59 protein-coding genes (2 of these 59 cut by a window edge) are annotated in these 57,671 nt (G+C 45.5%); all 59 read right to left on the bottom strand.

Annotated elements, in window-relative coordinates; genetic code table 11:
• On the bottom strand, positions 1 to 1,319 hold the 5' portion of the coding sequence (gene pnp / locus FS666_RS01585) for a polyribonucleotide nucleotidyltransferase (protein ID WP_120069785.1). Its footprint begins 808 nt before the window's first position; 1,319 of the gene's 2,127 nt are visible here — the first part of the coding sequence; its start codon is at positions 1,317 to 1,319; its stop codon lies beyond the left edge, outside the window.
• 247 nt (positions 1,320 to 1,566) lie between these two features.
• Positions 1,567 to 1,836 carry a 30S ribosomal protein S15 gene (rpsO, locus tag FS666_RS01580; protein ID WP_120069783.1) on the bottom strand — a complete coding sequence of 90 codons (270 nt, stop codon included), beginning with the start codon at positions 1,834 to 1,836 and terminating at the stop codon, positions 1,567 to 1,569.
• A gap of 118 nt (positions 1,837 to 1,954) precedes the next feature.
• The gene (ribF, locus tag FS666_RS01575; protein ID WP_120069780.1) at positions 1,955 to 2,905 is read right to left on the bottom strand and encodes a bifunctional riboflavin kinase/FAD synthetase; all 951 of its coding nucleotides are present in this window, start codon (positions 2,903 to 2,905) and stop codon (positions 1,955 to 1,957) included.
• A gap of 15 nt (positions 2,906 to 2,920) precedes the next feature.
• Complete coding sequence (truB, locus tag FS666_RS01570) at positions 2,921 to 3,826, bottom strand: tRNA pseudouridine(55) synthase TruB (RefSeq protein ID WP_120069777.1); 906 nt, start codon at positions 3,824 to 3,826, stop codon at positions 2,921 to 2,923.
• 45 nt (positions 3,827 to 3,871) lie between these two features.
• Positions 3,872 to 4,213 (bottom strand): 30S ribosome-binding factor RbfA, encoded by a 342-nt coding sequence (rbfA, locus tag FS666_RS01565; RefSeq protein ID WP_120069775.1) that lies wholly within the window; start codon positions 4,211 to 4,213, stop codon positions 3,872 to 3,874.
• Positions 4,214 to 4,228: 15 nt separating this feature from the next.
• Entirely contained in the window at positions 4,229 to 4,510 is a 282-nt protein-coding gene (locus tag FS666_RS01560; RefSeq protein ID WP_120069772.1) for a DUF503 domain-containing protein, read from the bottom strand.
• Positions 4,507 to 6,837 (bottom strand): translation initiation factor IF-2, encoded by a 2,331-nt coding sequence (gene infB, locus FS666_RS01555; protein ID WP_120069769.1) that lies wholly within the window; start codon positions 6,835 to 6,837, stop codon positions 4,507 to 4,509. Before infB ends, FS666_RS01560 begins: the two co-directional genes overlap by 4 nt.
• A gap of 16 nt (positions 6,838 to 6,853) precedes the next feature.
• Complete coding sequence (locus FS666_RS01550) at positions 6,854 to 7,159, bottom strand: YlxQ family RNA-binding protein (RefSeq protein WP_120069765.1); 306 nt, start codon at positions 7,157 to 7,159, stop codon at positions 6,854 to 6,856.
• Entirely contained in the window at positions 7,156 to 7,431 is a 276-nt protein-coding gene (rnpM, locus tag FS666_RS01545) for an RNase P modulator RnpM (RefSeq protein ID WP_120069763.1), read from the bottom strand. The genes FS666_RS01550 and rnpM overlap by 4 nt, the downstream gene beginning before the upstream one ends.
• Positions 7,432 to 7,442: 11 nt before the next feature.
• Complete coding sequence (gene nusA, locus FS666_RS01540; protein WP_120069760.1) at positions 7,443 to 8,567, bottom strand: transcription termination factor NusA; 1,125 nt, start codon at positions 8,565 to 8,567, stop codon at positions 7,443 to 7,445.
• Positions 8,568 to 8,603: 36 nt separating this feature from the next.
• On the bottom strand, positions 8,604 to 9,071 hold the full coding sequence (rimP, locus tag FS666_RS01535) for a ribosome maturation factor RimP (RefSeq protein ID WP_120069757.1): 468 nt from the start codon (positions 9,069 to 9,071) through the stop codon (positions 8,604 to 8,606).
• Between the two features lie 364 nt (positions 9,072 to 9,435).
• A complete protein-coding gene (locus FS666_RS01530; protein ID WP_144461073.1) occupies positions 9,436 to 13,770 on the bottom strand; it encodes a PolC-type DNA polymerase III in 4,335 nt (1,444 codons plus the stop codon).
• A 76-nt stretch (positions 13,771 to 13,846) separates the two neighbouring features.
• Complete coding sequence (locus tag FS666_RS01525; RefSeq protein ID WP_144461072.1) at positions 13,847 to 15,553, bottom strand: proline--tRNA ligase; 1,707 nt, start codon at positions 15,551 to 15,553, stop codon at positions 13,847 to 13,849.
• A gap of 20 nt (positions 15,554 to 15,573) precedes the next feature.
• A complete protein-coding gene (gene rseP, locus FS666_RS01520; RefSeq protein WP_120069749.1) occupies positions 15,574 to 16,839 on the bottom strand; it encodes an RIP metalloprotease RseP in 1,266 nt (421 codons plus the stop codon).
• 15 nt (positions 16,840 to 16,854) lie between these two features.
• Entirely contained in the window at positions 16,855 to 18,000 is a 1,146-nt protein-coding gene (locus tag FS666_RS01515) for a 1-deoxy-D-xylulose-5-phosphate reductoisomerase (protein ID WP_120069746.1), read from the bottom strand.
• Positions 18,001 to 18,034: 34 nt separating this feature from the next.
• Positions 18,035 to 18,820 carry a phosphatidate cytidylyltransferase gene (locus FS666_RS01510; protein ID WP_144461071.1) on the bottom strand — a complete coding sequence of 262 codons (786 nt, stop codon included), beginning with the start codon at positions 18,818 to 18,820 and terminating at the stop codon, positions 18,035 to 18,037.
• A complete protein-coding gene (locus FS666_RS01505; protein WP_144461070.1) occupies positions 18,821 to 19,615 on the bottom strand; it encodes an undecaprenyl pyrophosphate synthase in 795 nt (264 codons plus the stop codon).
• A gap of 199 nt (positions 19,616 to 19,814) precedes the next feature.
• Entirely contained in the window at positions 19,815 to 20,372 is a 558-nt protein-coding gene (frr, locus tag FS666_RS01500) for a ribosome recycling factor (protein ID WP_144461069.1), read from the bottom strand.
• Complete coding sequence (pyrH, locus tag FS666_RS01495; RefSeq protein ID WP_144461068.1) at positions 20,372 to 21,097, bottom strand: UMP kinase; 726 nt, start codon at positions 21,095 to 21,097, stop codon at positions 20,372 to 20,374. The genes frr and pyrH overlap by 1 nt, the downstream gene beginning before the upstream one ends.
• A 117-nt stretch (positions 21,098 to 21,214) precedes the next feature.
• Positions 21,215 to 22,096 (bottom strand): translation elongation factor Ts, encoded by an 882-nt coding sequence (tsf, locus tag FS666_RS01490; RefSeq protein ID WP_144461067.1) that lies wholly within the window; start codon positions 22,094 to 22,096, stop codon positions 21,215 to 21,217.
• Positions 22,097 to 22,225: 129 nt separating this feature from the next.
• Positions 22,226 to 22,957, bottom strand: a complete 732-nt coding sequence (gene rpsB / locus FS666_RS01485) for a 30S ribosomal protein S2 (protein WP_120069889.1) — start codon at positions 22,955 to 22,957, stop codon at positions 22,226 to 22,228.
• A 172-nt stretch (positions 22,958 to 23,129) separates the two neighbouring features.
• A complete protein-coding gene (locus FS666_RS01480) occupies positions 23,130 to 23,618 on the bottom strand; it encodes a Swarming motility protein SwrB (RefSeq protein WP_144461066.1) in 489 nt (162 codons plus the stop codon).
• Positions 23,615 to 24,403 (bottom strand): FliA/WhiG family RNA polymerase sigma factor, encoded by a 789-nt coding sequence (locus FS666_RS01475; protein ID WP_144461065.1) that lies wholly within the window; start codon positions 24,401 to 24,403, stop codon positions 23,615 to 23,617. The genes FS666_RS01480 and FS666_RS01475 overlap by 4 nt, the downstream gene beginning before the upstream one ends.
• A 41-nt stretch (positions 24,404 to 24,444) precedes the next feature.
• On the bottom strand, positions 24,445 to 25,311 hold the full coding sequence (locus tag FS666_RS01470; protein ID WP_144461064.1) for a MinD/ParA family protein: 867 nt from the start codon (positions 25,309 to 25,311) through the stop codon (positions 24,445 to 24,447).
• Entirely contained in the window at positions 25,308 to 26,432 is a 1,125-nt protein-coding gene (gene flhF, locus FS666_RS01465; protein ID WP_144461063.1) for a flagellar biosynthesis GTPase FlhF, read from the bottom strand. Before flhF ends, FS666_RS01470 begins: the two co-directional genes overlap by 4 nt.
• Complete coding sequence (gene flhA / locus FS666_RS01460) at positions 26,432 to 28,462, bottom strand: flagellar biosynthesis protein FlhA (RefSeq protein WP_144461081.1); 2,031 nt, start codon at positions 28,460 to 28,462, stop codon at positions 26,432 to 26,434. Before flhA ends, flhF begins: the two co-directional genes overlap by 1 nt.
• 32 nt (positions 28,463 to 28,494) lie before the next feature.
• A complete protein-coding gene (gene flhB, locus FS666_RS01455; protein ID WP_120069711.1) occupies positions 28,495 to 29,577 on the bottom strand; it encodes a flagellar biosynthesis protein FlhB in 1,083 nt (360 codons plus the stop codon).
• Positions 29,574 to 30,353 carry a flagellar biosynthetic protein FliR gene (gene fliR / locus FS666_RS01450; RefSeq protein ID WP_144461062.1) on the bottom strand — a complete coding sequence of 260 codons (780 nt, stop codon included), beginning with the start codon at positions 30,351 to 30,353 and terminating at the stop codon, positions 29,574 to 29,576. Before fliR ends, flhB begins: the two co-directional genes overlap by 4 nt.
• Positions 30,354 to 30,357: 4 nt before the next feature.
• Positions 30,358 to 30,627: a flagellar biosynthesis protein FliQ gene (gene fliQ / locus FS666_RS01445; RefSeq protein WP_018705125.1), complete on the bottom strand. Its 270-nt coding sequence runs from the start codon at positions 30,625 to 30,627 to the stop codon at positions 30,358 to 30,360.
• Between the two features lie 42 nt (positions 30,628 to 30,669).
• Positions 30,670 to 31,332 carry a flagellar type III secretion system pore protein FliP gene (fliP, locus tag FS666_RS01440; protein WP_144461061.1) on the bottom strand — a complete coding sequence of 221 codons (663 nt, stop codon included), beginning with the start codon at positions 31,330 to 31,332 and terminating at the stop codon, positions 30,670 to 30,672.
• Positions 31,329 to 31,985 (bottom strand): flagellar biosynthetic protein FliO, encoded by a 657-nt coding sequence (locus tag FS666_RS01435; RefSeq protein ID WP_144461060.1) that lies wholly within the window; start codon positions 31,983 to 31,985, stop codon positions 31,329 to 31,331. Before FS666_RS01435 ends, fliP begins: the two co-directional genes overlap by 4 nt.
• A 113-nt stretch (positions 31,986 to 32,098) precedes the next feature.
• Positions 32,099 to 33,256, bottom strand: coding sequence for a flagellar motor switch phosphatase FliY (fliY, locus tag FS666_RS01430; protein WP_144461059.1), 1,158 nt, complete (start codon positions 33,254 to 33,256; stop codon positions 32,099 to 32,101).
• Positions 33,246 to 34,271: a flagellar motor switch protein FliM gene (gene fliM / locus FS666_RS01425; protein ID WP_120069697.1), complete on the bottom strand. Its 1,026-nt coding sequence runs from the start codon at positions 34,269 to 34,271 to the stop codon at positions 33,246 to 33,248. Before fliM ends, fliY begins: the two co-directional genes overlap by 11 nt.
• 33 nt (positions 34,272 to 34,304) lie before the next feature.
• A complete protein-coding gene (fliL, locus tag FS666_RS01420; protein WP_120069694.1) occupies positions 34,305 to 34,730 on the bottom strand; it encodes a flagellar basal body-associated protein FliL in 426 nt (141 codons plus the stop codon).
• Complete coding sequence (locus FS666_RS01415; RefSeq protein ID WP_120069690.1) at positions 34,717 to 34,938, bottom strand: flagellar FlbD family protein; 222 nt, start codon at positions 34,936 to 34,938, stop codon at positions 34,717 to 34,719. The genes fliL and FS666_RS01415 overlap by 14 nt, the downstream gene beginning before the upstream one ends.
• A gap of 46 nt (positions 34,939 to 34,984) precedes the next feature.
• Positions 34,985 to 35,794: a flagellar basal body rod protein FlgG gene (gene flgG / locus FS666_RS01410; protein WP_120069688.1), complete on the bottom strand. Its 810-nt coding sequence runs from the start codon at positions 35,792 to 35,794 to the stop codon at positions 34,985 to 34,987.
• A gap of 82 nt (positions 35,795 to 35,876) precedes the next feature.
• The gene (locus FS666_RS01405) at positions 35,877 to 36,260 is read right to left on the bottom strand and encodes a TIGR02530 family flagellar biosynthesis protein (RefSeq protein ID WP_120069685.1); all 384 of its coding nucleotides are present in this window, start codon (positions 36,258 to 36,260) and stop codon (positions 35,877 to 35,879) included.
• A gap of 15 nt (positions 36,261 to 36,275) precedes the next feature.
• Complete coding sequence (flgD, locus tag FS666_RS01400) at positions 36,276 to 36,908, bottom strand: flagellar hook assembly protein FlgD (protein WP_144461058.1); 633 nt, start codon at positions 36,906 to 36,908, stop codon at positions 36,276 to 36,278.
• Positions 36,909 to 36,918: 10 nt separating this feature from the next.
• On the bottom strand, positions 36,919 to 38,184 hold the full coding sequence (locus FS666_RS01395) for a flagellar hook-length control protein FliK (RefSeq protein ID WP_144461057.1): 1,266 nt from the start codon (positions 38,182 to 38,184) through the stop codon (positions 36,919 to 36,921).
• 5 nt (positions 38,185 to 38,189) lie between these two features.
• Complete coding sequence (locus FS666_RS01390) at positions 38,190 to 38,795, bottom strand: MotE family protein (RefSeq protein ID WP_144461056.1); 606 nt, start codon at positions 38,793 to 38,795, stop codon at positions 38,190 to 38,192.
• Positions 38,796 to 38,803: 8 nt separating this feature from the next.
• Complete coding sequence (fliJ, locus tag FS666_RS01385; RefSeq protein WP_144461055.1) at positions 38,804 to 39,250, bottom strand: flagellar export protein FliJ; 447 nt, start codon at positions 39,248 to 39,250, stop codon at positions 38,804 to 38,806.
• Positions 39,247 to 40,572 carry a flagellar protein export ATPase FliI gene (gene fliI / locus FS666_RS01380; RefSeq protein WP_144461054.1) on the bottom strand — a complete coding sequence of 442 codons (1,326 nt, stop codon included), beginning with the start codon at positions 40,570 to 40,572 and terminating at the stop codon, positions 39,247 to 39,249. The genes fliJ and fliI overlap by 4 nt, the downstream gene beginning before the upstream one ends.
• Positions 40,569 to 41,333 (bottom strand): flagellar assembly protein FliH, encoded by a 765-nt coding sequence (gene fliH / locus FS666_RS01375; protein ID WP_186306489.1) that lies wholly within the window; start codon positions 41,331 to 41,333, stop codon positions 40,569 to 40,571. The genes fliI and fliH overlap by 4 nt, the downstream gene beginning before the upstream one ends.
• A complete protein-coding gene (gene fliG, locus FS666_RS01370; RefSeq protein ID WP_144461052.1) occupies positions 41,326 to 42,333 on the bottom strand; it encodes a flagellar motor switch protein FliG in 1,008 nt (335 codons plus the stop codon). Before fliG ends, fliH begins: the two co-directional genes overlap by 8 nt.
• Positions 42,334 to 42,337: 4 nt before the next feature.
• On the bottom strand, positions 42,338 to 43,951 hold the full coding sequence (fliF, locus tag FS666_RS01365; RefSeq protein ID WP_144461051.1) for a flagellar basal-body MS-ring/collar protein FliF: 1,614 nt from the start codon (positions 43,949 to 43,951) through the stop codon (positions 42,338 to 42,340).
• Between the two features lie 24 nt (positions 43,952 to 43,975).
• Positions 43,976 to 44,284, bottom strand: coding sequence for a flagellar hook-basal body complex protein FliE (fliE, locus tag FS666_RS01360; protein ID WP_244943812.1), 309 nt, complete (start codon positions 44,282 to 44,284; stop codon positions 43,976 to 43,978).
• A gap of 17 nt (positions 44,285 to 44,301) precedes the next feature.
• The gene (gene flgC, locus FS666_RS01355) at positions 44,302 to 44,754 is read right to left on the bottom strand and encodes a flagellar basal body rod protein FlgC (RefSeq protein WP_144461080.1); all 453 of its coding nucleotides are present in this window, start codon (positions 44,752 to 44,754) and stop codon (positions 44,302 to 44,304) included.
• 8 nt (positions 44,755 to 44,762) lie between these two features.
• Positions 44,763 to 45,149: a flagellar basal body rod protein FlgB gene (flgB, locus tag FS666_RS01350; RefSeq protein ID WP_144461049.1), complete on the bottom strand. Its 387-nt coding sequence runs from the start codon at positions 45,147 to 45,149 to the stop codon at positions 44,763 to 44,765.
• Between the two features lie 202 nt (positions 45,150 to 45,351).
• A complete protein-coding gene (gene codY / locus FS666_RS01345; protein WP_120069656.1) occupies positions 45,352 to 46,131 on the bottom strand; it encodes a GTP-sensing pleiotropic transcriptional regulator CodY in 780 nt (259 codons plus the stop codon).
• 51 nt (positions 46,132 to 46,182) lie between these two features.
• Entirely contained in the window at positions 46,183 to 47,571 is a 1,389-nt protein-coding gene (gene hslU / locus FS666_RS01340) for an ATP-dependent protease ATPase subunit HslU (protein WP_144461079.1), read from the bottom strand.
• A gap of 73 nt (positions 47,572 to 47,644) precedes the next feature.
• Entirely contained in the window at positions 47,645 to 48,187 is a 543-nt protein-coding gene (gene hslV, locus FS666_RS01335; RefSeq protein ID WP_120069653.1) for an ATP-dependent protease subunit HslV, read from the bottom strand.
• A gap of 17 nt (positions 48,188 to 48,204) precedes the next feature.
• Positions 48,205 to 49,092 carry a tyrosine recombinase XerC gene (gene xerC / locus FS666_RS01330; RefSeq protein WP_120069650.1) on the bottom strand — a complete coding sequence of 296 codons (888 nt, stop codon included), beginning with the start codon at positions 49,090 to 49,092 and terminating at the stop codon, positions 48,205 to 48,207.
• Positions 49,093 to 49,157: 65 nt separating this feature from the next.
• Entirely contained in the window at positions 49,158 to 50,459 is a 1,302-nt protein-coding gene (trmFO, locus tag FS666_RS01325) for an FADH(2)-oxidizing methylenetetrahydrofolate--tRNA-(uracil(54)-C(5))-methyltransferase TrmFO (protein WP_144461048.1), read from the bottom strand.
• Between the two features lie 224 nt (positions 50,460 to 50,683).
• The gene (gene topA / locus FS666_RS01320) at positions 50,684 to 52,759 is read right to left on the bottom strand and encodes a type I DNA topoisomerase (protein ID WP_144461047.1); all 2,076 of its coding nucleotides are present in this window, start codon (positions 52,757 to 52,759) and stop codon (positions 50,684 to 50,686) included.
• Positions 52,760 to 53,325: 566 nt separating this feature from the next.
• Entirely contained in the window at positions 53,326 to 54,201 is an 876-nt protein-coding gene (gene dprA / locus FS666_RS01315) for a DNA-processing protein DprA (protein WP_120069874.1), read from the bottom strand.
• 240 nt (positions 54,202 to 54,441) lie between these two features.
• Entirely contained in the window at positions 54,442 to 55,344 is a 903-nt protein-coding gene (gene sucD, locus FS666_RS01310) for a succinate--CoA ligase subunit alpha (protein ID WP_120069641.1), read from the bottom strand.
• A 66-nt stretch (positions 55,345 to 55,410) separates the two neighbouring features.
• Positions 55,411 to 56,571 (bottom strand): ADP-forming succinate--CoA ligase subunit beta, encoded by a 1,161-nt coding sequence (gene sucC, locus FS666_RS01305; protein WP_144461387.1) that lies wholly within the window; start codon positions 56,569 to 56,571, stop codon positions 55,411 to 55,413.
• 78 nt (positions 56,572 to 56,649) lie between these two features.
• Entirely contained in the window at positions 56,650 to 56,940 is a 291-nt protein-coding gene (locus tag FS666_RS01300) for an EscU/YscU/HrcU family type III secretion system export apparatus switch protein (protein WP_144461388.1), read from the bottom strand.
• Positions 56,937 to 57,671, bottom strand: partial view of a TP0910 N-terminal domain-containing protein gene (locus FS666_RS01295; RefSeq protein ID WP_144461389.1) — the 3' portion only. Its footprint extends 471 nt past the window's final position; only the last 735 of its 1,206 coding nucleotides appear in the window; its start codon lies off the right edge, out of view — the gene reads right to left on this strand; it ends in the stop codon at positions 56,937 to 56,939. The genes FS666_RS01300 and FS666_RS01295 overlap by 4 nt, the downstream gene beginning before the upstream one ends.

Here is a 57,671-nt window from a genome sequence, read left to right as displayed (position 1 = left end):
GAGCCATTGGATTCCAACACTTCAGAGACGAGACGGATCGTATACGGAAAATCGGCTTCACTTGGAATTACAGGCTCCAAGGCCCGTTCCCCAAGGGCGCCGTGGCCGATCTCCCTGCGTCCTGGTCCCCGGATGGGACCTGTTTCACCCACGCTGAAATGAGGAAAATTATAGTGATGCATGAACCTTTTGGACTCTTCAATTCCAAGGCCGTCCAAAATCTGAACATCCCCAAGAGCACCAAGTGTACAAACACTGAATGCCTGAGTCTGGCCTCTTGTAAATAATCCGGACCCGTGCGTTCTTCCCAACAGATGAACTTCTGTATGGATAGGCCGGATTTCATCGGGCCTCCGTCCATCCGGACGGATCTTTTCAACAGTGATCAAACGGCGTACTTCTTCTTTAACAAGCTTATCCAAAACTTGCTTCACTTGTTTGATCAACTCTTCATTTTCTCCATCTTCCCGCTCAGAAAAGCTTTCAATAACCTTGTTCTTGACTTCCTGGATGGCATCTTCACGTGCATGTTTTTCCTCTACCTGGATCGCAGCAATAAGCGACTGCTCGCACATTGACCGGACTTCTTGTTCAATCTCGGAATCAATTTCGTACAATTCGATTTGCCTGTTATCTTTTCCGACCTTTTCTGCAATCTCTTCCTGGAAAGCGATCAGGCGCTTTATTTCCTCATGGCCGTACATAATCGCCTCGAGCATGGTCTCCTCAGAAACCTCTTCTGCTCCCGCCTCGACCATGTTGACTGCATCTTTTGTCCCGGCAACCGTCAAGTCGATATCACTTTGCTCCATTTGTTCAACGTTTGGATTGATGATGAATTCTCCATCCACGCGCCCAACAACGACTCCCGCGATCGGTCCGTCAAACGGAATGTCAGAAACCGACAATGCCAGGGAAGAACCGAACATGGCCGCCATCTCCGGGGAACAATCCTGATCGACACTCATTACAATACTTACAACCTGCACTTCATTTCTGAAACCATCCGGAAACAGCGGGCGGATCGGCCGGTCGATCAGACGGCTTGCCAAAATCGCCTTTTCACTCGGACGTCCTTCCCTTTTAATAAAACCGCCGGGTATTTTGCCCACTGCATATAATCTTTCTTCATAGTTGACAGTCAACGGAAAAAAATCAACGGATTTTGCCTCTTTTGAAGCCGTAGCGGTAGATAATACAGCTGTATCTCCATAACGGATGAGAACCGCTCCGTTTGCCTGTTTTGCAAGCTGGCCGATTTCAACGGTCAATTTCCGTCCGGCCCATTCCATAGAAAAAACTTTTTTCTCATGGTCCATTTTACAACGCCTCTCTTTCATAAACCTGATTGTAAATAATAGGCAGAAAAGCAAAGTTAAAAACGCTCACCTGTTACGCACTGAACATTAGACATAGATATGAACTTGTCCTATCCATGTCCAATGTTCAGTTCGAATATGCGCACTTTCGCCGCATTTTCATATTGAACTTACGTACAGGTGTCTGCCTTTTCATCCTAACAAAAAAGCGGGAATTTATCCCGCTTTTAGTTACAGCATTATCATCTTAACGACGCAGGCCAAGTCTATCGATCAATACACGATAACGTTGAACATCTTTTTCGCGCAGATAAGTCAACAAGTTTCTGCGGCGTCCAACCATTTTCATTAATCCCCGTCTGGAATGATGATCTTTTTTGTGGACGCGGAGATGGCTGTTCAAATTGTTGATTTCTTCTGTCAAAACCGCAATTTGAACTTCCGGTGATCCCGTGTCGCTTTCATGAATTCTGTACTGGCTGATGATTTCGTTTTTACGTTCTTGCGTAATGGACATTTGTCCAACACCTCCTGTTTTTCATCCCCGGTTACCGAGCAGGCGTTGGTGAATCGCACTGCCAAGCAACGGTTCTTGATACTGTTATAGGATACAACTTTGCTATGGAAAAATCAAGTTATTTTGGATCCCCCTGAAAAAATCTCTCCGCAGTCTGCTTATCCTTTAAAATTTGTTCTTTTAGTTGGTCCAAATGATCAAACTTTTGTTCATCCCTGATTCTTAGGCGCCATTCTATTGTCACTTCTTCACCATAGATTGAGCGGTCAAAATGCAATAAATGAATTTCAATCGACAGTCCCACTTTCCCCGGTTCATGGAATGTAGGTTTGTAGCCCACATTGCACACCCCATTTTCCCATCGATTGTTCACAAGCATCCGGACTGCATAAACACCTTCTCTTGGTACGATATAATCATCGTTCAGCCTGATATTGGCTGTGGGAAAGCCAAGAAGCCTTCCCCGTTTCTCGCCATGGATGACAGTTCCTTTTGTCGTATAATATCTTCCGAGCAGCCCGCAGACCTCTTCAGTCCTGCCTGCCCTTAACAGCTTTCTGATCCGGGTCGAGCTGACTTTCTCATTATATTTCTCAAGTTTGGGCACCGTGATAACCTGAAGCTTTCCCTGCCCATGCTCAAAAATTGTCTCCATTGTACCCTTTCCGTATTTTCCATATGTAAAATCAAACCCGGCCGTCACATACCGCACATTCAAGTCTATCAGATATTGCTGGACAAATTCAGCAGGCTGAAGGCTTGCAAATGCGGATGTGAATCTGACAATCAAGAGATATTCTATGCCTAATTCTGAAATAACTTCTATCTTATCCTCTAACGGAGTGATATATTCAACAGCTTCACCTTCTTGCGACAGAACAACAGAAGGGTGGGGATCAAAGGTCATGACTGCACTTTTTACCCCGTGCTTGTCAGCGTTTTTTTTAGCTGTCTGGATAACGCTCTTATGTCCTTCGTGAACCCCGTCAAAAAAACCAAGAGCTACTGAGAGGGGCGGGAAATCGTTCTTTTGTAAAGAGTGGGGATGCTGGATCATTAATACTTTCAATATATGTCACCTGTTTCATTCGTTTCTTAGCACTTTCACCGGCTTGATCAGCCCGGCTTTTTGCGGATGGGATTGATAAATGGCCCAGGCCCTTCCTTTATATAAGAGGACTGTCTCTTCGTCTGTCCATTGGCCAGGCCTGTCCAAAACAGCGCCATTTTTCACTTTTACCGCTAATTTATCACTAATTTCCATGGAGGGCAAATGTAACAGCCCCGTCTCGAGCGGAAAAATGGCTTCCTGGACTTTTCCTTGGCTTAGAAGGGAATTCAGCTCGTCAAATGTGACACAATCCTCCTTCTTAAATGAAGCGGATGCTGTCCGGATAAGCTCTGACATGTGGGCTGGATATCCGAATTTTTCCCCTATCATGACAGCGAGCGTCCGAATATAGGTGCCTTTGCTGCAATGGACGGAAAATCGAAAAGAGAAAAGTCCGTCACGTAACGATATCGTGTCCTCCAACAGCTTCAAACGGTATATCTTCACTGTCCGGACGGGACGTTCTACCGTAATGCCTGCTCGGGCATATTCATAAAGGCGTTTGCCTTTGACCTTTACAGCAGAATACATCGGAGGGGTTTGCTGAATTTCACCGGTTAAAGATTTCAGGACGCTTTCAATCTCTTCGATCGCAATTTTTTCCTGAACCGGCTTTTCTTCTACTATTTCGCCGGCAGCATCTTCCGTTGTTGTTGAAAAACCGATGGTAATTTCGCCCTCATACTCTTTGCCTGCATCCGTTATATACTCAGCTATTTTGGTGGCCCTGCCGAGACAGATCGGCAATACACCTGTCACATCGGGATCAAGGGTGCCTGTATGCCCGACCTTTTTCATTCCCAAAAGCTTCCTGATCTTATAAACACAGTCATGGGATGTCAATCCTTTTGGCTTCCACAATGGCAGAATCCCTTCCACAGGCTCCTCCTCCTCTTGAAAAAAGGATAGACATGTTTGTCTATCCTAATCTTCATTAATATCTTTTAACAGTTTCTCAATCTTGTTTCCATACTCGATTGATTCGTCAAATTCAAAAGTGATTTCCGGTGTTTTTCGCAGTCTGATCCTATGGCCGATCTCCGACCGGATAAACCCGGTTGCCTTCGTCAGGCCTTTCAGTGTATCTTCTTTCTCCTGGTCACTGCCAAGAACTGAAATATAGACTGTAGCCTGTTGAAGGTCCCCTGTCACTTCCACGTCGGTAACAGTGACAAAGCCGACTCTTGGATCTTTGATCTTCCGGGAAATGATCTCACCCAGTTCTTTTTTCATTTGTTCACCGACGCGATGGGCTCGTAAACTCATGTATAACACCTCACATTACAGCCACTCAAAATGGGTTGCCCCGATTCGTTCCCATTCAGGGAACGAATCCAGGAATTCAATTGCCGCTTCCAGTTCACGTTCAGCTCTTTTCCTCGCTGATGCAACAGTGGCGATGGCGATGCCTGCACGCTGCCAAATGTCCTGATGCCCAACCTCGGCAATGGAGACATTATATTTTTGCTTTGTCCTTGTCAGGATCCGCTTTACTACTGAGCGTTTATCTTTTAGAGATCGGGCATTATATATCCGGAATTCACATTCAGCAAAACCGATCAAGCACGCTCAACCTCTTGCATCAAGAAGGCTTCGATGACGTCCCCTTCCTTTACGTCATTGAAATTTTTGATCGTGATGCCGCATTCGTATCCCTGGCTCACTTCTTTAACGTCATCCTTGAACCGTTTTAAATCGTCGATTTCACCCTCATAGATGACAATCCCATCTCTGATCAGGCGAACGCCACTGTCACGGGTAATTTTTCCATCCGTTACATAAGAACCGGCAATCGTTCCAATTCTGGATACCTTGAAGGTTTGCCGGACTTCAGCCTGGCCGATGACTTTTTCTTCGTATTCAGGATCCAGCATGCCTTTCATAGCCGCTTCGATCTCTTCGATCGCCTTGTAAATGATGCGGTGAAGCCGGATATCCACACCTTCCGAATCCGCAGCCCGTTTGGCGTTCACATCAGGACGGACATTAAAGCCGATGACAATCGCATTGGAAGCTGCCGCCAGCGTGATATCCGATTCATTGATGGCTCCGACGCCTGCGTGGATAATCTTGATGTTGACGCCATCCACATCGATTTTCCTCAATGATGCGGCAAGTGCCTCCGCAGAACCTTGGACATCCGCTTTAATGATTACATTGAGCTCTTTCATTTCACCCTGTTTCATCTGCTCAAAAAGCGTATCCAGGCTTACACGGGAGCTTTCGTTTCTTTGGGCTTGCAGCGCCTGTTGGGCACGTGATTCCCCGACTTGGCGGGCCGTCTTTTCATCTTGGAATACGACAAAACGGTCCCCTGCCTGAGGCACATCGCTCAGGCCTGTAATTTCAACCGGGGTTGAAGGCGCCGCTTCTTTGACACGCCGTCCGATATCATTCACCATGGCACGGACACGGCCGAATGTGTTGCCGGCAACGATCGGATCTCCCACATTCAAGGTGCCGTCCTGGACAAGCAATGTTGCGACCGGACCGCGTCCTTTATCAAGCTGGGCTTCAATGACCGTTCCCAATGCAGTCCTTTTCGGATTTGCTTTGAGTTCTTCCACTTCACTTACAAGAAGGACCATTTCGAGCAAGCTGTCTATGCCTTCCCCTTGAAGAGCGGAAATTGGCACAAAAATAGTGTCCCCGCCCCAGTCTTCCGGGACAAGTCCGTGTTCTGTCAATTCCTGCATCACACGATCAGGGTTCGCTGTCGGCTTATCGATCTTGTTGACAGCCACGATGATTGGCACTTCAGCTGCTTTTGCATGGTTGATCGCCTCTATTGTTTGCGGCATGACCCCGTCGTCGGCTGCTACGACCAAAATCGTAATATCCGTTACTTTGGCTCCCCTTGCCCGCATTGTTGTAAACGCGGCGTGTCCCGGAGTATCCAGGAATGTAATTTTTTTACCGTTTGCTTCAATCTGATAAGCCCCGATATGCTGCGTGATTCCGCCGGCTTCTCCCGCTGTGACCTTTGTGTTTCTCAATGAATCAAGGAGTGTCGTTTTACCATGGTCAACATGTCCCATAATTGTAACAACAGCTGGTCTTTCCACCAGATCCGCCCCATTGTTCCCCTCTTCGAAATACACTTCAAGGTCGGTCTTATCGATTTGAATCTCTTCTTCAACCTCTACACCATATTCAGCACAGATAAGCTCAATGGCATCCTTATCCAATTCCTGGTTGATCGTTGCAATAACACCAAGCATAAAGAGCTTTTTAATGATTTCGGAAGGTTCCCTGTGAATCTTCTTGGCAAGTTCAGCTACAGTCAAAGATTCGGTAAAAGTGATTTTTTTCGGCAATTCTTTTTGCTTTGGCGGTGCAGGCTGGTGCTGCTGCTGTTTCTGGCGCTGACGGTTTTGATTCTGCTTGCGGTTGCGGCCCGGCCCCTTATTTCCTCCCCGCTGATTTCCTTTCGAATTGGGCTTATGATGCCCGCCGTCGTTTTTTTTATGATTGCGGCCGTTCCTTTGGCCCTGATCTCCCTGTTGCCTGTTTTGCTGCTGTTCCGATCCGCTCTTGCGCCGGTCGCCCCGCTGTTCTCCACTCTGTCCCGCTCTGGATTGCGGACGTCCCTGCTGTTCTCCGCTTTGTCCCGCTCTGGACTGCGGACGTCCCTGCTGCCCTCCGCTCTGTCCCGCTCTGGGCTGTGGCCGTCCCTGCTGTCCGCTTTGTCTTTGCTGCACTCTTCTCTGGGAGCCTCCTTTTCCACCGCTGTTTCTGTTAAAAACAGAATCCAGTTTTCCGATTGCCTGGCCGTCAATAGCCGACATATGGTTAGTAACTTCTATATTCATGCTTTTCAGCTTTTCTATCACTTCCTTGCTGGAAGTATTATGTTTTTTTGCATATTCATATACTCTCATTTTACTCATATGTTCACCCCCGGGTTTAATCATAAAACAATGTTGCCAACTTTTTCGCAAATCCGGCCTCAACAACAGCAACCGCAACTCTTGCATCTTTGCCGATTGCCTGGCCGAGCATTTCCCTCGTCTCCGCAAAGACGACAGGAACATCATAATACCGGCATTTATCCTGAACTTTTTTGGATGTATTATTGGAGGCATCTTTGGCCAGTATCACCAGCTTTGCCCTGCCGCTTCTGATTTCTTTGATGACCAATTCCTCGCCGGAAACCGCCTTGCGCGCCCGGTTGGCCAAGCCAAGCAATGACATCCACTTTTCATTTTTCATTTATTGTCACCATCAACCAGGGATAGCAGCTCATCATATATTTCATCTTTTATTTCTGCCTGCAGATGGCTGGCAAGCACTTTTTTACTTTTGGCCGTCAAAATGACGTCTTTATCTTTGGAAAGATAAGCACCCCGTCCGGATTTTTTGCCGGTCAAATCTACGGAAACCTCCCCTTCCTTGGAGCGGACAATCCGGATCATCTCTTTTTTTGGCTTCATCTCTCCAGTAGCAACACATTTTCTCATAGGTATTTTTCTTTGCTTTGCCATCTTCCTCACCCCTATTCGATTTCTTCGTCCACCAAATCGAATGATTCGTCCAATTCTTCTTCCTCAAAATCAAGGACTTCTTCTCTTGGATAAATTCCGGATTCACGGGCGTCCGTTTCACTCTTGATGTCTATTTTCCATCCTGTCAATTTCGCGGCAAGGCGGGCGTTTTGTCCGCGTTTTCCGATAGCAAGCGAAAGCTGATAATCCGGAACAATCACTGTCGTCGCTTTGTCCTCATCGTCCACAATGACATCCAGCACCTTTGAGGGGCTTAATGCATTTGCCACAAATTCGACTGGATCCGAAGACCATTCAACAATGTCAATCTTTTCACCTTTCAATTCATCAACAATGGCCTGGACCCTCGATCCTTTAGGGCCGACACATGCGCCTACAGGATCAATATCATCATAGTCTGTCGCCACGGAGATCTTTGAACGGTCCCCCGCTTCCCTTGCAACCGACTTTATTTCAACAGTCCCATCGTATATTTCCGGCACTTCGATTTCAAACAGGCGCTTGAGCAGTCCCGGATGCGTCCTTGAAACAAAGATCTGCGGGCCTTTCGTTGTCTTTTCCACTTTTGTCAAATAGACTTTGATCCGGTCGTGAGGCTTATACGTTTCATTGGACATTTGCTCGCTTTGCGGAAGCAGCGCTTCGATTTTTCCAAGGCTTACATATATGAAACGGGGATCCTGGCGCTGAACAATACCTGTCATGATATCATCCTCGCGATCCACAAATTCGGAATAGATAATCCCCCGTTCCGCTTCCCGCACGCGCTGTGTGACAACCTGTTTGGCTGTCTGGGCTGCAATTCTGCCAAATTCCTTCGGTGTCACTTCAAGCTCCACCATATCGCCCGGCTCATAAGATGGATTAATGCTTCTGGCTTCATCCAGAGAGATTTCAAGCCTGGAATCAAATACTTCATCGACCACTTCTTTTCTGGCAAAAACCCTCATTGTACCTGTTTCCAAGTTCATGTCGACGCGTACATTCTGCGCCTGGTTAAAGTTTCTTTTATAAGCGGAAACCAAGGCAGCTTCGATGGCCTCAATCAGGACTTCCCGGGAAATTCCTTTTTCTTTTTCCAAAACAACTAGAGCATCCATTAGTTCTGAGCTCATGAACATGTTCTCCCCTTTTCACTTTTGTTCGGCTGTTTAAAAAACGACGGCTAAACGGGCTTTTGCCACTTTTTCAAATGGAATTTCGTATGTTTTCGTCCGGGTTTTTATGTTGACGTCGATCTTTAAAGCTTCGCCATTAAATTCAGTCAGTTTGCCTTCAAATTCTTTTTCTCCATCAATTGGTTCATATGTTTTAACATTCACCTGTTTTCCAACAGCTTTCATAAAATCTTCCGCCTTTTTCAAAGGCCTTTCTGCCCCTGGAGACGATACTTCCAGGAAGTAATTGTGAGGTATGGGATCCAATTCATCGAGCTTTTCGCCAAGCTTTTCGCTGACAAGGCCGCATTCCTCTATGTCCACACCGTTCTCCTTATCAATGAAGAGGCGGAGAAACCAATTTTTCCCTTCTTTGACATATTCGATATCAACCAGTTCAAGCTGCATTTCTTCCAGAATCGGAGCCGCCAGTTCCTCAACCATGTCTGTTACTTTACTCATAAAAACCTCCATAATATAGAGTTTCTATTTGTTTTTGCGTATATTTATCTGCAAATAAGAAAAGTGCAAGGCGCCTGTTCATCGGCGAAAAGCACAAGGCGAATTGCGAGGAGGCAGTTCCACAGCCACCACAGCAATTTGACTTGTGTCCTCGAGCCGATGGCGCCTGAAGCTAGACTAAACACTTACCAATTTAAGTGAAAACATAGTCTAATTTTAATTTCTTTTCTTACAATACGAAAGAGTGGGGGGCACCCACTCTTTTTGCGCAGAGTCTATTCATAGTATTTCCAATAAAAATATACCATAATCATGTATTGTTTGCAAATAATCGGCTGAAACCAGGCAGTCCTTGCAAAAAATCTTAAAAGAGGGACAGCTGATTTTGTTCAGGAAGTGATTCCAGACAACCTTGCTGGTCCAAGTATTCAATAATTGTCTTGGATACTTTTCCCCGTTTCTGAAGGTCTTCCTTCGAAAGGAATTCACCTTCTTCGCGCGCTTTTACGATATTGATTGCAGCATTTGTACCCAGTCCGGGAATTGCATTGAATGGCGGAATCAGCGTATCCCCGTCAATGATGAATTCCGAGGCGCTTGACCGATAAAGATCGACCCGCTGGAATTTGAATTTTCGTTCGCACATTTCGAGGGCAATTTCCAAAACCGTCAGCAGGCTCTTTTCTTTCGCTGTGGCCTCAAGCCCTTTGGCATTGATCTCTTCTATTTTGGACCTGATTGCCTGCGAACCGCGCACCATTGCTTCAAGGTCAAAATCTTCCGCTCTCACAGTAAAATATGCTGCATAATAAAGAAGCGGATGATGGACTTTGAAATAGGCGATTCTCACTGCCATCAACACATACGCTGTAGCATGGGCTTTCGGGAACATATATTTGATTTTTTTACATGAATCAATATACCATTCCGGCACATTGCATTTCCGCATTTCTTCTTCCCACTCAGGTGTCAGCCCTTTCCCTTTCCTGACCGACTCCATGATTTTAAAAGCAAGTGACGGCTCGAGGCCTTGGTAAATAAGGTATACCATAATATCATCCCGGCACCCGATCACTTCGGAAAGGGTACATGTACCGGATCGGATGAGCTCCTGTGCGTTTCCGAGCCATACGTCTGTGCCGTGTGAAAGTCCTGAAATCTGAACAAGCTCGGAAAAAGTGGTCGGCATCGTATCTTCAAGCATTTGCCTGACAAAGCGAGTGCCAAATTCCGGTATTCCCAGCGTTCCTGTTTTACACATGATCTGCTCTTCAGTCACGCCCAGAGACTCCGTGCCACTGAAAATCTTCATTACTTCCGGGTCATCTATCGGAATGGTCTTGGGGTCTATGCCGCTGAGCTCTTGGAGCAGACGGATCACCGTGGGATCATCGTGACCGAGAATATCCAATTTTAATAGATTGCTGTCAATGGAGTGGAAATCAAAATGTGTCGTTCTCCAATTGGACCCGGTATCATCAGCCGGGTACTGGATCGGGCAGAAATCGAATATTTCCATATCCGACGGTACAACGATGATTCCTCCCGGGTGCTGCCCCGTTGTTCTTTTTACACCGGTACACCCTTGGACGAGCCTTTCGACTTCCGCATTCCGCAGCATTAAGTTATTATCCTGCTCATAGCCCCTTACATAGCCGTAAGCTGTTTTTTCTGCCACTGTTCCGATTGTACCCGCACGATATACATAGTCTTCCCCGAACAGTTCCTTTGTATAATTATGGGCATGCGGCTGATAATCGCCGGAAAAGTTCAAATCGATATCCGGTACCTTGTCCCCTTTAAACCCAAGGAACGTTTCAAACGGTATGTCGTGTCCGTCTTTTTTATATTTTGCTCCGCATTTTTCGCAAGATTTATCCGGAAGGTCAAATCCGGAACCGACCGATCCGTCATCAAAGAATTCCGAGTGCTTACATTCCGGGCAGACGTAATGCGGCGGAAGCGGATTGACTTCCGTAATTTCTGTCATGGTGGCCACCAGGGATGAACCGACAGATCCCCTTGAGCCTACCAAATAACCGTCCACCAATGATTTTTTTACAAGTTTATGAGAAATGAGATAGATAACGGCAAATCCATGGCCGATGATGCTTGCCAGTTCCTTTTCAAGCCTTGCCTCCACAATTTCCGGAAGCTCTTCGCCATAAATCGACCTGGCCATTTCATAACTCATCGACCTGATTTCCTCATCCGCGCCGTCAATTTTCGGCGTATACAGGTCATCTTTGATCGGTTTGACATCTTCGATTTTGTCCGCAATCAAGTTCGAATTGGTTACGACGACTTCATACGCCTTTTCTTCGCCCAGAAAAGAAAATTCAGCAAGCATTTCATCCGTCGTCCGGAAATGCACCTCCGGCAGGTTATACCTGTTCATCGGATTTGCCCCGCCTTGGGACCTGACCAATATTTCCCTGTAGACCTTGTCCTCTTTGTTCAGATAGTGGACATTTCCGGTCGCGACAACAGGCAGGTTGAGCGCTTCTCCCATACTTACAATATTTTTGATTATATCTTCGAGATCTCTATCATCCCTTACAAGCTCCATTTCGATAAGCGGTGCGTAGACTGGTTTCGGATGGATTTCAAGGTAATCGTAAAAGCCTGCCGCCTTCTCCGCTTCTGCGCGTCCTTTTTGCATCATGGCTTCGAAAACTTCCCCTTTATCGCAGCCGGAGCCGACAAGGATGCCTTCCCTGTATTTTTCCAATAAGGAGCGCGGGATGCGCGGAACTCTATAAAAGTAGTTTAAATGGGAATATGAAACAAGCTTATAAAGATTTTTCAATCCGGCATCATTTTGTGCAAGCAACGTACAATGGGAAGGCCTTGACCGCTTATATGAATCTCCCTGTCCCATATTATCATTCAGCTGATCGTGGTAAAGAATATCTTTTTGCCTGGCGTCAGCCAGCAGCTTCAAAAATATCTTACCGGTTGCCTCTGCGTCATATATGGCCCTGTGATGCTGGACGAGCTCGATATCGAACCTTTTGGCCAATGTATTCAGGCGGTGATTTTTGAATTCAGGGTACAGGAACCTGGCAAGTTCCAATGTATCGATAACGGGATTTTCCACCTTCGGTAACCCTGCCCGCTGATTGCCGGCATTTAAAAAGCCTATATCGAATGAAGCATTGTGAGCAACGAGGATTCCATCCTCCGCCCATTTATGAAAATCATGGAGGACCTCCTCGATTTCCGGCGCATTTTCGACCATGTCATCCGTTATGCCTGTCAATTCAATCGTTGTGGCAGACAGAGGGTGATGCGGGTTTGCGAATCTTTCGAAACGGCCGACCTCTTCTCCCCCCCGTATTTTTACAGCAGCCAATTCTATGATTTTATCATAGATTGCCGAAAGGCCTGTCGTTTCTACGTCAAACACAATATATGTATCATCTTCCAAAAGCCGGTGTGCACTGTTATAGGCAATCGGAACACCGTCGTCAACCAGATTGGCCTCCAGGCCATACAGGATTTTTATATCATTCTTCTTTCCTGCACTGTATGCTTCGGGAAATGATTGCACAACTGCATGATCCGTAAGTGCAACGGCAGTATGCCCCCATTTTTTTGCTTGGGAAACAAAACGGCTTATGGAAGTGACAGCATCCATCTGGCTCATCGGAGAATGCAAATGAAGCTCAACCCGCTTTTTGCCTTCGGCAAGGTCTTTTCTTTCCTTTGCCTTCACTTCATTGATATCCTGGGCCATGATCACAAGTTCCCTGGCAAATGTATCATTTTGTACGCTGCCGCGCACTCTTGCCCACATGCCTTTTTTCAGCTTATTCATCAGGGCAGCGTCATCATGATCTTTTGAGAACATTTTAACGGAGATAGAATCGGTATAATCTGTCATTTTAAAAGTCAGCAGTGTCCGGCCGCTGCGAAGTTCCCTTGTTTCGGCTGAAAAAATATATCCTTCGACTGTAATTCTGCGTTCTTCATCATGGATTTCTTCAAGCTTTTTGATCTCTTCATCGTTTTTTATCGCATATCCGATCATCAAGGGGCCGCTCACTTCACCCCCGCTGCTATTCTCTTTCTCCGCTTCCATCCGTTTCATTTCCGCCAGTGCCTGGCGTGCCCGCTCTTCGTCCTCTTTCCGCTTTTCTTCCATAAATTTCTCATACTCTTCATTGGATTGTCCCTCATCATCGATTTCAGCCAACAGCATCAAAGAAGGAAAGCCGAATTTCAAATATATATCGGAAACGGTCTTTCCGTATTTCTCCTGAAGCGTCCTTGCCTCCATGTCATTTCTGACTTTGACAATAATCTTATTCCCATGGACATCGGGAAGCTGTCCGTCCAAAAGGCCAAAAAGCATCGGGGACATCCCCTCGATCTCTTTCAGACAGTCGCGCCAATAATCGATGACCAGCTCTTTGCTGAAAGTATGATCATTGTAAGATACAGTAAAATCTACATGGGCAATCTGGCTAAAAGCTTGTTGAAGTTTTTGGGAAAATATTGTATAAACGCGGCACGGGAGCAGGCGCTCCAATGAAAAATAAAAATGCCACCTTTTATTTGTTTTATCTACAACGAGTTTTTCAATCCGTCCGGATTCGAAATACTGCATACATTGGTCATCCGTCAAACCGATCTGCTGGAGCAACAGCAGAAAACGTTCTTTATTTTCGGCGGGATTATGCGTCTTGGACGTCATTTGTTCCTCTCCCCCAATTCATTTGCGCTCATGATAAAGGAAGGCACCTTTTTATAAAGGTACCCTTTGCTCTACATTACAATTCTTTGAAAATATCCGTAAGGACATCAAGCAGCTCCTCTGCTTTTACTTCCTGCATTTCGCCGGATTTCCGGATTTTGATTTCCACAATGCCTTCGGCCGCTTTTTTTCCGACTGTCACCCGGACAGGCATGCCAATTAAATCAGAGTCTTTGAATTTGACTCCCGGCCGCTCATTACGGTCATCGAACAATACACTGTATCGATGTTCCCTCAGCTCGGTATACAATTTTTCGGCAAGATCTGTCTGCTCCGCATCCTTCATGTTAACCGGAATCAAATGAATATCATACGGTGCAATACTGGCCGGCCAGATCAGCCCGTTCTCGTCATTAAACTGTTCGGCAACAGCAGAAAGCGTTCGGGAGACGCCTATCCCGTAGCATCCCATGATATAAGGATGAGGTTTTCCGTTTTCATCCAAATACGTTGCTGACATCGCTTCACTGTATGTAGTTCCCAGTTTGAAGATATGTCCGACTTCAATTCCCCGTGCAAACCGGATGATTCCTTTTCCGTCAGGTGATGGGTCACCTTCCTGAATGAATCTTAGATCCGCATACTTTTCAACTGTAAAATCCCTGCCCGGCACGACATTAATGTAGTGGAAATCTTCTTCATTGGCTCCGCATACAGCATTGACCATTGCTTCCACAGCTTTGTCCGCAACAATTTTCATTGTTCCAGGAAGGTTGACCGGCCCAATCGAGCCGAATGAACAGTTCAGCAGCTCCTTAGTCCGTTCTTCGTCTGCAAATTCGACGGATCCGGCATTCAGCGCGTTTTTCACTTTAATGTCATTGATTTCATGATCTCCCCTGACCAGGACCATTACCGGCTCCTCATCCACAATCAGAACAAGCGATTTAATGATATTGGATGATTGTACATTTAAAAATCCAGAAACTTCGGCAATTGTTTTTTGGCCGGGCGTTTCAACTTTTGACAGCTCTTTTTCCGGCTCATCCGGTCTTTCATACACTTGATGAACTTCCGCCATCTCGATGTTTGCTGCGTAAGTTGAGCCATCCGAGTAGGCGATCGTATCCTCGCCGATTTCGGATAAGACCATGAACTCCTGTGTATCCTTTCCGCCTATCGCCCCGGAATCAGCCAAAACAGCCCTAAAATCCAAACCGCATCGCGTAAAAATGTTTGTGTAGGCCTGATACATCTTTTGATAGGCTTCATCCAGGCTTTCCGCCGATGTATGGAATGAATATGCATCTTTCATGATGAATTCCCGCCCGCGTAACAGGCCAAAGCGTGGACGCTTCTCATCCCTGAATTTCGTCTGGATTTGGTACAGTATAATCGGAAGGCGTTTATATGACGGGATGCCGTCACTTACGATACTTGTAATCACTTCCTCATGTGTAGGGCCTAATGCAAAGCTGCGGTCATGGCGGTCTTGCATTCTCATCAATTCATCACCGTATGTATACCAGCGCCCCGAAGACTGCCATAATTCGGCGGGCTGGAGGGCCGGCAGGAGCAGTTCTGCCGCTCCCGCGTTTTCCATTTCTTCCCTTATAATCTGTTCAATATGATCAAGCGCTCTTTTGGCCAGCGGCAAGTATGAATATACACCGCTTGCGATTTGCTTAATAAAACCCGCCCGGAGCAACAGCTGATGGCTTTTGATTTCAGCATCAGACGGCAGCTCGCGGAGCGTTGGGATCAATGTCATGCTTTGCCTCATCACTTGCACCTCTATCTGCATTATTTAATGATAAAAAAACGTTGAATGTCATTCCACGTAACAACAATCATCAAGACCATCAAAAGGGCAAATCCGATAAAATGGACCATTCCTTCTTTTTGGCGGTCAATCGGTTTTCCACGCAATGCCTCCACACCAAAGAACAGGAGTCGTCCGCCGTCAAGCGCCGGTACCGGGAGCAAGTTCATGATTCCCAGGTTGATGCTTAGAAGTGCAGCCCATTTCATTAACAGTAGAACTCCGGATTTCGCCACAGTCTCCGTTGTTTTATAAATTCCGACAGGACCAGCAAGCATATCAATGGAGAACTGCCCTGTAACAAGCTTTCCAAGCAGCCGGAATATCTCAACTGTCCAATGGTACGTTTCGGTGAAACCGTTGACCGCTACGCTTGTAAATGATTTATCGACGGGCGCCTGTACTCCGATCAGGCCAAACTCCTTGCCCTCCGCCACTTCCCTTTTGGGCGTTACCGGAATATCAAGCGTCTTGTCCCCGCGTTCAACTGTAAAAACGAGCTCTTCCCCAGGATGGCTGCGAACAATCTCGGTTATATCTTCAAAGTTCGAAATTTCGGCTCCGTCGATACTTAAAACAACGTCACCTTCCTTAAAGCCCGCTTCGTTTGCCGATCCGTCCGGAAGCAATTTGCCGATAAGCGGATCGTTCACCTGTACACCCTGGATGAATCCCAATGCCGTGAAAATGACAATGGCAAGAACAAAGTTCATCATAGGGCCGGCAAAAATGGTCATCGCCCTCGCACTCAGTTTCTTCGAACCAAACTGGCGGTCCCATGGAGCGATTTGTGTTTCCGTTTGATCCTCGACAATTTTAGCTTTATGCGATAGACGGAATGTTTTTAATGTTTCATCTTCCCCATCTTCGTAACCTTTTATAATTAACTCATGCTCAAGGTCGGCCGATTCCACTTCCACAGCCCGCGCATTGGAAAAACGGTCCTTTCCCTGCAGTATAACTTTCTCAACCAAATCATCATCATTCAAAATGAGAGCTACCCGGTGTCCCGGCTTGATCTCCATCATTTCGGGGTCCTCGCCGGCCATTCTCACGTAGCCGCCAAGGGGAAGTAGACGAATGGTATATAACGTTTCTTTCGTTTTATGGGAAAACACTTTCGGTCCCATCCCGATCGCAAACTCTCTGACCAGTATTCCTGCACGCTTCGCAAAGACAAAGTGTCCGAGTTCATGGAAGAATACCAAAGCGCCAAAAATAATGATAAAAGCGATGACTGTATTCAAAAAAATAACCACCTTTTAAAGGAGTGTATGAACATACCGTCTTGTCTCCCCATCAACTTCCCGAATGGCGGAAAGATCAGGATTATCAATTACATGATGTCTTTCCAACGCTTTTTCAATCAGTTCCTCAATCCGGATAAATGGTATTTTCTGCTCAAGGAAAGCATTCACAGCTGCCTCGTTTGCTGCATTTAATACTGTAGGCATTGTACCTCCACGGCGCCCCGCTTCATATGCGAGATATAGGCACCGATAACGGTCCATGTCCATTTTTTCAAAGTGAAGCTCTCCGATTTCCACAAGGTTCAGCCTTTTTGCCGATTGAAGCGGGAGACGCTCCGGATAGGTAAGAGCGTATTGAATGGGAACTCTCATGTCAGGGGTGCCGAGCTGCGCAATTACACTGCTGTCATGAAATTCGACAAGCGAGTGGATGATGCTTTCCCGGTGCAAAATGACATCTATCTTATCATAAGGCAAGTCAAACAGCCAATGGGCTTCTATTACTTCCAGGCCTTTGTTCATCATTGTAGCAGAGTCAATCGTAATTTTGGAGCCCATTGACCAATTTGGATGATTCAAAGCCTGTTCCAGTGTCACAAACTCCAATTCTTCCCGGGTTAAGTCCCGGAAACTTCCGCCCGATGCGGTGATCAGCAGCCTGGATAAATCCTTCATTTCCTCGCCTTGCAGGCACTGGAATATGGCCGAGTGCTCGCTGTCAACCGGAAGGATATCCACATTTTTCTTCCTTGCCGCTGCCATGACGAGATGTCCGGCTGTCACCAATGTTTCTTTATTGGCAATAGCGATTTTTTTACCGGCTTCTATCGCCTGTAATGTCGGAAAGAGTCCGACACTTCCGATGACTGCGTTCAGAACGATATCTGCCTGGCCGAACACAGCCGCTTCCACCAAACCCTCTTCCCCGTATACAAATTTTATGCCGGACGAAAATTCCCCCCGGAGTGCCTCGCAGTCCTCTTTCGTCTGCACCGAAACGAGCTGCGGTTGAAACTCCGAAATGATTTTTCTGACAAGTTCTATGTTTTTGCCGGCCGTTAGGGCAGCAAGCTGAAATTGTTCAGGATGTTCCCTGATCAACTCAAGGGTTTGGGTGCCGATGGATCCAGTGGCCCCCAATAAACTAATATATTTCAAACTCTTCACTCCCGATAACTACTATTCATGCTTATTAAATAATCTGCAGCACATGGACAAGCGGCAGTACAAACAGCCAGCTGTCGCATCTGTCCAATATTCCCCCGTGTCCCGGCATAATATTGCCGGAATCCTTCACCCCGTAATGACGTTTGAAGGCTGATTGGGCCAAGTCTCCAATTTGTCCAAAAACTGAAAGAATAACAGTAACAATAAGCAGCTTAACCAGCGGTATGTCTATTGTGGTAAAAGCAAAAAAGGCCAGGGCAATGAGCAAGGCAATTAAAATACCCCCTACAGAACCTCCGATCGTTTTGTTCGGACTGATTTCCGGCCACAGCTTCCGTTTACCCAGGGACCTTCCGACAAAATATGCACCGGAATCCGTTCCCCATACGACAAACAGAACATAGAACAAATAAACGATTCCTGCCTCACGCGTTTCCATCAGAAAATGGAAACCGATTCCGACATATAATACCGACAGTATGACAAAACCCGCATCATCAAAATCAAATTTATTTTTACTTATAACAGTATATGATAAAAAAAGGAGGACAGCCAAGATTGCGGCTTTTATTTTAATATCCGCCCCGTGCCCTGATTCAAACGCCTGTCCGGGTAAAAGGATAATCCAAAGGAATGTCAAAGACAAGGCCCCCTGCACAGAAATAAGCGGCTGCTTCCGCATTTTCAATAATTCATACAACCCAATCGTTGCCATGGCATACACCAAAAGAAAGAATGGGATTCCGCCTATGTAAAGAAGCGGTAAAAATATGGCTATTGCCACTATCGCTGAAATGATTCTTACCTTCATTTATTGTATCTCCTCGCCAAGTAATCCGCCGTATCTTCTGGACCGCCTTTGAAATGATTCAATCGCTTCAAGCAAGTTTTCTTCAGAAAAGTCCGGCCAGAGGATATCCATAAAATACAGTTCGGTATATGCAAGCTGCCAGAGCATGAAATTGCTCAAGCGGACCTCTCCGCTTGTCCTGATGAGCAGATCAGGATCTTTCAGGCTCTCTGTCATCAAATAATTTGAAAAGCAGTCATCGTCAATATCCTCTTCATTTATGATGCCTTTTTTTACATCCGAAGAAAGATGTTTTATGGCATCGATTATTTCCGAGCGGCTTCCATAGTTTAGTGCAAAATTTAAAATCAGGCCGTCATTGTTCTTTGTTTTTTCTTTGGCGTGATCAACAGCCTTCCTTGTACTTGCCGGAAGGCGATCCATGTCTCCCATTGTTAAGACTTTAACGTTTTCCTCTATCAATTCCGGCAAAAAACTGCCCAAAAACTGTTCTGGAAGCTTCATTAAATAATCGACCTCTGTTTTGGGGCGCTTCCAGTTTTCAGTTGAAAAAGCATATAATGTAAGGATCTTTATTCCAAGTTTACTGGCTGCCTTTGTTATCTTTTTTACAGTTTTCATACCCTCGTGGTGTCCGGCAATCCGGGGAAGTGCCCTTTTTTTCGCCCACCGTCCGTTTCCGTCCATAATGATGGCGACATGCTCCGGAATGGGATGGGCAAGTATTTGACTGATTCGGTCATCCTGCGAATCTTGCTCTTTTGAAGTTTTCCAAAACTTCGTTTTATTGAACATAATGAGTCCTCCGTCAGAAATGCATTGTTCTGTGCGTCAAACATATTTTAGCATATCCATATGAGGATGCGATATGATTCTCCGACGATTTATTTCATCCATTGGCCATAAAAGGAAAAACCCTCCAAAAGGAGGGATCTATGAATAATAATTAAGGAAGTTTTCTAGTTTTCCCGCGCCGGGCAATTTCGCTTTTGTTTTAAACGGCCAATACTTCCTCTTCTTTCTCTTTTGTCAGTTCATCGATTTTCCTGATATGTTCATCGGTCAGCTTTTGAATGTCATCTGCAAAGCCGCGCAGGTCATCTTCGGAGATTTCCCCGTTTTTCTCAAGCTTTTTCAATTCTTCGTTTCCGTCCCGGCGGATATTTCTAATGACGACTTTGGCATCCTCTGCCTCTTTTCTAACTTGCCTTACAAGATCCTTGCGCCTTTCTTCCGTAAGCTGCGGGATGGATATCCGAATAAGGGATCCATCGTTTGTAGGCGTCAGACCCAGGTCTGATTTCAAAATGGCTTTTTCAATATCGCCCAAAACAGTTTTATCATACGGCTGGATCATAAGGAGACGGGCTTCAGGTACTGAAATGTTTGCCATTTGGTTGACTGGTGTCGGAACACCGTAATAATCAACAGTAATTTTGTCCAAAAGGGCGGCATTTGCACGTCCGGCACGAATGCTTGCCAATTCACGGCTGTATACCTGAATAGCTTTTCCCATTTTGTCTTTCGCATTTGAAATTATTTTGTTCGGCATTATTCCTTTCCCCTCACTATCGTTCCAATTTGTTTGCCCATGACGGCACGCTTGATGTTCCCTTTTTCGGTAAAAGAGAACACGATCAGCGGAATATCGTTATCCATGCAAAGCGATGAGGCGGTTGAGTCCATGACAGCAAGACCCTCTTTCAGAACGTCGAGGTAAGACAGCTGCTCATATTTGACTGCATCTTTATCAAGCTTCGGATCTGCGTTGTATACACCGTCCACATTGTTTTTGGCCATTAAAATGACATCTGCTTCTATTTCTGCCGCTCTTAATGCCGCGGTTGTGTCTGTTGAGAAGTATGGATTGCCGGTGCCTGCCGCAAAGATGACGACACGTTTCTTTTCCAAATGCCTGATGGCACGGCGTCTAATGTATGGTTCAGCAACTTGAAGCATATCGATAGACGTTTGAACACGGGTTTCAATCCCAAGCTGCTCAAGGCTGTCCTGCAAAGCAAGGGAGTTCATCACCGTTGCCAGCATTCCCATATAATCGGCCGTTGCACGGTCCATCCCCATCTCGCTACCGACCTTTCCGCGCCAAATGTTTCCGCCGCCAACGACGACAGCAATCTCAACGTCAAGTACTGCTACTTCCTTGATTTGCTCTGCAATGGATTTGATCACGGCCGGGTTGATACCGAATCCTTCATTTCCGGCCAGTGCCTCACCACTTAATTTAAGTACGACTCTTTTGTATTTTGGGGTATCCATCTGAACCTCCAATGATCCCTTAATGATATGTATTGACGAATGTTGACTTTTTAAAATGGGGAACACGATGTGTTCCCCATTCATTTTGATGCTAAACGATGCTTTCGCTTTTCTTAATTACTTTTTCGTTTGGCTCATTACTTCTTCAGCAAAGTTTTCCTGGCGTTTTTCCATACCCTCGCCCACTTCATAACGGACAAAGCCGACAACTTCAGCGCCTTTGGATTTTACAAATTTCCCAACCTTTTCGTCAGGGTTTTTGACAAATGGCTGGTCCAGAAGGCAGATTTGCTCAAAGAATTTACCAAGGCGGCCTTCTACCATTTTTTCAACGATTTTTTCAGGCTTGCCTTCGTTTAATGCCTGTTGTGTAAGCACTTGGCGTTCACGCTCGATTTCCTCTTCAGAAACCTGGTCGCGCGTGATATATTTAGGGTTGATAGCAGCAATATGCATGGCAACATCTTTTGCCGTTTCTTCATCAGTTGTGCCTTCAAGAACTGTCAGAACTCCGATGCGTCCGCCCATGTGCAGATATTCGCCGAATACGCCGTTGTCGGATTTCGTTTTAACTTCAAAACGACGGAGTGTGATTTTCTCACCGATTTTGGCAATGGCGCTGTTAATGTAGTCAGTAACAGTTTCGCCACTGCTCATTTTTTGTTCCAAAGCTTCTTCAAGAGATGCCGGTTTGTTCGCAAGAAGATGCTCAGCCAACTCTTTAACAAGCTGTTGGAAATTTTCGTTTTTGGCAACGAAGTCAGTTTCCGTATTCACTTCCAAAATAACCGCCGTATTGCCTTCGCTTAAAATGTAAGTTGTACCTTCGGCTGCAATTCTGTCAGCTTTTTTGGCGGCAGAAGCCATACCTTTCTTTCTGAGGAAATCGATCGCTTCCTCCATGTTGCCGTTTGTTTCTGTCAAAGCTTTTTTGCAGTCAAGCATGCCGGCACCTGTTTTGGTACGCAGTTCTTTAACCATTTGAGCAGTAATTGCCATTTTTCGTTTCCTCCTTGTGTAGGTAAAAGGGTGTCAATAAGGACATGATCGTGTGAAAAAAGGTGACAAAGTGTCATCACTCTTATCACCTTTCAAACCGCCTGAATTCAGGCTGATATCATATGACGATTATGCGTTGGCAGCTTCTGAAGATGCTTCCTCTTCTTCTACAGGTTCTTCGCTGTATTTAGCTTCCAATAAAGCATCAGCCATTTTTGAAGTAAGCAATTTTACTGCACGGATTGCATCATCGTTTGCTGGAATGACATAATCTATTTCATCCGGATCACAGTTTGTATCAACGATACCGACGATTGGAATATTCAACTTGCGCGCTTCTGCAACAGCAATGCGTTCTTTTCTAGGATCGATGATGAACATTGCATCCGGAAGAGTTTTCATATCTTTAATACCGCCCAAGAACTTGACTAGACGGTCGCGCTCTCTGTTGAGCATAACTACTTCTTTCTTCGGAAGGACTTCGAAAGTGCCGTCTTCTTCCATCTTTTCAATCGCTTTTAAGCGCTCAATTCTCTTTTGGATCGTTTCGAAGTTAGTCAAAGTTCCGCCAAGCCAGCGATGGTTCACATAAAATTGACCCGCACGTTCAGCTTCGTCTTTTACAGATTCCTGAGCTTGTTTTTTAGTTCCGACAAAAAGGACTTTACCGTTGTTCTCGGCAAGCTCTCTCATAAAGTTGTAAGCTTCTTCAACCTTTTTGACCGTTTTTTGCAAGTCGATGATGTAGATGCCGTTTCTTTCCGTAAAGATGTATTTTTTCATCTTAGGATTCCAGCGGCGTGTTTGGTGCCCAAAGTGTACACCTGCTTCGAGCAATTGCTTCATAGAAATGATAGACATAAATTTTTCCTCCTTGGTTTTTTCCTCCGCTTCACTCATCTTCCGCAAAAGACTGTTTAATCGAAAAAAACAGCACCCTATCGCGAAAATCATGAAACGTGTGTATTAATACCAACAAATAATATAGCATACCCAAAAGTGTTAATCAAGCATGAAATGCGGAAGCGATGTGTCACTTAAATTTCATCAGGAGTTCTATTTCAGTTTTTCCTTTATTCAGCTTCCTGGCAATGTCCGTCACTGTCAGTCCTTGTTCAGCCAGTAATTCCACCTGTTCCCTCAAAGGCATTGGATCTTCGGCTTCGCCGGAAGCGCTGCTTTGAACTGAAGCAGGCTCTTCTGTCGGTTCCAAGGACCCTTCTGCCTCTTGAACAACCTGGTGCTCCTCTGCCGCCGGAACGGAGTCCTTTTTTTCCATTATAATATCTGCCGCCATTTTATCCTCTGTCTCCCTGCTCTCCTTAATCCTGGTTATAAGTCTTTCATTTTCCTCTTTGATCTCTTCAAGGAGGGCAGCCATCACCTGTTCAGCTTCCTCCAGCGCGAGCTTTTGCCTCTTCTCTATTTCGACCAGCTTGTTTTGGCGCATGTAAAGGATCAGTAAAGCAAAGGCAAGGAGGATGTTCATTAAAAATAAGATAAATATGAGTGTCCCTGTCACTTTTCATCCCCGCCTGTCATTTTGTCCGTTTTCAATAACTGCCGCCTTAATTTGAAGAGAGCTTTGGAATGGATTTGGGATATTCTCGATGTTGACAGCTGCATAATATGGCCGATTTCGGTCAATGTCAATTCCTCTTCATAAAAGAGGCTTAAGACAAGCTGTTCGTTTTCAGTAAGGGTTGTGATCACTTTCGCCATTTCTTCAAGCCATTCTTTTTTTATGACCTGCTCTTCCGGCGTCGGGGTGTGATCGTCTTTGATCGTATACGAATGATTTTCATCATCCTCTTCCCCCGCCATGTATTCATTTACGGAAAAAACCTGAGCAAAAAAATACTCATTCATTGTTTTGACTACTTCAGTACCCGACACACCCATTTTTTCGGCAATTTCCTCCGGCGTTACATGGCGCATGAGCTCCTGTTCCAGGGAATTTTGTACACTCTCTATTTCTTTGGCCTTATCGCGGGTGGTTCTCGGCAGCCAATCTTCTTTTCTCAGGCCGTCTATTATGGCCCCTCTGATTCTAAAAGAAGCGTAGGTATCGAATTTAAGCTTCCTGGTAAGATCGAACTTGTCCAATGCATCAAGCAACCCCATGATTCCAAGGCTTTTTAATTCTTCCCTGCTCACATTTTGCGGCAAATTGACCGAAATTCTTTGGACATGGTAAGTGACAAGCGGCATGTATTTTTTCACTAAATGGTTGCCTGACTCCGTGTCCCGCTCCTTTCTCCAGCGTTCCCAATGTTTTTGTTCCTCAAGGGGCAGTGTTAGCGACATATGTATCCCCTCCTCACAAAATTAGAATGCTTCGGAAAACATTATCTGCTGTAAAACAACTTTTGCAGCCTTGTCATAAATGACTCCTTCATATGAACGGGCTTTTCCTGTGAACTTCCATTGATCAGGGACAGGGCCATTTTTTTCAGACCCACCGAAACAGGAGCCCTTGGAAATTCCATATATACCGGCCGGTTGGCAAGAACCGCTTTTCTCATATGTTTATCTTCCGGCAGCACACCCAATAAATGGATTTCCTTTTGTAGGAAGGTTTCCATAGCCTTCTTGAGACGTTCGAACGTCTCCTTCCCCTGCTTGTCGCTGTCCGAACGATTGCATATAATAAGCAGGCTGGCATCAGCCCGAACCCGGTGAATCAGCTTCATCATGGAATAGGCATCCATGATGGATGTAGCTTCAGGCGTCGTAATGACAATGACTTCATCAGCCGCCAGCGACAGCCGGAGCATCCACGGCCCGGCGCCGGCTCCCATATCAAAAATAATAATATCGTAGATTTCCTGCATCCGTTTAAAGCCGTAAAAAAGCCGGTCAACCGTTGTCTCATCAAGTTCAACCGCTTCCTGAAAACCGTTTCCTCCTGCAATGAATGAAACACCGCCGGGACCCAATTCCACAATTTCGGAAAGCGGTTCTTGATTATAAAGAAAGTCCCCCATCGTTTTCGTTGCTGATCCGCCCAACAGCAAATTTACATTCCCCATGCCGATGTCCAGATCGACTACAAGCACGTTAAAACCGTGCTCGGCAAGAATTATTGCCATGTTGCTTGAAATATTGGATTTGCCCACTCCGCCTTTTCCGCTGACAACGGCAAGGGTTCTCGCTTTTTTTCGGGGCTGCCTGTTGATTTTCCTGCGTAAATTTTCTGCCTGATCCTTCCTCATTCACTTCCATCTCCAAAAATATAATCAGCAAACAATTCCGGCGAAGTTCGGATGATGTCGTCCGGGACGTCCTGGCCGGTCGTGACATATGCCGCTGCCATTTTGTACTTCAGCATGATATTCACCATCGGTCCATAGACTTTTGTTTCATCCGCTTTTGTAAAGATCAACCTGTCAATGGACATTTGCTTGAAGTTGTCCATGATCGGATCAATGTCTCTCTCCTTCATTCCCACAGTCAGGACAAGAAAAGTCTCAAGATCGTTTTCCCGGGACAATATGTTGTTCAATGCATGAACGAATTCCGCTTCCCGATAGTTTCTGCCTGCGGTATCGATGAATACTCGGTCATAATCTGCAAAGTTTTCTGCGGCTTTTGAAAAATCCTTGGGCTCATAGACTACTTCAACGGGAATGTTAAGCAAGCCGGCATATGTCTTTAGCTGTTCAATAGCTGCGATTCGGTACGTATCCAAGGTGATGAAAGCCACTTTTTTCTTCTCTTCCAAAGCAGAATGTGCAGCCAATTTTGCCAAAGTAGTCGTCTTGCCTACCCCTGTCGGTCCCACAAGTGCAACAAATTTTTTATTGCTTGATGTGGAGAAGTTGAATTGATCTATTTTTTCAGCAAGGATTTTTTTCGCCTCTTGCATGGTTTCATTTTCTGAAGGCTCCTTATTTGCCTGCCGCCAGTTTTCAAGCAATCGTTCAGAGATTTTCTTTACATGGCTTTCGTCCAGTTCCTGATCCAACAGCTTTCCAGCCACCGTTTGAATCGGATCAGGATAAACAGACAAATCGGGATGGACCGTCTTCCGGCCGGCTGCAACCATTTCTTTCAGCTCGGCCAGTTCGGACAGGAGGGATTTTTCATACTCGTTCGGCTTCATCCCGGTATTTTCCGAAATCTCCTTTAAGATCGGAGCCGGAACGTTTTCCGGTATTTGATCGTCATTATCCATGACAGCAATGACTTCGAACTGTTTTTTCTTGAAAAAACCAAGAATTCCATCTGTCCATACAACTCTGGAGCTTAAAATGACCGCTTCTTCCCCAACCTCTTCTTTTACCCTTTGAAAGGCTTCCGGCATTGAAGGCGCCGTGATTTTTTTAATACCCATTAAACGCTCACCACCCCGATACTTTGGACTTCCACATCAGCTTCCAGTTCATTGTATGAAAGGATGGGCACCTGAGGAAAATACCTTTCAGTCAACTGGCGCAAATACATTCTTACAGCCGGGGAACATAAAAAGATCGGTGTTTGCTGGATTTGCGACAGCTCTTCGATTTGGGCAGCGGCTGCCTCCAGAATTTTTTGGGAATCCCCGGGATCCATGGCCAGATAATTTCCGTTTTCCGTCTGCTGGACGCTGTCTGCAATCATTTTTTCAACCTTCCCGGAAATCGTGACTACCTTTAATACCGGCTCATCATCTGCATATTGTTTCGTAATCTGCCTTGCCAAAGCCTGTCTTACATATTCGGCAAGTATATCCGTATCAAGCGTGACTTTTCCATAGTCTGCAAGGGTTTCAAAGATCATTGGCAAATTCCTGATCGAAACATTCTCTTTCAACAACTTCGCCAGCACCTTCTGCACCTCTCCGACTGTCAGAGGATTGGGCGTAACTTCTTCGACAAGAATCGGATAGGATTCCTGCAGATGGTCGATGAGATCTTTCGTTTCCTGTCTCCCAATCAGCAAATGCGCATTTGACTTTAGAACTTCCGTTAAATGTGTCGATACGACAGATGGCGGATCGACGACAGTGTAGCCTTCGATTTCAGCCTGTTCCTTCACCTCTTCCGAAATCCATTTCGCCGGAAGCCCAAATGACGGCTCAATCGTATCGATGCCTTGAATTGTATCTTCCGCTCCCGGGCTCATCGCCAGATAATGATCTAAAAGGAGCGTCCCTCTTGCCACTTCGTCACCCTTAATTTTGATCAGGTATTCATTCGGCTCCAATTGGATGTTATCCCGGATCCTGACAACAGGAATGACAACGCCCAGTTCCAAAGCAAGCTGCCTGCGGATCATGACGACACGGTCCAATAGGTCCCCTCCCTGGTTTACATCCGCCAATGGGATAAGCCCGTAGCCAAATTCAAACTCAATCGGATCCATCTGCAATAGATCAAGTACACTTTCAGGTGATTTCATTTCATCCGCTTCGGCTTCTTCCGCTGTCAGAGCCAGAGGGTCTTCAGTACTTTCAGGGATACGGCCGAGTGCGTATCCCCCCGCCGCCAATGCTCCGGCAATCGGAATCGTAATCATATTGCTTATGGGAGTCGCCAATCCAAGCAAGAAGATCGTTCCTCCCGCAATATATAGAATTTTCGGATAGGCAAACAGTTGGCCCGCAATGTCGGAACCAAGATTGCCTTCCGAAGCTGCGCGCGTTACGACTATACCCGTCGCAGTTGAAATCAAAAGAGCTGGAATCTGGCTGACAATGCCATCTCCGACAGTCAGCATTGAATATTTTGTGGCTGCTTCAGCAATCGGAAGGCCCTGTTGGACCATTCCGATCAATATTCCAAAAAGCAGGTTGATAATGACAATGACGATACCTGCAATAGCATCTCCCTTTACGAATTTGCTGGCACCATCCATTGCCCCGTAAAAATCCGACTCACGGGAAACCTTTTCCCTGCGGTCCCTTGCTTCATGTTCTGAAATGATCCCCGCATTCAAATCCGCATCAATGCTCATCTGCTTTCCCGGCATCGCATCAAGTGTAAATCTTGCAGCCACTTCCGAAACACGCTCAGCACCTTTCGTAATCACGATGAACTGAATCACGATCAGGATAAAAAACACAACGAGACCGACAAGTATATTGCCGCCGACTACAAACGTTCCAAATGTTTCAACCACACCGCCGGCATCTCCCTTTGAAAGGATGGATCTTGTGGTAGACACGTTCAGCCCCAGCCTGAATAAAGTAAGAAGCAATAATAATGAAGGAAATATTGAAAACTGCAGCGGCTCATTCACATTCATCGTCGTTAAAAGCACCAAAAGCGCCAGTGATATATTCGTTATAATCAAAAAGCTAAGCAACCACGGCGGAAATGGAATGACCAGCATGGCAACTATTAAAATAACACTCAGCAGTACAGCAATATCCTTTGTCTTCATCATGCCTGGCCCCTCCTTCCATGTGCTGAATTTCATATTTTATGCTTGATCCGGTATACATAAGCCAGAATCTCGGCAACTGCCTTGAAAAACTCGTCCGGGATGGCATCCCCTATGTTTGTCTGTTTATAAAGCGCCTGTGCCAGCGGACGGTTTTCTACAAGCACAACCTGATGTTCTTTTGCCACCCGCTTTATTTTCTGTGCCATGAAGTCGATTCCTTTGGCCACAACAACCGGGGCATCCGCTTTTTCTTCGTCATACTTGAGGGCAATGGCATAATGGGTCGGGTTTGTTATGACAACATCGGCCTTTGGAACCTCCTCCATCATCCTGGCCATCGCCATTTCTCTTTGTTTCTGTTTGATTTTTGATTTAATCAGCGGATCGCCTTCCATATTTTTAAATTCATCTTTCACATCTTGTTTGGACATCCGGATATTTTTTTCGAAATCATACCGCTGATATAAGTAATCGAATAATGACAGGAATAATAATGCGATAGATGCGCTGATTCCCATTTGCAAAGTCAGGCTTCCGATCGTTTTTAAAGCCGATGGAACTGACTTATGCGACAAGATCAAAACCTCATCTATCCGGAGCCACAATACAAGGAATGTGATAAAGCCGACGAATCCGATTTTCAAGATCGATTTTAAAAGCTCAACAATCGCCCTGATGGAAAAAATCCGTTTGAATCCTTTGATTGGATCAATCTTTTCAAGCTTAGGCTTCATTGGTTCCGCAGTAAAAAGAAAACCGACTTGCAACAGGTTTGCGCCAAGGCCCGCCACCAGCGCCACCAGCATGATGGGGCCCAGCAGCACAGCAACCCCCAGGATCAGGTCCAAACCGATTTGATGCAAGTTTTCCGCTGTCAGGTCCATGAGCATATATTGACCGAATGTCTTGTGGAAGATGTCTATTACCACTTGGCCGATATTGGAAGAAAAGAACATGAGAAAACCGAAGACAGACAATAAGCTGATAGCTGTGTTGACATCCTGGCTTTTCGCCGTCTGCCCTTTTTTCCTCGTATCCTGCCTTTTTTTAGGCGTTGCTTTTTCTGTTTTTTCACCGGCAAAAAACTGCAGATCCAGTTGTAGCAGCTTCATTTAATACCACCGAGCATTTCCATTACATCCCTCATCGTATGGGCGACTGTTTGAAACAGGTTTTGCACGATGCCCAAAATTACACCAATGACAATAAAGATAACGATAAAACTGACTGCGATTTTGATCGGAAAACCGACAACAAATACATTCATCTGCGGAACAGTCCTTGCAATAATGCCAAGCGCCACATCCACCAGAAACAGTACAGCCACAACAGGGACAGCCATTTGAAAAGCGATGACAAACATCATGGCAAATGCTTTGATCACGTATTCCACCAGTCCAACGTTGCCAAAGCCTAAGCTTATCTTGTCAATCGGAATGAACTGATAGCTGTAAAATATTCCGTCCAGCAGCATATGGTGGCCGTCAACGGCAAGGAGCAGCAGCAGTGAAAATATATATAGATACTGCCCGATCAAAGGGGATTGGGCGCCTGTCTGCGGATCGATGACATTGGCGATTGCAAATCCCATCTGAAAGTCTATGAAACTTCCGGCTGCCTGGACTGCGGACAAGATCATATAGCCCATGAACCCGATGAACAGCCCGACAAGCACTTCTTTTATAATCAATAAAAAATATTCCAGATTGATCGTAAGCGGCGGGGCATCCACCGTATAGTACATGAGCAGCGAAATAAAGAAAGCAAATCCGATCCGGAACATGGCCGGAAGCGTCCGGTAGGAAAAGAGCGGCATCGTTACAAAAAAAGCCGACACCCGCATGAAAATCAGGAGAAACACTGAAAAGGCCGGTACAATGTCTATCATTCTTTCAACCTACAAACCGGGTCAAATTTTGAAAAATGTCTGTTGTATACGAAAGCATCCTGCTCAGCATCCATGGACCAAAAAAGACAATGCCCACAAGGACTGCAATGATTTTCGGTATGAAAGCCAATGTCTGTTCCTGGATTTGCGTTGTAGCCTGAAAGATGCTCACAATCAATCCAACCGCCAATGCAAGCAGCAGCAACGGCCCGGCTACGATCAATATTGTAAATACTCCTTTTCCAGCCAGAGAAATGACTGATTCGGCGCTCATAACATCACCTTCCTTGAGATTGTATTCCAACGGGAATGTTCACTAAAAGCTTTGCAGCAATGATTTGACGACCAAATACCACCCATCAACCAATACGAACAGCAGTATCTTGAACGGCAGTGAAATCATCACCGGCGGCAGCATCATCATTCCCATTGACATCAATACGCTTGCTACCACCATATCAATCACAAGGAACGGGATGAAAATCATGAATCCGATTTGAAATGCTGTTTTCAATTCACTTAGGGCAAATGCAGGGACAAGTGCCGTGAGCGGTATATCTTCAATCGTACTGGGACGTTCCGCCCCCGAATAATTCAAAAATAATTCCAGGTCTTTCTGTCTTGTATATGAGCTCATAAATTCTTTGAACGGAACGACAGCCCGTTCATACGATTCTTCCAGTGTAATTTCATCATTGAACAACGGTGCCAGCGCTTCTTTGTTCACTTCGTTCAAGGTGGGCGCCATCACGAAAAAAGTCAGGAACAGCGCCAATCCGACGATGACCTGATTAGGAGGCATCTGCTGGGTGGCAAGCGATGTCCGTACAAAAGAAAGAACAATCACGATCCTTGTAAATGAAGTCATGATAATCAGGATGCCAGGTGCGATGGACAGAACAGTCAGCAGCAGAAAGAGTTTCACTGATGTTGACACGGTTTCAGGTGAACTGTTGAAAAACTCCACGACTTCATTCACTTTTCATCTTGCCCCTTTCCCTGAAACTCTTTTAAAATACTTTGCCGCTGCTTCTTGATTGCATCCATTTCATGTTTAAAATGTTTCTGGAATGTATCATGATTGTTCCCCTCTTTGTTCAACATGCCTTTGATTGTTCCTGCAAGTTTGGTAACTGCATCTGCAGGCTGGATGCTTCCCTCAAGCTGTTCATTGTATTGGTTTAAGATTTCCTGCAGTTCCTGTTCATCGGTAATTTCTTTCAGAAGGCGGACGTCTTCGCCGACACCCAATACGAGCAGGCGTTTTCCTGCTTTTACAATCTGAATCGACCGGTTTCCGCCAAGCGCGGTCCCGCCCAAGTTTTGAACTAGGCGGTTCTGCTGATACGATTGGCTTTTTTTATTAATGAATTTCAATAAGAAATACAATAGTGCGATGACAAACGCCAATGCGGCAATCATTTTGACAACGTCAAAAAAGCTGATGGAAAAGGACTCATTTCCGTTGTTTTCCATGCTTGGTTTATTTGGGTTTTCCGGTTTCTCGCACTTATCGGGATTTTTTATGCATTCCTCCACGGACCCTTTCGGGCTCGCATGGACAAGATACGGTTTGGCATTTGTGAGAACGATCAAAAGCAATAATAGAACCATCCATTTATTTTTCATCATGCATACCTGAATTCATCCTTAATTTATCTTTTCTTCTGCCCGCTGGTTGTACCCAAAGGGCGGCAATGCGGCTTTTTAACACGATCGTTCCCTCACAGTCCAATTCAAAAAACTTATTTCAAATGCTGCAGGCGATTTTTCCTGCTCAGAATATCCGTCACTCTTACCCCAAAACTTTCATCGATGACTACGACTTCCCCTTTGGCGATCAATCTGTTGTTGATCAGGATGTCCACAGGCTCACCGGCCAGTTTGTCCAGTTCGATAATCGATCCAGACCCCATTTCCAATATATCTTTCACCGATTTATGCGTTCTGCCCAGTTCAACCGTTACCTGGAGCGGAATGTCGAGCAGGACATCAAGGTTTTTGGTATCCGTTTGTTCTTCAATGCCATCATCGAACTGGGCAAAGCTTGCACGTTGGACGTTTACGTCCTTGTTTTCAGCACGGGATTCCTCGCCTATAGGTGAGGACGCCGGCGAAGGCGCCGTTTCTTCCATGTGTTTTGTCTGTTCCAAGGCGATATCAATGGCTGATGCGGTTTCTGCCTCCGCTTCCGCTGAATTCCCTGGAGTTGATTTGGGTTCGCTTTTTTCTTCTGCCTGTGACCACAGTTCTTTTACCAGGCTTCTTGCAAAATTTACTGGTATGAACATCGTCAGTTTTGAATCTATGATGTCTCCCACTTTCAAGTCGAAAGACACTTGCGCAAAAGGGGATTGATCCGAAAGCTCCTGCAGCACTTCACCCAATGTTTCATTGGATACATGAAATGTCGGCGTGGATATATCCACCCTTTTTCCAAAAAAAGAGGACATCGAAGTGGCGGAAGAGCCGATCATCTGATTCATGGCCTCTTGCACGGCACTTTGCTGGATTTCATCCATTTCTTCGGACGGATCGGTTCCATCACCGCCCATCAAAACATCCGCAATGACTGAGACATCCCTCTTTTTCAGAAATAACACATTGACCCCTGAAAATCCCGAAGTATAGGTAACCTGGACAGCCATACCCGGATCTTTTGATGCCGACAAAGTCTGCCAGTCAATAATCGATACGGTCGGCGTTGTGATTTCTACTTTTTGGTTCATCATGGTGGAAAGGGCTGTCGCGGCATTTCCGAAAGAAATATTTCCTACTTCTCCCAGGGCATCTTTTTCAATATCGCTTAGCTCATCCGTTTCATTCGTTGATTCATCTTCGGATTGGTCCATTTCCGCGAATAACATCTCAATCTCTTCTTGGGAGAGCTTCTCACCATTCATCGTCTTCATCTCCCTCATTTATCATATTTAAAATTTGAACAGCCAGATGGTTGTGTTTCATGCCGGGCTGCCCCGTAAATTTGGGGACTCCCGCAATTTTCACCGTAAGCGGCTCGTCAATCCGTTTACGGAGCTGGAACACATCCCCTTCGTTTAATGCAAGGAAGTCCCTTATCGTCAGGTAAGTCTTCCCCAGTTCGACATCCACCTCGACATCGGTTTCCTTGATGCTCTGCTTCAGCGCATCGAGTGCTTCCGGTTTTTTTTCCTTCGAGCCGGATTCCATCCAGTATTGGGCGGTCAGCTTTGAAATGATCGGTTCCAGGACGACATGCGGAATCATGATATTGATTGTTCCGTTTGTATCGCCGATCACCGCATGCATGGATACAACAACAACCGTTTCATTCGGAGAGACAACCTGCAAAAATTGCGGATTGACTTCGATTTCGGACAGCTCCGGTTCAATGTGGGAAATGCTGGCCCACGCCTCCCGCAACGGATCCATTGTCTTATTGAACAATTTCGTCAGCAGTTTCATTTCAATGTCAGTCAACAGGGAAATTTTATTCATGCCGGTCCCTTTCCCGCCCAAAATACGATCCATCATTGCATAGGCGATATCCGGCTGGACTTCCATGATCATTCTTCCTTTGAGCTGGGGTATTTCGATGACATTCAAAAATGTCATGCTGTCGATCGAACGGATGTATTCCCCGTATGGGACCTGCCCGGAAGAAACGACTGAAACGTGGGCATATGTCCTTAAGTGCGCAGAAAACAAAGTGGTCAGAAGGCGCGCAAAATTTTCATATATTCTTGTCAAGCTGCGAATCTGATCTTTTGAAAAACGGAGTGCTCTTTTAAAGTCATAAACTTTGACGATTTTTTCAAGTTCATTTGGAACCGGATCCTTTTTCCGTTCATTCTGATCATCACCGGCTGCCAAAGAAGAAATAAGATCGTCAATTTCGGTTTGTGATAAAACCCCTTGGGATAAGACATCGTCTGGCATTGCCGTCACCTCCTAACGTTGCGCTTGCGTAACCTATGAAATGATGTAAGAGGTAATGTAAACTTTGACTACTTCGCCTTCTTGCATTATTTCATTGACTCTTTTCTTTACTGCCTCTTCAAATGCCTGCTTGCCTTCCTTCCCTTCCAATTCAGGGGCCTTCATGTCCGACAGTTCTGTGATGATAATATTCTGGACTTGGAACTTCCGCTTCTCCAACTCTTCCTTTGCATCCTTGCTGTCGGCTTCTATCATGAAAGAGATTTTTACATACCTGTTATCCAGCAGGTTTGTCGCGATCTCTCCCATGTCCACTGTAACCTTTAATACATCGTCTATCGACTGTTCCTCACCGGCCGCTTCCTTTTTCCCAAAGCCCAGTCTGTCATAGGCGAGCAGTGCGGCAGCCCCAATAAGTAAAATGACAGTAATAATAATGAGTACTTTATTTTTTTTCATCAGAATCCTCCTGCTGCCCGCGTCCCAACAATTGAATAGATTGATAGAACGTAAGAATCTTCTCATTGACCAGCTGCTCAGACTCAGCCACCACATATTTGCGGCCATTCATCAAAGTGATCGTCGTATCGGGAAAAGACTCGACTGTTTCAATGTATAATGCATTCAAATGAAAAGTCTTTCCATTCAATTTCGTGATATGTATCAATGAACCACCCAGGACCGGAAAAAAACCGGCCCTGTCCCTCCCTTACCTATCGTTTTAAATTGACAAGCTCCTGCAAAATCTCATCGGAAGTCGTAATGATCCTCGTATTCGCCTGAAACCCGCGCTGCGCGACAATCATTTCGGTGAACTCCTCGGAAAGATCGACATTGGACATTTCGAGCGTTCCTGATACGAGTTTTCCTGCACCGCTTGTACCTGGCGTCAACATTTCTGCTTCACCCGATGCTTCTGTTTCAATATAAAGGTTTTCACCTATTTTTTCCAATCCACCATTATTGTTAAAACGTGCTATCCCAATATATTTGGGCTCTCCCTCTATCATTTTCCCATCTTGACCTTTTGTTAGATAAGTTATTTTCCCACTTTCATCAATACTCAAATTTGTAATTGAATTTGGATCTCCTATATTTATTGGGGCTTTATTAATATCATAAACAAGATGTCCCGACGCGGTTATTAGATTACCTGCGTTGTCGAAGTATAAATTGCCGGCCCTTGTATAACTTGGAACACCATTACTTTCAACCATCAAGTATCCGTCCCCCTGGATTCCGATATCAAGAACGCGACCAGTTGTCTGCAGGCTTCCCTGCGTATCAACCGTATCAATAGATGCAAGCTGCGAACCGAGTCCCACCTGTTTTGGATTAACTCCACCGCGAGTTGCATCCCCGGCACTCGCACCCGAGATGGTTTGGCTTACCATATCTTTAAATGTCACCCGGCCCTTTTTGAATCCGTATGTATTGACGTTGGCGATGTTGTTGCCGATGACATCCAGTTTGGTCTGGAAGTTTTTCATTCCGCTTATTCCTGAGTACATTGAACGTAGCATGTTCCCATTTCCCCTTTCGTATTAGCCGCGTCTGTCAGTCGGCGGCTGTTAGCTTCCTTTTCAGGTCCAGCTATGTTATTTTTTAGTCGACTATGATTGTTCCATCGATATTGTTAAAGATCTGACCATTTGCTTCATTTCTGGGCATCATTGTGATGACCGTGTTGTTTTTGGCGCTCACGACCAAGGCGGCGTTTTTCAACAGAACGAGCGGTTCTTTGACCCCTTTGGCCTTCGCCTCGGTTATTTTCTCTTCAATCTGCTGCCATTTCGCCGGGCTGATCTCAATATTTCTTTGCTCCATCCTTGTCCTTGCGTGCTTGCTTATTTTCAAATGCCCTGACTTATCAATCGCCTGCTTCAGTTCATTCGAAAAAGAATTCCCTTCAACTTGTTTCTTGGAGAGCTGACTTCTTGCGGCATTCACATGAAACTGTGTATTAAGAGGATGGATATAATTTTTCAAGCATGACCATCTCCCTTATTCAATTTTCGTAAGCTTTTTGGATTCAACTACTGACCCATCATCCAGTATTACCGAAATAATGCCGCCCTTTGTTGTCACCGACTTGACCGTTCCTGACTTTTCCTGCTCGCCATCCATCCACAAAACCTTTTTCCCGATCAAATGGCTTGCTTTGACAAGCGGGCTTTCGCCATTGCCATGATGGATTTCCGATATGTTCGCAGGCGCCAGTTCCTTTCCGTCTTCAAGTGTGATTTTCACCGAATCGCCCAAAAACTGCACCGAACTGACGACACCTTTTCCTTCAATTATTTCAGGATCTTTCAGAGGGTCATCACTTTCGATCATTTCATGCCACGTCACTTCTTTTCCGACGAATTCACTGAAGGCGATCAGATTCGCCTGTGATGCACTTTCCACAAATTTCTCCAGTGTCTGGTTCATGTTCGTCAATTGCTCCAGGGAAGAAAAAGTGGCCATCTGTCCGATAAACTCCTTGTCATCCATCGGGCTGAGAGGATCCTGGTTTTGAAGCTGGGCAAACAGGATTTTTAAAAAAGCATCTTTCCCCAATGAATCGTTATTCGTCGTCTGCCTTTTTACCGTTTCAGTCGGCAGAAAATAATCACTGCCAATCGTGTTTGGCATACTTCATCACCTACACTTCCATCTCAAATAAAATATTTTTCAAAAAACTGGAGAACTCTTCCTCATCCTTTTCCCCGTTAAAAGCTTCTTTGTCCGAACGCTGATCCGGTCCGGCCTGCCCCTGGTCACCGTTTCTTTGATCTTGGCTCGAGTACTTATCGAGGCCTTCCTGATAGGAAATATCCACCTTGTCCACCTGGATATTCTGCTGTACGAAAGCCTGCCTTAGCTGATGGATCTGAGAGTCAAGCAAATCCTTGGCCATGCTTGTCGAAGCCAAAATCCTCGCAATCATGGCGCCGTCACGCTGCGTCAGCTCTATCCTGAGTGAACCGAGGTGTTCGGGATACAGGCGGATCGTCATGCTTTTCGTCTGAAGCCCCTGGCTGAAATGGGATTTTTGCAGGACATTTGTAAATTGCCTGATCAGCTCCCTTGCTTTCCTCTCATTGGGGGCTGTTTCGGCAAGCTTTACAATAACCTCTTCCGTTTCGTTTCTGTTCACGCTTGATGCCTGAATGGAATTTGCGTCAGCCTTTGATTGGCTATTCCCTGTCTCTGCACCTCTTTTTTCAGTGGCCTCCGTCAATGATGCCGTACCGGCAGAATCCCCTTTTGTATTTGCAGTCTCCAAACGGATAGAGATTTGCTTTGCCTCTTCTGTCTCTGTATTTTCATGGTAGCTGATAAATTTTCCCGCTTGGTTGCCGCCGTTATCAGGCTTCAAGTCAGAACGGATCGGCATATTATGTTTTCCAGGCATTTGCCCGGCTGCAAGAAAAAGGAGTTCTCCACTCTTTTGAAAAGTGGATGAAATAGATTCATACTGTTCCAGCATTTCCGTTAACACCTTCAATGCTGCCTCAAGTTTTTCAGAATTCATTTCAGCATCGGAATTAAACTGCAGCTGTTCAGCAGCCAAAACGAATCTTTCCAAAACCGGCTCCAAAACTGCTGCCATATTCGGGGGTCCAATATTCTCAATGCTTTCCAGCAAATCAACCGTCTCCTGCAAAAGTTCCTGTTCACCTTCATCCAGTGCAAATCCCATTTTTTCCTGCAATTTTTCCATTACACCCAAAACATTTGCCAACAACTGCATCAGGCCTGTATTTTCTTTGCCCGTTTCAACTGTATCTGTTTCGGGTTCAGCCCGGAAGCTTTGCAGTTTCATATTCAGAATTTCCCCGAATAAGAGATTGCCTTCTCCGGTCTTTTTTTCCGGCACGTTCGCCATTGCAAAATTAACAGGAGCTTCAAATAGCGATAACTTCACTTAGTTCACCTCCCCTCAGTTGTTCTAACGGCCAGCATCTGGGTATATGCCGCGGCTTTTTCAGGCGGCATCTTTTCCATGATTCTCGCAAGCGGCTCGGGCCCCAGGTTGGATAAGATGTTGACAGCTTCTTCATCTTTCATTTCCACAATGATGGAAGCTGCCCGTTTGGGCATCATTGTTTCATAGACTGCAACGATTTCTTTCATTTCCCGCTTTCCATCGTTCTCCACTTGGTCCTTTTCCTCAAGGGTCGTTTCCAGCCTTTTCTTATCTTGGTTCAGCAGGTCAATCTCGGACTCTTTGTCTTCCACTTTTCTTTCCAAACGGCTGATTTTCGCATTCTTCTCCTCAATTTGCGCTTCCAGCTTGACGATCGCCTCGTTGTGCTCCTCAATGGTCACCGTTTCTTTGCCGCCAATGATCGAGGATATTACAGGAAGCTTTCCTCCGACTTCCTTCGCCTTCTCATACACGTTCACACCCGAAACCGTAGCAGCCAGCAAGGTGAGGAACAGTATGAGCAGAAGCGGAATGACAATCCATACAAGTAGCTTTTGAAAAAAGCCGGATTTCTTATTCTCTTTTTGTGTATCTACGGTACTACCCACCTTGTCACCTAATTTCCTTTTCGATGTTGGAATTGGATGGCTGCTATTTCATCCATTTGATTGTTTTCATACGTATTGATCAACTGTTGAAAATACTTGTAGCTTTTCTCTTTCATTTTTTCGTATTTTTTCACTTCGATATTGCTTTCAAGAAGCTTCTCCTCCCAATGCTTCATCTCATTCCGTGTTGCCATGACCTGTTTTTGCCAATAATCGATTGTTTCTTCAAGATTATTGATGAACAGTTGATGGTGCCTGATCTTTTGGATGGAAAAGCCTGTTTCCAGCTTCTCTGATTGAAATTGTTCCAGGACTTCCTTTTTCTTTAGCAATTCATATAAATTTTTGGCAGCCCGTTCAAATTGACGGACCGATTCTTCGTAAAGCGAATAAGTCTCTTCCTTTTCTCTCTCTTTGAGCGTTAAAATATGCTGGAATTTATAATCAAATTTCAACGAAACTCACCCGTTTCTGCCAAATTGATCAACGACTGGATACTTTCTTCCTTCGTTGCCTGTTCATTAGTCCCTTGCTGTAAAAATTTGATGATTTCGGGCTGATAATCAATCGCTACATCGATCTTTTGGGAAGCGCCTTTTTTATATGCGCCGATATTAATCAAATCTTCCGCATTCACATACGTACTTAAGAGATTCCGGATCGTATTGGCAGCTGCCTGATGTTCTGGTGCAGCAAGCTGGTTCATGAGTCTGCTGACACTTTTTAAAACATTGATCGCAGGATAATGGCCTTTGTTAGCCAAGGAACGGTCAAGAACGATATGCCCGTCCAAAATCCCCCTCACGGTATCCGCAATCGGCTCATTCATGTCATCGCCGTCCACAAGTACGGTATAGAAAGCAGTAATCGACCCGAGCGGGCTTGTCCCTGTCCTTTCAAGAAGGCGGGGCAGCAGGGCGAAAACGGAAGGGGTATAACCCCTTGTGGCGGGCGGCTCGCCGACAGCGAGGCCCACTTCCCTCTGGCTCATGGCCACCCTTGTGACTGAATCCATCAAAAGATTTACATTGCAGCCTAAATCCCTGAAATATTCAGCGATCGCAGTCGCCGTAAAAGCGCCTTTGATTCTCATGAGGGCAGGTTGATCCGAAGTGGAAGCCACAATGATCGACTTTTTCAACCCATCGGGCCCAAGGTCGTTTTCAAGGAATTCCTTTACTTCCCTTCCCCGTTCCCCGATTAGCGCAATCACATTGATATCCGCCCTCGTATTCCGGGCAATCATCCCGAGCAGCGTACTCTTTCCGACGCCGCTTCCCGCAAATATTCCCATCCGCTGGCCATTTCCGACTGGCAGCATGCTGTCGATAGCCCTCACACCCACTTCGAGCTGCTCGGCGATGGGAGGCCTTGTCAACGGGTTCGGCGGATCGCAATCTATTTGGACACCAGCCATTCCGCGGGGGATGGCCGATTCATCCATCGGATGTCCCAGTGAATCCACCACCTTGCCGATCAATTCGGGACCGACGTTTATTTCCAGAGGTTTCCCTGTTGTTTCAACAAGGCTTCCCGGAGATACATCCAGCAAATTGGTATAAGGCATTAAAATCAGGTGCTTTCCTTTAAAACCGACAACCTCGGCCAAAACGGTCCGGCTGTTTGCTGAATTTCCGGTATGTATGAGGCAGACATCCCCGATGGAACTTTCGGGTCCGAATGACTCAATCATCAGGCCGACAACCTTGACCACTTTCCCATACCTTTTAAGCGGGTTGATCTTTTTTATATGAGGCAGGAGCTCCTGTGCCTTCATTGCTTTTGTTCAGCGGAGAGGAGCTCCGCGAGCCTTTCTTTCAACTCGGAAAGCTGGCTGTCAATGCCGGTATCGATTCTGATGGTTTCACATTCAACGACACAATCATTTTCATTTAATTCCTCATTTGGATAAATATAACATTGCACCTCTCGCGGAAAAATAGATTCCAGCACGTTTCTGGATGAAACAAGCAAATGGAACTTGGATGGGTGTACAAAGATCTCTATCTCTTTTTCATTTTTCAGTTCAGTCAGAGCCTTTTTTACAACACCGATAAACTTTTCAGGTTCCTCTGAAAGAGTGGACCCCAGGACCGCTTCTGCACTTGCCATTGCCAGGTCAAGGATGGTCTGCTCCGCCTGCACGATATATGCTTTGGAGTCCGCCTTAGCCGTGTCGATTGTGCCGATGGCTGTTTCTATCAAGCTCTTAAACTCGTTTTCCCCTGCTGTCCTTCCTTCTTTCAGCCCCTTTTGATAGCCCCCGTTCCATGCTTCCTCCGACAATTGTCTTTTCTCCGCTTCCCAGAGGTTCTTTTCCTCTTGAATGGCATTTTTCAGCTGCTCTGCCTCATGAGCGGCTTTTTCTAAAATGTCTTTAGCCTTTGCTTCCGCCGTTATTATGAGTTCATTGGCTTTGGCTTCAATTAAAGGATCCACAGTGCCCTGTCCGCAGTCCGATCTTTCAACCATTCGCGGTTTGATGACCTTTGCGTCTGTCAATATCCTGTCTGAATGAAGCTTGATGATGTTAGACAATGATTTCATCCCCTCCGCGTGCAAGGATGATTTCACCCGCATCTTCCAATCGGCGGATAATGGCGACAATGTTTGACTGAGCTTCTTCGATTTCGCGCAATCGTACAGGGCCCATCAATTCGATTTCCTCCTGCAGGGTCACCGCCATCCGGGTGGACATATTTTTGAAGATCGTTTCCTTCACTTCGTCGCTGGCGACCCTGAGCGCGAGCATCAAGTCATCACTGTCACATTCCCTGATCACACGCTGAATCGAAAGATTGTCCAAAATGACAATGTCTTCAAAAACAAACATTCTTTCCCTGATATCCTCTGCAAGTCCGGGATCCTGGATTCCGAGCGTATCAAGAATGGTTTTTTCGGTTGCACGGTCGACCCCTTGGAGCACCTGGACAATCGATTCGATCCCGCCGCTTTGGGAATAGTCATCCGTAACAGTAGCAGACAGCTTTCTTTTAAGAATTTCTTCCACTTCACGGATCACATCAGGAGAAGTTCCATCCATCACTGCAATCCTCCTGGCAATGTCCGCCTGTGTGTCATTTGGAAGCTCCGATAAAATTTGCCCCGCTTTTTCCGGGTCCAAATATGACAGGACAAGGGCGATGGTCTGCGGATGCTCATTTTGGATGAAATGTAAAATTTGTCCCGCATCGGCCCTTTTGGCAAAGTCAAACGGCCGGACCTGCAAGGAAGCATTGAGCCTTTTCAGCATTTTCGCAGCCTCCTCATAACCAAACGCCTTTTCCAGCACGACTTTGGCATAATCCAAACCGCCCTGGGTTATATATTTCTGTGCAAGGGCAATATGGTGAAATTCATTGACCACCTTGTCTTTTTTTTCGGGTGTCACATTCCTGAGGCTCGAAATTTCCATCGTAAGTTTTTCAACTTCTTTTTCAGTCAATTGTTTATAGATTTTTGAAGCGGTATCGGGACCAAGAGAAATAAGAAGTACAGCGGCCTTTTGAAGGGCTGACATCTTTTGTTTTTTATCCATCTCTCTAAATCTCCTCCTCTTCCTCAGCAAGCCATGTCCGCAGCAGGTTGGCAAATTGTTCCGGGTTATCTTTGGCTAATTCTTCAAGCCGTTCCCGGTTCTCTGCAGCTTTCTGTGCTGCCAGTTCCTCAATCGTTGGCTTTGGAGGTTCCGCAGGCTGGTCTTCGGCGATTGCCGTCATTTCTTCCAATTCTTCCGCTTTACGTGCTCTGCTTCTTGTCCATAGGAAAATAAGAAGAGCTATGATGGCAACCAGAATTCCTCCGATAACGTACCCCCACCATGGCAATACGCTTTTGGATGAATCTTCCCCGCGGCCCATGTTCCCGTTAAACGGCTGTACAGTTACAACAACCTTATCATCAATAGCAGCATCGGAAATGTCCGTCCCGCTTTCCTTGTCAATGGACGTCCTGACGATCGTGGACAGCAGCTGGCGGATATCTTCCCTTCTTTCTTCCGGAAAAGAAGCGGGTTCTTCGGGGTCTGGCGGCTCAACCATGACCTGAATGCCCAGATCCCGGATTTTATATGGGCTTTCCACAATTTCCTTGCGCACTTTATTGACTTCATAATTCAGAGTTTCTTCGGACTTTTCATAATCCCCTGAATTCCCGCTGCCTTCCATGTATTGGCTTGCTCCACTGTCAGCAGGATCGCCTCCTTGCGGTATACCGCCCGCTTGGGCTTCATCGCCTGAGAATGTTTCTGTAATTCTTTGGGCACTGATGGCAATTCCGCGCATATTTTCTTCATCCACCGGTGTAACAAGGTTTTCCTCCCTGTTTTCCTGGGTGAAATCTATATCCGCTGTAACGGAAGTGATGACCTTTTCATGGCCCATCAAGGTTCCGAGCATTTGCTGCACCTGGCGCTGTATATCCCTTTCCAGGCGCTCCTTGATTTTCATTTGCTGATCAATGCCGCTGTCGGCATAAGAACCATCATTCAAGTCGAAATATTCCAGGTACTGGTTTCTGATGACAATATTGTCTGTCGGCAAATTGGGTACACTTTTGGATACAAGGTGGTACAGCGATTTAATTTGTTTCTCATTGAAATCGTGTCCCGGCTTTGTTTGCAGGATAATTGATGCCGATGCTTCTTCATTATCCTCTTTCACAAAGACGCTTTTTTCCGGCATGGTGATCATCACATTTGCATCTTCTATTCCATCAATGCCTTTAATCAGGGCTGCCAGCTCATTCTGGGTGGCATCAAGCTTTAATACGTTGAATTCATTATCTGTCATGCCGAAACCAGCGTTCTCGCTAAAGAAAGAGTAATCGATATTCCCCGATTTGGGGATACCTTCTGCTGCTAGTTCGACCATCAAGTTTTCTGCATTTCCCTCGGGAACCCTTATCGTTGTACCGTTTTCCGTTATTTCGGACTTCACTCCCCTGGCGTCGAGCTCTTCTTTGATGGCACCAGTCTCGGACGGCGACAAGTTCGTATAAAGAGGGACCATGGCCGTACGGATTAATAAAACGGTTAGAATGATAATGAATAGAAGTAAAATAATTGCCGATGAAACAAATACGATCTTTTGTTTTTTTGTTCTTTGTATCCAATACTCTTTCAAATTTGAAAAACGCCTAAACAGTAAATCTTTCATCGATAATCCCCTTAAACATTCTGGTTACACTTGCATTCGCATGACTTCCTGGTATGCCTCAACAGCCTTGTTCCTGATTTCAAGCGCGGCCTGCATGGAAATAGATGCTTTTTGGCCGGCAATCATCACATCATGCAAATTGATTTTCTTTCCCTCTGCAAACATTGATGTGGCCTTGTCTGATTGTATTTGCAGCTTATTCACTTCCTGGATTGCATTTTGCAAGTAATCTCCGAAATTATTCGCTTTATTAAAACTTTCAGCCACTGGCTGTTTGGAGTTTATCGAAGATGCAGCGGGCAAATGAGAAATGACAGGATTGATTGGCATCACTCATGCCTCCTTTCTAATTATTTTCCAATATCCAGCGACTTCATCAACATCGCCTTTGTTGCATTGAATACCGTGACATTGGCTTCGTATGATCTTGTGGCACTGATCATATCCACCATCTCGCGAAGCGGATCAACATTTGATTGATAGACATAGCCATTTTCATCCGCATCAGGATGTTCAGGATCATAAATCGATTTGAATGGGGTTTGGTCTTCGACGATCCTGGCCACCTTTACCCCTGCCGGAGTTTTATTCCCGGCATAGGAGCCCATCGCATTATTTAGAGCCGAAGAAAATGAATTTTCATTTGGCTGCATGACGACCATTTTGCGTCTATAGGGCTGCCACTGGCCATCAACAAGTTTTTCTCTCGTCGTATCGACATTTGCCATATTGGAGGAGATGACATCCAATCTAAGGCGTTGGGCTGTCAATGCAGAGGAAGAAATTCCCATTGTATAGAACATTGTCACTACTACTTTCCTCCCTTGATGACATTTTGTAACAAATTGAATTTCCCGCTTAATCTTTCTGATAAAGTACTGTAATAAATCTGATTTGCCGCAAGATCGGACATTTCTTTGTCAATATCGACATTATTGCCATTATGCCCGTATTGGGCCCGCCTGTCAGATAGCGCAACAGCAGGGTTTTTCATCCTATGGGCGCTAATATGGCGCGGATCGGTCATCCTTAATTTTGCAGCAGAAACCGCCTCATCAAATACTTGGCCAAAGCTCACTTTCTTCCCTTTGTAATTAGGGGTATCGGCATTGGCGATATTTTGGGAAGTAACTTCGTGTTTTAATGCAGAATAGTCCATAGAACGTTCTATCGTCTGAAAACTATCGAATAGATTCACAATAAGCACCTGCCAATTTTCTTCTTGTTTTTCCTAAACTATCCACTATTGTAATCTTTTTGTCATATTACGTCTACACAAGCTGAGTAATTCTTGGTGAATTTTCGATAAAAAACTCGAAAATTGATTCTTTAGTCCCATTAAAAAAATAAAAAAAACGTCCGAATAGACTTCGAACGTTCTTTTTCCTGATTATCATTTATCAGTTTGATTTTAATTTCTCCAATTCAACAAGGAACTTGGAGTTCAACACTTTGATATAAGTGCCTTTCATCCCGAGTGAACGGGATTCGATGACACCGGCACTTTCTAATTTCCTGAGTGCGTTGACGATGACGGAGCGGGTAATTCCTACTCTGTCGGCAATTTTGGAAGCTACGAGCAGCCCCTCTGTTCCGTTGAGCTCTTCAAAAATATGCTCAATGGCTTCCAGTTCACTGTATGAAAGGGAGCTGATCGCCATTTGGACAACTGCTTTACTGCGGGCTTCCTCTTCAATTTCTTCAGCTTTTTCACGAAGGATTTCCATACCAACCACTGTTGCACCATATTCAGCAAGAATCAGGTCATCGTTATCAAATTCCTGCTCAAGCCTTGCCAAGAGCAATGTCCCGAGCCTTTCCCCTCCGCCGTTGATCGGCACGATTGTTGTCAGGCCGGATGAGAACAAATCTTTATTTTCCACCGGAAAAGCTGTATATTCACTGTTCACATCGATGTTTGAAGATGTTTCGGAAATATTGAAAAGCCTCTTTGTATAGTCTTCAGGGAACTGCCGCTCCTCAAGAATACTTTTCATTCTGTCATTTTCAATTTGCTGGCGGACAGAATAGCCCAAAACCTTTCCTCTTCTGCTTAATACATATACATTGGCTTCTATGACATCAGACAACGTTTCAGCCATTTCCTTGAAGTTTACCGGTTTTCCTGCAGCTTTTTGCAGCATTGCATTGATTGTTCTGGTCCTTGTTAATAATTCCATTGTTTCTCCTCCTAAATTTTTCCAAACTTACAACGATTGTTGACATATTTTTTATAAAATAAACTGGCTTAAATCTTTGTCTTTTGAAATTGCTGAAAGTTTTTGGTCCACGTACTGAGCGGTAATTTCCACCTTTTCCATCGTGACATCCGGTGCTTCGAACGACAAATCTTCAAGCAGTTTCTCCATAATTGTATGCAGGCGCCTCGCTCCGATGTTGTCCGTATTCTGGTTCACATCAAAAGCGATTTCTGCAAGTCTGTTAATAGCATCGTCAGAAAATTCTATTTGTATACCTTCAGTTTCCAATAATGCTGAATATTGTTTGATCAGGGCGTTATCGGGTTCAGTCAGTATTTTGTAGAAGTCTTCTACTGTCAGCTTTTCGAGTTCAACCCGAATCGGAAAACGGCCTTGAAGTTCCGGGATTAAATCCGAGGGCTTAGCCATATGGAATGCTCCCGCAGCAATAAACAAAATGTAATCTGTTTTGACCGGTCCGTATTTGGTGACTACAGTTGACCCTTCGACAATCGGCAGGATATCCCGCTGGACACCTTCCCTTGAGACATCTGCAGACGAAGACTGGCCTTTGCTCGCGATTTTATCAATTTCATCAATAAAGATGATCCCTGTTTGTTCGGCCCTGAAAATCGCCATCTGTGTCACTTCATCCATGTCGATCAGCTTTTGGGCTTCATCATTCGTCAGGACTTTCCGCGCCTCTTTGACGGGAAGCTTCCGCTTCTTAAGCTTTTTGGGCATCAGGCTGCTTAAGGCATCCTGCATATTCATCCCCATCTGCTCCATGCCGGACCCTTGGAACAGATCAAACATGGAAGGCTGCTGTTCTTCAACCTCCACTTGCACAATTTCGTCTTCCAGTTCTCCATTTGCAAGCTTTTCCTCAATGATTCTTCTTTTTTCGCGGATGCTCAGCTCTTCCTGTTCATCTTGGGTTGATGAACTTTCAGCCTGCTGGCCTCCGCCAAAGATCATTTCAAATGGGTTTTTAAAGTTTTCCGACTTCTTTTTTCTTGGCACCAGCAGCTCGACAAGGCGGCGGTTCGCCTGTTTCTCCGCACGGTCCCTTACTTCCTGCATTTTCTCTTCTTTGACAATCCTGATCGATGTCTCGGCAAGATCTCGGACCATTGATTCGACATCGCGTCCCACATAGCCCACTTCGGTAAATTTGGTCGCCTCCACTTTTACAAACGGAGCTCCGACCATTTTGGCCAAACGGCGGGCTATTTCCGTCTTACCTACACCGGTGGGGCCCATCATCAATATGTTTTTCGGGATGATCTCATCTCGAAGATCTTCGCTTAACAGCCCCCTGCGGTAACGATTGCGGAGAGCCACCGCGACCGCCCGCTTCGCGTCATTCTGACCGATGATATATTGATTGAGCTTTTCAACAATTTGCCTAGGAGTCATGGCAGCTCCTTTATTAACGACTGTCAAAATAGTCCCTCCCTCTTACAGTAACGTATTGCAGCGCCGACATGTGTTACAATTCTTCGACAATTATTTGTCGATTTGTGTAGACGCATATATCCGCGGCAATTTCCAAGGCCGCTTTAGCCATTTCTTTCGCAGTCAGATGTTCAGCGGCATGATTTTTCAAAGCTCTGCCAGCGGCCAGCGCATAATTGCCGCCAGATCCAATTGCCAAAATACCATCATCCGGCTCAATGACTTCACCCGTACCGGAAATGAGCAGCAGATGCTTGTCATCCATAACGATCAGCATCGCTTCAAGCTTTCTTAAAACTTTATCGCTCCGCCATTCCTTCGCCAGTTCGACAGCCGCCCGCGGAAGATTTCCATTGTATTCCTCGAGCTTTCCTTCAAATTTCTCAAACAATGTAAAGGCATCAGCCACAGATCCTGCAAAACCGGCCAGCACTTTGCCATTGAATAGTTTACGTACCTTGCGTGCAGTATGTTTCATGACTACCGCATTTCCAAATGTCACTTGTCCATCACCGGCCATGGCACATTTTCCCTTATGATGAACGGCGAAAATTGTCGTTGCATGGAACTTATCCATCGTTTACCTCCTAGCATTCAAGCCCGCGGATGGCTGTTCATATATGTTTTCCTTAAATGTTCCTTTGTAACGTGCGTATAAACCTGCGTTGATGACAGGTGCGTGTGCCCCAATAATTCTTGGACTGTCCGCATATCCGCCCCGTTGTTCAGCATATGTGTCGCGAAACTGTGCCGGAACATATGCGGATGGATCTTTCCTGACAGGGATGCCTTTTTCATTACATCATTCAGGACATGACGGATTCCCCTTACAGTTAACGGGCCTCCCCTGGCATTCACAAAAAGACTCCGGTGGCCCGAGCGGTCAACCAGCAGGCTTCTGGCATTATTCATGTAGGATTCCAGAGCCTCTGCGGCAAAGATACCGAAAGGCACATATCGTTCCTTTTTGCCTTTTCCCTTTACCAGAATGGTTGAAAATTCAAAGTCTACATCATCCACCATAATATTTGCGCACTCGCTTACCCTGATGCCGGTGGCATACAGCAGTTCTATAAGCGCGAGGTTGCGTTTCCCCAATGGGGTAGAATCATCGCAGGAATCAAATAGCTGCTGCATCTCCTCTTCATAAAGGAAACTGGGTAGCCTCACTCCTTTTTTAGGCTGTATAACCAAAATAAAAGGATTTTCATGTACGATTTTTTCCCTTAACAAAAACTTGAAGAAGCTTCGCAGGCTTGATATTTTCCTGGCGGCACTTGTCCTTGCATATTGCTGTTCATACAATGAAGAAACATACAAGCGGGCATCGAAATATTCCACATCATCCAGTGTTGCAATGCTTTGCTCTTTCATGAACAGGATGAAATGCTCGATATCTTTTTTATAAAACTCGATTGTGTAAGATGAATAGTTTTTTTCAATCTGCAAGTATTCCAAAAAACTGTTCACATGGTCTTTCATCCTTCCACCCCCGACTATCAAGCCTTCTAAATATTATCACAATTCATTTTTCTATGCAAAGAAAATTAAATATTTTTCGCAAAGTTTTGAATTGCGTTAATTGCACGTTCTGCATATTGCTCATTCTTCAATTTCTTGTTTTTAATTCTTTGGGGCAATTCTGGCAGCAGTCCGAAATTGACATTCATCGGCTGGAAAGTTTTCGAGCCGGTTGATGTAATATAATGGGCAAGGCTTCCAATCATTGTTTCGTTTGGAAAAACTGCCGGTTCTTTTCCCAGTGCCACTAATGCAGCATTCACGCCCGCAGCCAAACCGCTGGCCGCCGATTCCACATAACCTTCAACTCCGGTCATCTGCCCGGCGAAAAATAAATCGGGCTTTTCTTTAAATTGATATGTCCGGTTGAGGACCTTTGGCGAATTGATAAACGTATTGCGGTGCATGACACCATAACGGACAATTTCAACCTCTTCCAATCCCGGAATAAGCCTGATCACCTCTTTCTGCGGTCCCCATTTGAGATGTGTTTGGAACCCTACCATATTATAGAGTGTTCCCGCAGCATCATCCTGCCGGAGCTGGACAACGGCATAAGGGATTTTTCCGGTTTTAGGATCCTCAAGGCCGACTGGCTTCAAAGGGCCAAACAGCATTGTTTTTTTCCCTCTTTGGGCCATCACTTCAATCGGCATACAGCCTTCAAAGAAAATTTCTTTTTCAAATTCTTTAAGCGGGACCGTTTCAGCTTTGATTAAAGCATCATAAAAGCGATTGAACTCTTCCTCGTTCATCGGGCAGTTCAGATAGGCTGCTTCCCCTTTGTCATAGCGGGATTTCAAGTAAACTTTATCCATATTTATGCTGTCTTTTTCAATAATAGGAGCGGCAGCATCATAAAAATATAAATGGTCCTCCCCTGTCAGTTCCTTGAGCTTTTTAGACAAACTGTCGCTTGTCAGCGGCCCTGTGGCGATGATTGTAATACCGGAAGGAATATCAGTAATTTCCTCATTATGGACTGTAATGAGCGGATTTGCGCGGATTTTTTCCGTGACATGTCCTGCAAAATCGTGTCTGTCAACAGCAAGTGCTCCGCCTGCGGGAACGGATGACCGATCGGCAGCTTCGATAATGAGCGAATCCATCATTCTCATTTCTTCTTTCAGGACACCGACCGCGTTAGTAAGGGAGTTTGCCCGTAATGAATTGGAGCAAACCAGTTCGGCAAACTTGTCTGTATGATGGGCAGGCGTTTGCTTGACAGGCCTCATTTCATATAAGTCAACCCGGATTCCCCGCTTGGCAATCTGCCACGCCGCTTCACTCCCTGCCAAACCCGCACCTATAATATTTACCGATTGCATGTATGTAACCTCCAGTATATGATCAATCTTTCACAATTTTTCTCATCAATCCCTATAGCATTTTACCCTAAATGCGTGACAAATAAAAACAATGCGCCTTATAAAGAAAAGCGCAAGCGCCTTGCCCATCGACGTACAGACTGAAGTGCCTCCGACGAGATAAAGGAAACGGAAACGCCCGGTCAGCCTGGACAAGGAAAAGGTGAGTGCTCGGCGCACTCACCTTATTGCTGCGGCTCTTCCTTGTAGTCGCAATTGACACACTGGACCTGATTTCCTTTTTTGAGCTTCTTTTCAACAAGAAGTCCGTCGCATTTCGGGCAAGGACGGTTAATCGGCTTATCCCAGGAGAGGAAGTCGCATTCGGGATAGCGGTCACAGCCGTAAAAAATGCGCTTTTTCTTGCTTTTTCGCTCTATGACATTTCCTTCTTTACATTTCGGGCATTTCACACCGATTTCCTTCACAATCGGCTTTGTGTTTCTGCAGTCAGGGAAATTGCTGCAGGCCATAAATTTGCCGAATCGCCCCATTTTGATAACCATGGGACTTCCGCAGTTCTCGCAGTCTTCCCCGGCGTATTCATCCTTGATTTCCACTTCTTTCATTTCAGCTTCTGCCTTTTTCAAACTCTTTTCGAAGTTTTGGTAAAAGTCATCTATAATCTTAACCCACTGAGCATGGCCCTCTTCAATTTCATCCAGGTTATTTTCCATCTTGGCCGTAAACTCCACATCCAGTACCTCAGGGAAAAACTCCATCATCAGCTCTGTAACAATTTCGCCCAGCTCTGTGGGGATAAAACGCTTATTATCCAAAGCGACATAACCCCTTCTCTGAATCGTATCGAGCGTAGGAGCGTAGGTCGAAGGCCTGCCTATTCCCAATTCTTCCAGAGTTTTGACCAATCTTGCCTCTGTATATCTGGGAGGCGGCTGTGTAAAATGCTGTTTCGGGTTCAGCTTTTCCGAAACGACTTTCTCACCTTCTTCGAAAGAAGGCAGCACATTCTCTTTTTCTTCTGATTGATCATCGGTTCCTTCCACGTATACCTTCATAAAGCCGGGGAATTTTGTTTTGGAACCATTCGCACGAAATGTAACTTTACCATTCACCAGATCAACAGTCATCGTATCCATGACCGCCGGTGCCATTTGGCTTGCAACAAAACGTTCCCAAATCAGCCTATACAATCTTAGCTGGTCGCGGCTTAAATGGGCTTTGACAGCATTCGGTTCCCTCATTGTGCTAGTTGGACGGATCGCTTCATGCGCGTCCTGGGTGTTCGCCTGTTTCTTATCCTTCCGGCCTCCGGCGGCCAGATATTCCTTTCCAAATCGGGAGCTTATATATTCAGATGCTTCTTTTACGGCAATATCAGAAACTCTTGTGGAGTCCGTCCTCATATAAGTAATTAAACCAACGGTTCCTTCTTTTCCAAGGTCAATCCCTTCATATAATTGCTGTGCAAGCATCATGGTTTTTTTCGCTCTGAAATTGAGCTTTCTGGCAGCCTCCTGCTGAAGTGATGATGTAGTAAACGGACGGGCAGGGTTTCTTTTTCTTTCTTTTTTCGTAACAGCCTGAACCACAAAGGAATCACCATCCAATTGCCCGAGTACCTCTTTTACATCTCCTTCAGACTGAAGCTTCTTTTTCTTTCCTTCTATTCCATAAAAAGCAGCCTGGAATTCGTCCTTCCCTTTTTTAAACAGTCCTTCGATAGACCAATATTCTTCGGGAACGAAATTTTTGATCTCATTTTCTCTGTCTATGATCAAACGCACTGCAACAGACTGAACCCTTCCGGCGCTTAAACCTTTTTTTACCTTTTTCCAAAAAAGCGGGCTGATGTTATACCCTACGAGTCTGTCTAATATTCTTCTTGCCTGTTGGGCATCAACAAGATCTTTGTTTATAGGACGAGGATGCTTAAAGGATTCTTTAATAGCATCTTTTGTAATTTCATTGAAGATGACACGGCAGTCTGAATTGATATCCACATCAAGACTATGGGCCAAATGCCATGCGATCGCTTCACCTTCCCTGTCAGGGTCAGCTGCAAGATATACTTTTTTCGCTTTCTTGGCTGCAGATCTCAGTTCTTTTAAAACAGGGCCTTTTCCCCTGATTGTTATATATTTCGGTTCATAATTGTTTTCAACATCCACACCCATTTGGCTTTTCGGCAAATCCCTGACGTGTCCCATGGATGCCCTTACTTTATATTTTTTTCCTAAATATCGTTCAATGGTCTTCGCCTTTGCAGGCGATTCCACAATCACCAAGTAATCCGACATGCAAAAATCCTCCCCAGAGGTAAATTCAATAAATCAGAATAAATCTTATACGTGTATCGTATGTTTGTCAACGAAAGAAATAGAACAGGCGTATAGAAAAGCGGAAGACGGCCGCTTAGGGGCGACAAGCGCTGGAGGACTAGCCAGTGAAGTCGTTCTTTGACTTCATTGGCTAGACCGAAGCGACCTCGAGCCCCTGCCGTCTGCAGCTAGACATTAAGAAAAGCGCAAGCGCTCGTTTAGCGACGTACAAACTGGAGCGCCTCCGACGAGATAAAGGAAACACGGCGAAGAATGCAGGCTCAAGCAGCGACGTCCTGTCGCTTCGCCTGCACTAGCACATCCTGTGCGTCGGAGCCGATGTTGACTTATCGTAGGAGGAGGCGCGAAGTTTGCTAGTCGCTGAGCGCTGGAGCTAGACAAGGAAATACTATCCAAAGTTGTGGAATTTTATGCTTTCTTTAACAACGAGAAGAGCTTAAGCACCTGTTCCAAGCTTCTGTTGATGAATCTATCCCACTTTCCGTAAAATTGCAAGTTTTTTTGATTTTATGTGATGAAATGACTCACTCGATATACAGTTCCTCCAATATATCATAGCCGGAAGTAACAAGCTTTGCCCCTTGCTGTATCAGGCGGTTTGCCCCTTCTGAAAGGGGGCTGCCGATCGGCCCCGGCACCGCAAAAACTTCCCTGCCTTCCTCCAAAGCAAAATCGGCAGTGATGAGTGATCCGCTCCTTGACCTTGCCTGTACGATGACAGTACCTTTGGCCAATCCGCTTATTATACGGTTTCTTTGGGGAAAATGCCATTTTTGCGGCCGCCAGATCGGGGGATACTCCGAAACAATCAAGTGGTCTTTTTTCATCTTTTCAGCCAGCTCCCTATTTTCCGGCGGATATAAATGGAAGAAACCGCCTCCCAACACGGCGATTGTTTTTCCGCCAAGCCGTATTGCTTGCTGGTGGGCAAAAGTGTCGGTGCCTTTGGCAAGTCCGCTGACAATGACAAATCCGCTTTCCAGAAGAGGCTCAAGCAGCAGGCCAATGGCTTTTTTCGCATACGCATCAGCAGCCCTTGCGCCCACTACAGCAATCGATGGCCTTTTAAGAAGCAGGTTGTCCCCCATGAAAAAAAGGACAAGCGGCGGGTCATAAATTTCTTTCAGCATTTCGGGGTATTCCCGGTCTCTGAAAGTAATAACCGATATTCCGCTGGCATGGTATTTTTCAAGAATTTTGTTGATATCGATCCTTTGGAAGTCATGGAAAAATTTCCGTGCAGAAGAGTGGCTCAATTGCAGAAGCTGTTGGAGTTTAGAGGATGAAAAAGAATAAAGATTTAAAAGTGAGGGGTCATGTTTGAGAAGGTTTCTAATTGCTGCGTTCCCCACTTGCGGGCAATGGATCAAATGGAGCAGCCTTTCTGTAAAAATTCGGATCACTTCCTTTTTATTTTTTTAAAAGGAAGCCTCTTTGTTCCTTTTAAAAAAAGTATAAAATTTGGACGAAACATCTATATGGAATGATGTTGTGATATGTCCAGCTCCAGGCGCCATCGGCGAAAGGATCAAGCCGAATTGCTGGGGTGGCTGAAAAGCTGCCTCCTCGCAATTCGTCTTGTGCTTGTCGCCTAAGGCTGCGCGCCTTGCGCTTTTCTTACAAGAGGCTTCCCTATTCAATTAATGTGTCTTGCATTTTTCATAGAGTCCCTTATCCTTCAAGACTCCGATCAATGTTTCACCAATTACTGCAGGAGTATCGGCAACTTTGATTCCGCATTCGTTCATGACACGGATTTTTTCGTCCGCAGTTCCTTTTCCGCCCGAAATGATGGCACCGGCATGGCCCATGCGTTTTCCCGGAGGTGCAGTGCGCCCGCCGATGAATCCTACGACAGGCTTGGCCATGTTCGCTTTTACCCACTGGGCAGCTTCCTCTTCTGCCGTCCCTCCGATTTCACCGATCATAATGACCGCTTCTGTTTCAGGATCTTCATTAAAAGCTTTCAAAACATCGATGAAATTTGTGCCGTTTACAGGGTCACCGCCAATTCCAACCGCCGTTGATTGTCCAATACCTGCTTCGGAAAGCTGATGTACAGCTTCATATGTCAATGTACCAGAACGGGAAACCACACCTACATGGCCTTTTTTGTGAATGTAACCCGGCATGATTCCGATCTTGCACTCCTCGGGAGTGATGACTCCAGGACAGTTCGGACCGACAAGTCTCGTTTTCTTGCCTTCCATGTAACGGACCACTTTGACCATATCCAAAACAGGAATGTGCTCAGTGATGCAGATGGCCAGATCCAGCTCCGCATCGACTGCTTCCATGATGGCATCAGCAGCAAAAGGTGCCGGTACGTAAATAACCGAAGCGTTAGCGCCTGTTTCTTTTACAGCTTCCTCCACTGTATTGAAGACCGGAACTCCTGCCACCTCTTGGCCGCCTTTGCCGGGTGTTACGCCGCCGACAATTTTCGTCCCATATTCAAGCATCTGTTCTGTATGAAAAAGGGCTGTTGAGCCTGTAATTCCCTGTACAATTACTTTTGTGTCTTTATTGACAAAAACACTCATGATTTTCCCTGCCTTTCAAATGATCTTTGATAAACAACTTTGATTCCAAAGCACCTGGGGGTCTCTTTACTTGACCAATTCAACGATTTTTTGCGCACCGTCTGCCATGGAATCCGCAGCCGTAATATTCAAACCGGATTTATTGAGAATCTCTTTGCCTTTATCAACATTTGTCCCTTCCAGCCTCACAACTAAAGGAACTTCAAGTCCGACCTGGTGGACGGCTTCGACTACGCCGGACGCAATGACATCACACTTCATGATACCGCCGAAAATATTGACAAAGATCCCCTTGACCGCATCATCGGAAAGGATGATTTTAAAAGCTTCCGTTACTTTTTCCGCGGTGGCTCCTCCCCCGACATCCAGGAAGTTTGCAGGTTCCCCGCCGTAATATTTAATGATATCCATCGTTGACATGGCCAGGCCTGCACCATTGACCATGCACCCGATGTTTCCGTCCAAAGCGATGTAGCTCAAATCGTATTTTGATGCTTCGATTTCTTTTGGATCTTCTTCATCCAAATCACGGTATTCAAGGATATCCTTATGCCTGAATAAAGCGTTGTCATCAAAATTTAGCTTTGCATCAAGTGCAAGCACATTTCCGTCTCCTGTCACAACAAGAGGGTTGATTTCCGCAATTGAACAATCATTGTCCACAAAGGCATTGTAAAGGCTGATCATGAATTTGGCAGCTTTTCCGACCAATTCATTGGGAATATTGATGTTAAAAGCGATTCTGCGCGCTTGGAAACCGGTTAAACCGACAAGCGGATCAACGACTTCTTTGAAGATTTTTTCCGGTGTTTTCTCGGCAACTTCCTCGATTTCCGTACCGCCTTCTTCCGAAGCCATCAAGACTACTCTATCGGTGCTTCTGTCGACAACAAGACCGACGTAGTATTCCTTCTTAATATCGCATCCTTCTTCAATCAGCAGGCGTTTTACCTCTTTGCCTTCAGGGCCTGTCTGATGCGTAACAAGTGTTTTTCCGAGAATTTCCTCAGCATATGTACGGACTTCATCCAAATTTTTCGCCACTTTTACCCCGCCTGCTTTTCCGCGGCCGCCGGCATGGATTTGTGCTTTTACGACAGTGACATCCGAACCGAGTCCTTTTGCGGCTTCCACTGCTTCATCCACGGTGAAAGCAACTTTTCCATCAGGTACAGATACTCCGTATTTTCTAAGGATTTCTTTACCCTGGTATTCATGGATATTCATTTTCCGTCCTCCTATCGTTACTATGAAAAAATAGATTGCGTGTTTATTGTATTAAAATGATGTCAGGAAGTCCACTTTTTACGGTTGTCCAGTTTTTTCTTCGGCCATTTTCCGATCCAGTCTGTAAATGAAAGCAAAAATTTCTGCAACAGCTTCAAACAGTTCCTCCGGAATCGTCTCGTTCAAGTCAAGCTGGCCCAGCAGTTCCACGAGCGCCGGATCCTGTTGGACCGGTATTCCGTTTTCTTTTGCTGCTTCAAGAATCTTTTCGGCTGTAACACCTTTGCCCTTTGCCATTACGATTGGCGCTTTTCCATCATTTATCCGGCCTCCCAGGGCCACAGCTTCCTTTAACCGGCTTTTGTTCATATTTGAATATCAACTCCTGAGTACAGGCGGGGGCCGCTTTTTTGCAGAGGTTTGTTTTTCTGGCGGAAAGGCTGTTTAAAGTGGACCGCGGACAGCTCGTAATCATACTCTTTCAGTTTTTCTTTCAATTCAGGAATCAGCATGGCTGCGAAGGCTTTGATTTTTGGAGACTCATTTATAACTGTAATATTCGTGATCCGTTTTTGGATTTTCACATCAACCACAGTCTGATCCAAGTTCTCCAAATCGAGATAAAAGACGACCCTGCAATAATCCGGGTCTATTTTGCCGTCTTCGCGCCGCTTCCCCTCCCATTGAAAGGAGAGTTCGGTGCGATGGCCGTATAACTCTAAAGGAATATCAAAAAATAGTTGCTGCATGGGCCCGGTATCAATGGATAGAAGAAGCTGTCCGTTCATTCTGTGAAGCAGCTGCTCTGCCGCCTGTCTTGCTGCGGGATTCATCTTTGCACCAGAACGCCCCAAATATTGGATCAGGAGGGATTTCAGAGATTCTGCCCCGCTTACTTCGCTATCGCGAATAATTGCATGTTCATGAAACAGTCCCATTTGTTGAACAGCATGCTTGATGTTATCCATTGCCGTTTTTCCTTCCAGCATATGCGTCTGTCCGTCTGCTCCGTTTTGGGGAGGTTTTCCTAATTCATTAATCAAACCAGTAATCCTTTGCACAATTGAATCCGGCTCAGTTTCAGAGGCAAGGGCTGTACG

Origin of the sequence: Siminovitchia fortis (assembly GCF_007681465.1) — a bacterium.
In the GTDB taxonomy this organism is placed as follows: Bacteria; Bacillota; Bacilli; order Bacillales; family Bacillaceae_C; genus Siminovitchia; species Siminovitchia fortis.
This window is presented reverse-complemented; position numbering and strand designations above follow the sequence as displayed.

Excerpts from the sequence above, each read along its gene's own strand:
- trmFO (WP_144461048.1), bottom strand. The coding sequence starts at position 50,459 with ATGCAATCGGTAAATATTATAGGTGCGGGTTTGGCAGGGAGTGAAGCG.
- codY (WP_120069656.1), bottom strand. The coding sequence starts at position 46,131 with ATGGAATTATTAACAAGGACCAGAACAATCAATGCAATGCTGCAAAAA.
- FS666_RS01300 (WP_144461388.1), bottom strand. The coding sequence starts at position 56,940 with ATGAACAAAAGCCGGTTAAAGGAAGCTGTGGCCCTGGGAGGCCGGATA.
- topA (WP_144461047.1), bottom strand. The coding sequence starts at position 52,759 with ATGTCGGATTACTTGGTGATTGTGGAATCGCCTGCAAAGGCGAAGACC.
- flgC (WP_144461080.1), bottom strand. The coding sequence starts at position 44,754 with ATGTTCTATACAATGGGAATTTCTTCCTCTGCATTGACAGCCCAACGC.
- sucC (WP_144461387.1), bottom strand. The coding sequence starts at position 56,571 with ATGAATATCCATGAATACCAGGGTAAAGAAATCCTTAGAAAATACGGA.
- xerC (WP_120069650.1), bottom strand. The coding sequence starts at position 49,092 with ATGAAAGACCATGTGAACAGTTTTTTGGAATACTTGCAGATTGAAAAA.
- fliF (WP_144461051.1), bottom strand. The coding sequence starts at position 43,951 with ATGAAAGATTTACTGTTTAGGCGTTTTTCAAATTTGAAAGAGTATTGG.
- fliM (WP_120069697.1), bottom strand. The coding sequence starts at position 34,271 with ATGCCAGACGATGTCTTATCCCAAGGGGTTTTATCACAAACCGAAATT.
- flgD (WP_144461058.1), bottom strand. The coding sequence starts at position 36,908 with ATGCCAAACACGATTGGCAGTGATTATTTTCTGCCGACTGAAACGGTA.
- rnpM (WP_120069763.1), bottom strand. The coding sequence starts at position 7,431 with ATGGCAAAGCAAAGAAAAATACCTATGAGAAAATGTGTTGCTACTGGA.
- FS666_RS01510 (WP_144461071.1), bottom strand. The coding sequence starts at position 18,820 with ATGAAGGTAAGAATCATTTCAGCGATAGTGGCAATAGCCATATTTTTA.
- FS666_RS01475 (WP_144461065.1), bottom strand. The coding sequence starts at position 24,403 with ATGTCGCTAACACTGCCCCTTGAGGAACAAAAACATTGGGAACGCTGG.
- hslV (WP_120069653.1), bottom strand. The coding sequence starts at position 48,187 with ATGGATAAGTTCCATGCAACGACAATTTTCGCCGTTCATCATAAGGGA.
- fliR (WP_144461062.1), bottom strand. The coding sequence starts at position 30,353 with ATGATAGACATTGTACCGGCCTTTTCAGTGTTTCTCCTGATTTTCATG.
- FS666_RS01505 (WP_144461070.1), bottom strand. The coding sequence starts at position 19,615 with ATGTTCAATAAAACGAAGTTTTGGAAAACTTCAAAAGAGCAAGATTCG.
- FS666_RS01525 (WP_144461072.1), bottom strand. The coding sequence starts at position 15,553 with ATGAGGCAAAGCATGACATTGATCCCAACGCTCCGCGAGCTGCCGTCT.
- flhA (WP_144461081.1), bottom strand. The coding sequence starts at position 28,462 with ATGAAGACAAAGGATATTGCTGTACTGCTGAGTGTTATTTTAATAGTT.
- fliI (WP_144461054.1), bottom strand. The coding sequence starts at position 40,572 with ATGAAGGCACAGGAGCTCCTGCCTCATATAAAAAAGATCAACCCGCTT.
- fliQ (WP_018705125.1), bottom strand. The coding sequence starts at position 30,627 with ATGAGCGCCGAATCAGTCATTTCTCTGGCTGGAAAAGGAGTATTTACA.
- nusA (WP_120069760.1), bottom strand. The coding sequence starts at position 8,567 with ATGAGCTCAGAACTAATGGATGCTCTAGTTGTTTTGGAAAAAGAAAAA.
- FS666_RS01530 (WP_144461073.1), bottom strand. The coding sequence starts at position 13,770 with ATGACGTCCAAGACGCATAATCCCGCCGAAAATAAAGAACGTTTTCTG.
- tsf (WP_144461067.1), bottom strand. The coding sequence starts at position 22,096 with ATGGCAATTACTGCTCAAATGGTTAAAGAACTGCGTACCAAAACAGGT.
- flhB (WP_120069711.1), bottom strand. The coding sequence starts at position 29,577 with ATGAAGCTGCTACAACTGGATCTGCAGTTTTTTGCCGGTGAAAAAACA.
- FS666_RS01470 (WP_144461064.1), bottom strand. The coding sequence starts at position 25,311 with ATGAGGAAGGATCAGGCAGAAAATTTACGCAGGAAAATCAACAGGCAG.
- rbfA (WP_120069775.1), bottom strand. The coding sequence starts at position 4,213 with ATGAGTTTACGAGCCCATCGCGTCGGTGAACAAATGAAAAAAGAACTG.
- fliL (WP_120069694.1), bottom strand. The coding sequence starts at position 34,730 with ATGAAAAAAAATAAAGTACTCATTATTATTACTGTCATTTTACTTATT.
- FS666_RS01550 (WP_120069765.1), bottom strand. The coding sequence starts at position 7,159 with ATGAAAAATGAAAAGTGGATGTCATTGCTTGGCTTGGCCAACCGGGCG.
- rpsB (WP_120069889.1), bottom strand. The coding sequence starts at position 22,957 with ATGTCTATCATTTCTATGAAGCAATTGCTCGAAGCAGGTGTACACTTT.
- pyrH (WP_144461068.1), bottom strand. The coding sequence starts at position 21,097 with ATGGATACCCCAAAATACAAAAGAGTCGTACTTAAATTAAGTGGTGAG.
- rpsO (WP_120069783.1), bottom strand. The coding sequence starts at position 1,836 with ATGTCCATTACGCAAGAACGTAAAAACGAAATCATCAGCCAGTACAGA.
- FS666_RS01435 (WP_144461060.1), bottom strand. The coding sequence starts at position 31,985 with ATGATGAAAAATAAATGGATGGTTCTATTATTGCTTTTGATCGTTCTC.
- infB (WP_120069769.1), bottom strand. The coding sequence starts at position 6,837 with ATGAGTAAAATGAGAGTATATGAATATGCAAAAAAACATAATACTTCC.
- rimP (WP_120069757.1), bottom strand. The coding sequence starts at position 9,071 with ATGAGTAAAGTAACAGACATGGTTGAGGAACTGGCGGCTCCGATTCTG.
- hslU (WP_144461079.1), bottom strand. The coding sequence starts at position 47,571 with ATGACTCCTAGGCAAATTGTTGAAAAGCTCAATCAATATATCATCGGT.
- fliY (WP_144461059.1), bottom strand. The coding sequence starts at position 33,256 with ATGAATGGTGAGAAGCTCTCCCAAGAAGAGATTGAGATGTTATTCGCG.
- fliG (WP_144461052.1), bottom strand. The coding sequence starts at position 42,333 with ATGGATAAAAAACAAAAGATGTCAGCCCTTCAAAAGGCCGCTGTACTT.
- flgG (WP_120069688.1), bottom strand. The coding sequence starts at position 35,794 with ATGCTACGTTCAATGTACTCAGGAATAAGCGGAATGAAAAACTTCCAG.
- flhF (WP_144461063.1), bottom strand. The coding sequence starts at position 26,432 with ATGGGTATTAAAAAAATCACGGCGCCTTCAATGCCGGAAGCCTTTCAA.
- sucD (WP_120069641.1), bottom strand. The coding sequence starts at position 55,344 with ATGAGTGTTTTTGTCAATAAAGACACAAAAGTAATTGTACAGGGAATT.
- frr (WP_144461069.1), bottom strand. The coding sequence starts at position 20,372 with ATGCCGAACAAAATAATTTCAAATGCGAAAGACAAAATGGGAAAAGCT.